This is a genomic window from Microcoleus sp. S36a_B3, assembly GCF_036700745.1.
In the GTDB taxonomy this organism is placed as follows: domain Bacteria; phylum Cyanobacteriota; class Cyanobacteriia; order Cyanobacteriales; family Microcoleaceae; genus Microcoleus.
Genome location: NZ_JAUBPN010000027.1, coordinates 1 through 57,671, shown reverse-complemented (window position 1 = coordinate 57,671; position 57,671 = coordinate 1). Strand labels below are relative to the sequence as shown.

General features: G+C 45.7%; 41 protein-coding genes and 1 pseudogene (1 of these 42 running past the window's edge). 21 read left to right on the top strand and 21 right to left on the bottom strand.

Annotated features, from left to right (window positions below; translation table 11 throughout):
* Both QUA01_RS22585 and QUA01_RS22580 read right to left on the bottom strand, forming a co-directional pair.
* Nucleotides 1-2,429, bottom strand: partial view of a response regulator gene (locus tag QUA01_RS22585; protein WP_333092721.1) — the 5' portion only. It extends 985 nt beyond the left edge of the window; the window shows 2,429 of its 3,414 coding nt (coding positions 1-2,429); the start codon lies at nt 2,427-2,429; its stop codon lies beyond the left edge, outside the window.
* 119 nt (nt 2,430-2,548) lie between these two features.
* On the bottom strand, nt 2,549-2,977 hold the full coding sequence (locus QUA01_RS22580; RefSeq protein ID WP_194008343.1) for a response regulator: 429 nt from the start codon (nt 2,975-2,977) through the stop codon (nt 2,549-2,551).
* 536 nt (nt 2,978-3,513) lie between these two features.
* Between QUA01_RS22580 and purC the strand changes: the two genes are divergently transcribed.
* The 10 genes from purC (at nt 3,514) to QUA01_RS22530 (ending at nt 14,460) form a co-directional block, all read left to right on the top strand.
* The gene (purC, locus tag QUA01_RS22575; protein ID WP_333092722.1) at nt 3,514-4,242 is read left to right on the top strand and encodes a phosphoribosylaminoimidazolesuccinocarboxamide synthase; all 729 of its coding nucleotides are present in this window, start codon (nt 3,514-3,516) and stop codon (nt 4,240-4,242) included.
* A gap of 482 nt (nt 4,243-4,724) precedes the next feature.
* A complete protein-coding gene (locus QUA01_RS22570) occupies nt 4,725-7,160 on the top strand; it encodes a BamA/TamA family outer membrane protein (RefSeq protein WP_333092723.1) in 2,436 nt (811 codons plus the stop codon).
* Between the two features lie 169 nt (nt 7,161-7,329).
* Nucleotides 7,330-8,187, top strand: coding sequence for a UDP-3-O-acyl-N-acetylglucosamine deacetylase (lpxC, locus tag QUA01_RS22565; protein ID WP_333092725.1), 858 nt, complete (start codon nt 7,330-7,332; stop codon nt 8,185-8,187).
* Between the two features lie 319 nt (nt 8,188-8,506).
* Nucleotides 8,507-9,028, top strand: a complete 522-nt coding sequence (gene fabZ, locus QUA01_RS22560; RefSeq protein WP_333092726.1) for a 3-hydroxyacyl-ACP dehydratase FabZ — start codon at nt 8,507-8,509, stop codon at nt 9,026-9,028.
* 230 nt (nt 9,029-9,258) lie between these two features.
* On the top strand, nt 9,259-10,053 hold the full coding sequence (lpxA, locus tag QUA01_RS22555; RefSeq protein WP_194069583.1) for an acyl-ACP--UDP-N-acetylglucosamine O-acyltransferase: 795 nt from the start codon (nt 9,259-9,261) through the stop codon (nt 10,051-10,053).
* A gap of 41 nt (nt 10,054-10,094) precedes the next feature.
* A complete protein-coding gene (locus QUA01_RS22550) occupies nt 10,095-10,697 on the top strand; it encodes a Uma2 family endonuclease (RefSeq protein WP_333092728.1) in 603 nt (200 codons plus the stop codon).
* A gap of 21 nt (nt 10,698-10,718) precedes the next feature.
* Nucleotides 10,719-11,891, top strand: a complete 1,173-nt coding sequence (lpxB, locus tag QUA01_RS22545) for a lipid-A-disaccharide synthase (protein ID WP_333092729.1) — start codon at nt 10,719-10,721, stop codon at nt 11,889-11,891.
* Between the two features lie 23 nt (nt 11,892-11,914).
* Entirely contained in the window at nt 11,915-13,183 is a 1,269-nt protein-coding gene (locus tag QUA01_RS22540) for a DNA cytosine methyltransferase (RefSeq protein ID WP_194069588.1), read from the top strand.
* 327 nt (nt 13,184-13,510) lie between these two features.
* Complete coding sequence (locus QUA01_RS22535; RefSeq protein ID WP_194008353.1) at nt 13,511-13,855, top strand: BON domain-containing protein; 345 nt, start codon at nt 13,511-13,513, stop codon at nt 13,853-13,855.
* Between the two features lie 236 nt (nt 13,856-14,091).
* Nucleotides 14,092-14,460, top strand: a complete 369-nt coding sequence (locus QUA01_RS22530; RefSeq protein ID WP_194069590.1) for a DUF4278 domain-containing protein — start codon at nt 14,092-14,094, stop codon at nt 14,458-14,460.
* Between the two features lie 382 nt (nt 14,461-14,842).
* Here QUA01_RS22530 and QUA01_RS22525 read toward each other — a convergent pair whose 3' ends face one another.
* The 3 genes from QUA01_RS22525 to QUA01_RS22515 all read right to left on the bottom strand — a co-directional run bounded on the left by QUA01_RS22525 (nt 14,843) and on the right by QUA01_RS22515 (nt 20,598).
* A complete protein-coding gene (locus QUA01_RS22525; protein ID WP_333092730.1) occupies nt 14,843-16,024 on the bottom strand; it encodes an RtcB family protein in 1,182 nt (393 codons plus the stop codon).
* Nucleotides 16,025-16,250: 226 nt separating this feature from the next.
* Nucleotides 16,251-19,463, bottom strand: coding sequence for an efflux RND transporter permease subunit (locus tag QUA01_RS22520; protein ID WP_333092731.1), 3,213 nt, complete (start codon nt 19,461-19,463; stop codon nt 16,251-16,253).
* A gap of 532 nt (nt 19,464-19,995) precedes the next feature.
* Entirely contained in the window at nt 19,996-20,598 is a 603-nt protein-coding gene (locus QUA01_RS22515; RefSeq protein WP_333092732.1) for a thioredoxin family protein, read from the bottom strand.
* 172 nt (nt 20,599-20,770) lie between these two features.
* Here QUA01_RS22515 and QUA01_RS22510 point away from each other — a divergent pair, with 172 nt between their 5' ends.
* Complete coding sequence (locus QUA01_RS22510; RefSeq protein ID WP_193976335.1) at nt 20,771-21,175, top strand: NIL domain-containing protein; 405 nt, start codon at nt 20,771-20,773, stop codon at nt 21,173-21,175.
* Nucleotides 21,176-21,362: 187 nt separating this feature from the next.
* The gene (locus QUA01_RS22505) at nt 21,363-21,806 is read left to right on the top strand and encodes a hypothetical protein (protein WP_194069602.1); all 444 of its coding nucleotides are present in this window, start codon (nt 21,363-21,365) and stop codon (nt 21,804-21,806) included.
* An 848-nt stretch (nt 21,807-22,654) separates the two neighbouring features.
* On the opposite strand, the gene QUA01_RS22500 is transcribed toward QUA01_RS22505, so the two are convergent.
* From QUA01_RS22500 to QUA01_RS22485, 4 genes are all read right to left on the bottom strand, one after another.
* Nucleotides 22,655-23,206 (bottom strand): shikimate kinase, encoded by a 552-nt coding sequence (locus tag QUA01_RS22500; protein ID WP_333092733.1) that lies wholly within the window; start codon nt 23,204-23,206, stop codon nt 22,655-22,657.
* A 27-nt stretch (nt 23,207-23,233) separates the two neighbouring features.
* Nucleotides 23,234-24,106, bottom strand: coding sequence for a LapA family protein (locus QUA01_RS22495; protein ID WP_333092734.1), 873 nt, complete (start codon nt 24,104-24,106; stop codon nt 23,234-23,236).
* A gap of 256 nt (nt 24,107-24,362) precedes the next feature.
* Entirely contained in the window at nt 24,363-24,989 is a 627-nt protein-coding gene (locus QUA01_RS22490; protein ID WP_194008362.1) for a flavin prenyltransferase UbiX, read from the bottom strand.
* Nucleotides 24,990-25,260: 271 nt separating this feature from the next.
* Nucleotides 25,261-27,642, bottom strand: coding sequence for a ribonuclease R family protein (locus QUA01_RS22485; protein WP_333092749.1), 2,382 nt, complete (start codon nt 27,640-27,642; stop codon nt 25,261-25,263).
* Nucleotides 27,643-27,830: 188 nt separating this feature from the next.
* Between QUA01_RS22485 and QUA01_RS22480 the strand changes: the two genes are divergently transcribed.
* Nucleotides 27,831-27,956, top strand: coding sequence for a hypothetical protein (locus tag QUA01_RS22480; RefSeq protein WP_255515911.1), 126 nt, complete (start codon nt 27,831-27,833; stop codon nt 27,954-27,956).
* A 550-nt stretch (nt 27,957-28,506) separates the two neighbouring features.
* Complete coding sequence (locus QUA01_RS22475) at nt 28,507-29,478, top strand: hypothetical protein (protein ID WP_333092735.1); 972 nt, start codon at nt 28,507-28,509, stop codon at nt 29,476-29,478.
* Here QUA01_RS22475 and QUA01_RS22470 read toward each other — a convergent pair.
* The 7 genes from QUA01_RS22470 to QUA01_RS22440 form a co-directional block, all read right to left on the bottom strand.
* Nucleotides 29,475-30,767 carry a hypothetical protein gene (locus QUA01_RS22470; protein ID WP_333092736.1) on the bottom strand — a complete coding sequence of 431 codons (1,293 nt, stop codon included), beginning with the start codon at nt 30,765-30,767 and terminating at the stop codon, nt 29,475-29,477. The two genes, QUA01_RS22475 and QUA01_RS22470, sit on opposite strands and share 4 nt — an antisense overlap.
* Before the next feature lie 16 nt (nt 30,768-30,783).
* Complete coding sequence (locus tag QUA01_RS22465; protein ID WP_333092737.1) at nt 30,784-30,993, bottom strand: hypothetical protein; 210 nt, start codon at nt 30,991-30,993, stop codon at nt 30,784-30,786.
* 442 nt (nt 30,994-31,435) lie between these two features.
* The gene (gene clpP, locus QUA01_RS22460) at nt 31,436-32,044 is read right to left on the bottom strand and encodes an ATP-dependent Clp endopeptidase proteolytic subunit ClpP (protein ID WP_193976162.1); all 609 of its coding nucleotides are present in this window, start codon (nt 32,042-32,044) and stop codon (nt 31,436-31,438) included.
* Nucleotides 32,045-32,290: 246 nt separating this feature from the next.
* Nucleotides 32,291-33,301: a hypothetical protein gene (locus QUA01_RS22455; RefSeq protein ID WP_333092738.1), complete on the bottom strand. Its 1,011-nt coding sequence runs from the start codon at nt 33,299-33,301 to the stop codon at nt 32,291-32,293.
* Nucleotides 33,302-33,443: 142 nt separating this feature from the next.
* The gene (locus QUA01_RS22450; RefSeq protein WP_333092739.1) at nt 33,444-34,577 is read right to left on the bottom strand and encodes an acyltransferase family protein; all 1,134 of its coding nucleotides are present in this window, start codon (nt 34,575-34,577) and stop codon (nt 33,444-33,446) included.
* Between the two features lie 134 nt (nt 34,578-34,711).
* Complete coding sequence (locus QUA01_RS22445) at nt 34,712-36,124, bottom strand: adenylate/guanylate cyclase domain-containing protein (RefSeq protein WP_333092740.1); 1,413 nt, start codon at nt 36,122-36,124, stop codon at nt 34,712-34,714.
* Nucleotides 36,125-36,171: 47 nt separating this feature from the next.
* Nucleotides 36,172-41,685 (bottom strand): trifunctional serine/threonine-protein kinase/ATP-binding protein/sensor histidine kinase, encoded by a 5,514-nt coding sequence (locus QUA01_RS22440; RefSeq protein WP_333133227.1) that lies wholly within the window; start codon nt 41,683-41,685, stop codon nt 36,172-36,174.
* Between the two features lie 730 nt (nt 41,686-42,415).
* On the opposite strand from QUA01_RS22440, the gene QUA01_RS22435 reads away from it, so the two are divergent.
* Nucleotides 42,416-43,297 carry a Cof-type HAD-IIB family hydrolase gene (locus tag QUA01_RS22435; RefSeq protein ID WP_333092742.1) on the top strand — a complete coding sequence of 294 codons (882 nt, stop codon included), beginning with the start codon at nt 42,416-42,418 and terminating at the stop codon, nt 43,295-43,297.
* A 426-nt stretch (nt 43,298-43,723) separates the two neighbouring features.
* Here QUA01_RS22435 and QUA01_RS22430 read toward each other — a convergent pair whose 3' ends face one another.
* The 4 genes from QUA01_RS22430 to QUA01_RS22415 all read right to left on the bottom strand — a co-directional run bounded on the left by QUA01_RS22430 (nt 43,724) and on the right by QUA01_RS22415 (nt 52,620).
* Nucleotides 43,724-44,614, bottom strand: coding sequence for an alpha/beta fold hydrolase (locus tag QUA01_RS22430; protein WP_333092743.1), 891 nt, complete (start codon nt 44,612-44,614; stop codon nt 43,724-43,726).
* Between the two features lie 160 nt (nt 44,615-44,774).
* Nucleotides 44,775-46,802: an adenylate/guanylate cyclase domain-containing protein gene (locus QUA01_RS22425; RefSeq protein ID WP_333092744.1), complete on the bottom strand. Its 2,028-nt coding sequence runs from the start codon at nt 46,800-46,802 to the stop codon at nt 44,775-44,777.
* The gene (locus tag QUA01_RS22420) at nt 46,768-51,477 is read right to left on the bottom strand and encodes a PAS domain S-box protein (protein ID WP_333092745.1); all 4,710 of its coding nucleotides are present in this window, start codon (nt 51,475-51,477) and stop codon (nt 46,768-46,770) included. Before QUA01_RS22420 ends, QUA01_RS22425 begins: the two co-directional genes overlap by 35 nt.
* 609 nt (nt 51,478-52,086) lie before the next feature.
* Nucleotides 52,087-52,620 carry a hypothetical protein gene (locus QUA01_RS22415; RefSeq protein WP_194008380.1) on the bottom strand — a complete coding sequence of 178 codons (534 nt, stop codon included), beginning with the start codon at nt 52,618-52,620 and terminating at the stop codon, nt 52,087-52,089.
* A gap of 142 nt (nt 52,621-52,762) precedes the next feature.
* On the opposite strand from QUA01_RS22415, the gene QUA01_RS22410 reads away from it, so the two are divergent.
* The 4 genes from QUA01_RS22410 to QUA01_RS22395 all read left to right on the top strand — a co-directional run bounded on the left by QUA01_RS22410 (nt 52,763) and on the right by QUA01_RS22395 (nt 56,517).
* Nucleotides 52,763-53,680 carry a histone deacetylase family protein gene (locus tag QUA01_RS22410; RefSeq protein ID WP_333092746.1) on the top strand — a complete coding sequence of 306 codons (918 nt, stop codon included), beginning with the start codon at nt 52,763-52,765 and terminating at the stop codon, nt 53,678-53,680.
* Between the two features lie 142 nt (nt 53,681-53,822).
* The gene (locus QUA01_RS22405) at nt 53,823-54,833 is read left to right on the top strand and encodes a glycosyltransferase family 2 protein (RefSeq protein ID WP_194070380.1); all 1,011 of its coding nucleotides are present in this window, start codon (nt 53,823-53,825) and stop codon (nt 54,831-54,833) included.
* A gap of 191 nt (nt 54,834-55,024) precedes the next feature.
* The gene (locus QUA01_RS22400) at nt 55,025-55,606 is read left to right on the top strand and encodes a serine O-acetyltransferase (RefSeq protein ID WP_194070379.1); all 582 of its coding nucleotides are present in this window, start codon (nt 55,025-55,027) and stop codon (nt 55,604-55,606) included.
* A 404-nt stretch (nt 55,607-56,010) separates the two neighbouring features.
* Nucleotides 56,011-56,517 (top strand): serine O-acetyltransferase, encoded by a 507-nt coding sequence (locus QUA01_RS22395; protein ID WP_333092747.1) that lies wholly within the window; start codon nt 56,011-56,013, stop codon nt 56,515-56,517.
* A 136-nt stretch (nt 56,518-56,653) separates the two neighbouring features.
* Here the strand turns inward: QUA01_RS22395 and QUA01_RS22390 are convergent, their stop codons facing one another.
* The gene (locus tag QUA01_RS22390) at nt 56,654-56,947 is read right to left on the bottom strand and encodes a glycosyltransferase family 4 protein (RefSeq protein ID WP_333092748.1); all 294 of its coding nucleotides are present in this window, start codon (nt 56,945-56,947) and stop codon (nt 56,654-56,656) included.
* Between the two features lie 365 nt (nt 56,948-57,312).
* Here QUA01_RS22390 and QUA01_RS27515 point away from each other — a divergent pair, with 365 nt between their 5' ends.
* Nucleotides 57,313-57,459: an IS1/IS1595 family N-terminal zinc-binding domain-containing protein gene (locus QUA01_RS27515; protein WP_442921611.1), complete on the top strand. Its 147-nt coding sequence runs from the start codon at nt 57,313-57,315 to the stop codon at nt 57,457-57,459.
* Nucleotides 57,440-57,671: pseudogene (locus QUA01_RS22385) on the top strand (IS1 family transposase); the annotation flags it as partial. The gene QUA01_RS27515 and the pseudogene QUA01_RS22385, both read left to right, overlap by 20 nt.

Below are 57,671 nucleotides of genomic sequence, written 5' to 3'. Positions count from 1 at the left end.
ACGGGGGCCAGCAAAGCCTCAAGCAAGCGGGAAGGCCGCACCGGCTCGATCAAATAGCCGCTAAAACCCACACTGCAAAGGGCTTCCGCTTTCGCCTGTTCCCGCAAAGCAGTCATGGCGATTAACGAGTCAACTGTTGAGAGCGATCGCACTTTCAAACCAAATTCCTCCGCATCCAAATCCGGCATTTGCAAATCCACAAGCACCGCATCGCAGCATTTTTCCCCTTCCCCCGAATCCTCAGAAATCCCGCCCCGAGAATTTTGCAACCAAGTCAAAGCATCAGCAGCAGTTTCTGCTTCATCGCAGCGAGCACCCCAACTTTGAGCGAGCGATCGTACCGCCGCCCTCCTCAAAGCGCTTCCAGATACTACTAACAGCTTCTTACCTGCTAGTTCGGGCGATTGAGGCTGAACTTGCAACTGTTTTTCCAAAGGTACAGCAAACCAAAAAGTCGAACCGCTATCTAGCAAACTGCGAACTCCAATGTCGCCTTCCATCATATCCACTAACTGCTTGCAAATCGCCAAACCCAAACCCGTACCGCCGTAAGGTCTAGTAGGAGAATCGTCTACCTGAGAAAAAGATTGGAACAGCTTTGTCTGCCCTTCCGGCGAAATTCCAATCCCAGTATCCCGGACTGAAAATAGCAATTTAATATCTTCTTTGCCCTCTACCAGTTGCTTGCTCCGCTTGACAGTAACGTGAATAAAAACTTGACCGCGATCGGTAAATTTTATGGCATTTACAGTCAAATTTATCAAAATTTGCTTCAGCCTGCCCGAGTCGCCCACCAACTTTTTCGGCACCGAACTATCAACTAAAATATTTAATTCAATATCTTTTTCATCTGCCAAAGGCGCTACCATTTCTATCACAGATTCAATGCAGCTATCTAAATCAAAATCAGCTTTTTCCAGCCGCATTTCTCCAGCTTCAATCTTAGAAAAATCTAGGATGTCATTAATCACGCTCAGCAAATGTTCAGCACTGCGGTAAATAGTCTGAGCGCACTCGCGCGGTTTCGGTTCCAGAGGAGCCAGCAACAGCAATTGAGCCATCCCCAAAACCCCATTCATCGGAGTGCGAATTTCGTGACTCATGTTCGCCAAAAATTGCGATTTCACCCGGCTTGCTTCTAGGGCAGTTTCCCGCGCTTCCACCAATTCATTAATCTTGTCCGCTACCATCACCATTCCCCCCACTCTGCCGTCGGGATTGTACCAAGGATGAGCAGCCCAGCGCAAATACAAAACAGAGCCGTCTGCTCGTTCCCAAGCATCTTCGCTGAAAGAAACTATCTCGCCTTTGAGCACTTCTTCATACATTACTTTCCAGCGATTTGGCGTATCTGGAAACACTTCGTAATGACTGAGATTAGTCAGAGACTGCCACTCCAAATTAAATTGAGTCAGCCATTTGTGAGAGTTAACTAAATAGCGCATTTGAGTATCGAACATCGCCATTGCTACCGGCACGCAAGCAATAATTTGTTTCAATTGCTGCATTTCTATTTCTAGAGCATCTTCGGCTTGTTTGCGCTCGGTAATGTCGCTAATTATGCCGGCCATCCGCAGTGCTTTTCCTTGCGCATTCCGCTGAGCTTTTCCCTGAGAAGTGCAGTAGCGGTAAGCACCGGATGAATGCAGCAGTCGGAATTCTACATTGTAGTCAATTCCTTGTTCTAAGTGATCCCCGATCGCCCGAATGATGCCGTCCTTGTCCTCTGGATGCAGGCGGCTGTATAGAGCATCCATCGTGCTGCCAAATTGATAGCGCGACAACCCGATCATTCCCAAAAGGCGATCGTTCCAATAAACATCATTTTTACTTAAATCCCAATCCCAAATTCCGTCATTTACCCCCTCTACAACTAACCTGTAGCGTTCCTCACTTTCCTTAAGTTTTTGACTCGTCAGAAGCGCCTTATATTCGGCGCGGTAAACGCGAAGTGCATTAAACAAACTGCGCGACAAACTATCTGGAGACATCTTGCCTTTAACGATATAATCAGAAGCTCCAGCCTTCATCAATTCCACTGCAATTTGTTCATCGCCTTGACCTGTGAGGACAATTAAGGGGATTTTGATCCCAGCTTCTCGTATATCTTTCACTAAACTAAGTCCGTCTCCGTCCGGTAAGCCGTAGTCTAGGAATACACAGTCAAAGTCGCACTCAAATATTTGATTTAATAGCAGCGAGTTGTCTGTCTCCTCAACGTTCCTTAAATGTGAGGATTGATTTTGTGTGGAGAGTTGATCGGCCGCTGTGCTAGAATTTTTCCTGATCGAGAGTGTGGCGAGGGCCTCGGCACAATCTTCTGCTTCAGTAACTTCTGCCCAAACCCCAGCAGACTTTAGCGAACGTTTGACCCTCATCCGATCGACTTCATCGTCATCAACTATCAGAATTTTAATAAGCTTGTCCATAACAAGAGAATTAGAGATTAATCAGAAAAAGCTGTGGCATACAAAGACTAATAGAATAAATGCACCGCTAAAAAATCAGAAAAGCCACTTTGAAACTTTTTTGTTAAATTTTCCATAATCTAGGGAATTTCGCTCAGCATCCAGTATCTGTTGAGGGTTCCCATAACTTCTACAAAATTAGAAAAAGTGACTGGTTTAAGAATATAGCCAGCTACATTCAAATTATAAGCTTCTACTTTATCTCTATCTTCATTAGAAGTTGTGAGGACGATCACTGGAATCGATCTCAGATTTTGATCTTGCCGCAATTCTCGTAAAAACTCAATGCCGTTCATTCTCGGCATATTCAAGTCCAGCAAAACCAACCTGCGCGTTTGAGGCATTACAGGTTCTATTTTTTCTTCTTGGCGTAATATAGCCAGAGCTTCTAGTCCGTTGGCAGCCATGTATAGCGGATTGACGATGTTATTTTTTTTGAACGCTCGCTGGACGTTCATCACATCTACTTCGTCATCTTCTACCAAAAGGATATGAATTTTTTTTTCCATAAATCAGTCTTTTTATAGATATGTTTTAACGACTCTTGAGCGTTGGGAGTTTCCGTCGATTTTTGGATTGAAGATTTACCGGAAAAAATGGGTTTAAAGCCTCCCCGTTGTATGGTGCAAGGAAACATTAATTTCCCTCGCTGACAATTTCCTGGCGCGCGCAATACCAATTTCATTAAGTAGCGTTACATCTCACCCCCCCCAAGGCATCGGGGGGCTAGGACTTCATCTATATAGCACATCTTTAAAAAAATGGTAGAAGTCCGAAGTAACTGTTAACTGTTTGCTGTCAACCTTGAATGCTGGCAACTGTTGAACCGTTTTTGGGTTCGGGCGCGGGGGATAGCGAACAAAGCCGGTCTAATCTCTATTTTGCGTTGTCAAGAATCATTTATGGCTAGACCGATCGCAGTATCTATCCACAGAGGTACTCGCCTGTGAGGGGCGGGGGCGGGGCTGCCGAGAGCCAAACACTCGCCAATAATGCGCGATCGAGCTACTGTAAAATCTACAACTCATCTACATTATGAATCGCCATGTCAGCCGGACGCAAACTCTACGAAGGCAAAGCCAAAATCCTCTACTCCACCGAAGAGGGCGAAATTTTGCTGACCCACTTCAAAGACGACGCTACAGCCTTTAACGCCCAGAAACGCGGCAGCATTGTGGGGAAAGGCGAAATCAACTGCGCCGTATCCGCCCACCTGTTTCGGATGCTAGAAGCCAAAGGCATACGCACCCACTTCATAGACACGCCAGCGCCCAACCAAATGCGAGTCTGCCGCGTCCGCATCTTGCCCTTAGAAGTTGTAGTCAGAAACATTGCTGCCGGTAGTCTGTGCAAACAAACCGGAATTGCGATGGGTACAATTGTCAATCCGGCGCTGGTGGAATTTTATTACAAAAACGATGATTTGGGAGACCCCCTGCTGACCCAGGGCAGACTGCAGTTAATGCAGCTAGCCACCCCGGAACAAGTAGAACAACTAGAAATCGCCGCCCGCGAAATTAACGAAATACTCAAAGAATTTTTCACCCAGTGCGGCATCACGCTGGTAGACTTCAAACTAGAATTCGGCATCGACCAACATCAAAACCTGATTCTCGCCGACGAAATCAGTCCCGACACCTGCCGCCTGTGGGACAACGCAGAAACTGACCCCGACGCGCGCGTTATGGACAAAGACAGATTCCGCCGTGACTTGGGATCGGTAGAAACCGCTTACCAGCAAGTTCTCCAGCGGGTTCTAGCTCAGAAAGTTTAGAGCACTTAACAATGCGCTACAATTGCACAGTTTGTCGCCGTTGTGCTTTTGATGAATGTCAGCGGGATCGTCTCAGTTTTGATCTTGTATTAGTGCTGTCCCCGCTTGCTGTATATATAAGCAAGCAGACAAAAGCGGGGACAGCACTGTTACAACAGGTTTTTACTCTCATTGAGATGTTCCCGATGTAATTAGTCATTGACCCATGATTAATGACTAATGACCAATGACCAATGACTAATGATATCAAGTCCGATCGATTACCATCACAAAAACGGTTCGCGCGTGCGGAATGCGAGTCTGCGACAAAGCAAGCGTATGCCAGGACGCACGCGCGAACCCTACTGATTGCGGTTAATCTACCAGACATGATATGACCAATGACCAATAACCAATAACTAATGACTAATGACCAATGACCAATGACTAATGACTAATGACTAATATCGTGTGTGTGTGATTGCCCAAAAGAGTGAACAAAAATGCGCTTATCTGCTGTATTGGTGGCAGTTCTTACTGTCTCAGCAACATTCGGATTATCAAATTCGGCAAGCGGTCAAACATCCTACTCTGAATCAGCAGAGGGGACTGTGGCGGCCGTTCCTCCGGTTGGGTCGATCGAATTACCCGATCGCCCGGTTCCAGAATTAACCCAAAATCCTTCTCAAAACCCTAAAAAAGCAGCTAAAAGCAGCTTGGCCGAAGACCTCAAAATAGTGGCGGCCCCTGCCAGAGGAGAAGACGACCGCGACCCACCAAACCGAGTCACAGACTCGCCATCCCCGGTTTCGCCCCAGCTTCAACTCAAACCCGAGCTAGCATCCAACCCATCGCCCGCCCCTAGCAGTCAAAACGCGCTGCAAGAGGCACAACCAGACAGCCAACTCCTCCCTTCGGAAGTGGCAGTAACGCCCGCCTGGGTCGCAGTAGAGCCTCGGAAACAGGAGGGAGCGGGGACGATCGCCCAAAACCTACAAGTTTCTCCCAGAGCGACTTCGGACGCATCCGGGGCGATCGGTCAAAACGCCCAAATTCCCAGACCGGCCCCCACCAGACCGCCGGCAAACACAGTTCCCACATTGCCCCCTGGCCCGGCAGAATCGCAGCCCAGACCAACCCCAGCACCCGCCGAAGCGGCCGAACCGCAAGTGCTAGTTGCCGAAGTTACCGTCACCGGGGCAACGGGAGACCTAGAAACCGAGATTTACCGAGTCATCAGCACTCAACCGGGACGCACCACCAACCGCAGCCAACTGCAACAAGACATCAACGCCATTTTTGCCACGGGCTTTTTCAGAAACGTGCGGGCAGTACCGGAAGACACCCCGTTAGGCGTGCGAGTGACTTTTATCGTGCAGCCCAATCCAGTGCTGCAGAAAGTGACAATCACCGGCCAGCAAGTGCTGCCCCAAACCGTAGTTGACGAAAGCTTCGGCGATCAGTACGGCAAAATTCTCAACCTCCGCCGCTTTGAGGAGGGAGTCAAAAAAATTAATGCGTGGTATCAAGACAACGGCTATGTTTTAGGCCAAATCACAGATGCCCCGCAAGTAGCAGACGACGGCACAGTCACCTTGCAAGTGGCAGAAGGCCAGATCGAATCCGTTGATGTCCGTTTCCTGAACAAGGAAGGAGAACCAACCGATCCCACCGGTCAGCCGATTCGAGGCAACACCAAGCGTTTTGTCGTCACCCGCGAAGTAGAACTCAAGCCCGGAGATATCTTTAACCGCACCAAGGCGGAAAGGGATTTGAGGCGGGTGTTTGGTTTGGGGATTTTTGAAGACGTGCGGCTTGCTTTGGAACCGGGCACGACTGACCCCCGCAAGGCCAGAGTAATTGTCAACGTCATTGAGAAAAATACTGGTTCTCTGGCGGCGGGTGCGGGTTTGAGTTCCGCTACGGGTTTGTTCGGTACGGTGAGTTACCAGCAGCAAAATGTGTTCGGTAGGAACCAGAAATTGGGGGCTGAAGTACAAATTGGAGAACGGCAAACGCTGTTTGACCTGAGTTTTACCGATCCTTGGATTGCGGGCGATCCTTACCGGACTTCTTATACGATTAATGCTTTTAGAAGACGATCGATCAGCGTGATTTTTGACGGCGGCGAACGGGAAGTCAGATTGCCCAACAACGATCGACCCCGCATCGTCCGCACCGGTGCCGGCATCAATTTCACCCGTCCCCTGTCGCGCAATCCTTTTGTCGATTCTGAGTGGATTGCTTCACTCGGCTTGCAGTATCAGCGAGTCTCAATTACCGATCGCAAAGGCAGGCGCGAATCCGATGACGAACTCGGCAACCAGCTAAGTTTTAGCAATTCCGGCACCGACGACTTGACAACAATCCAAGCAGGTGCTGTGCGCGATCGGCGCAACGACCCCCTCCGCCCCACTAGCGGTTCCCTGCTCAGGTTTGGGATGGAACAATCCATTCCTGTAGGTTCCGGCAGCATCCTGTTCAACCGCCTGCGGGCCAGCTACAACTTTTACATACCAGTCAAGTACACCAACTTTACCCCCGGCCCTCAAACCCTGGCATTTAGTTTTAAAGGTGGCACCGTATTCGGAGATTTGCCTCCCTACGAAGCTTTTGCCTTGGGCGGTGCGAACTCGGTGCGCGGATACGACGAAGGCGAAGTAGGAGCTGGCCGCAGTTTCCTAGAAGCCAGCGTTGAGTACCGTTTCCCGATTATTTCGTTTATCGGCGGAGCGCTATTTTTGGATGCTGGCACCGATTTGGGCACGGGCAAAGATGTCCCCGGCGACCCGGCCGGTGTCCGGGGAAAGCCCGGTAGCGGTTACGGTTACGGGATCGGCGTGCGGATTCAATCTCCGTTAGGGCCGATCCGGATCGATTACGGTATCAACGACAGTGGCGGCAATCAAATTCACTTTGGGATTGGTGAGCGGTTCTAAGTTGGCAGTTGACTGTTGGCAGTTGACAGTGGTCAGTTGTTATTAGTTACGAGTAATAAGTAATAAGTAATTGGTAATGGGTGATTGGTAATTACTAATTCTTCCCCTCTTCCCTCTTCCTTCTTCCCTCTTCCCTCTTCCCTCTTCCCTCTTCCCTCTTCCTTCTTTCATGACTCAAAGTACCTTAAAATCTGAATTTGAACTGTCAGGAATTGGTTTGCACAGCGGCGCAGAAACTCGCGTCCGAGTTTTGCCTGCTGCGGTTGGAGAAGGTCGCTATTTTGTCAGAATTGACTTGTCGGGCGATCGCAGAATTCCTGCAACAATTGAGGCGGTTTGTCAGACTGCACTTTCTACTGAACTGGCAAATGCTGCGGGCGATCGAATTCGCACTGTAGAGCATTTATTAGGCGCTTTGGCGGGGATGGGAGCCGATAATGCTCGAATTGAGGTTGATGGCCCGGAACTGCCTCTGCTGGACGGTTCTGCTGAGGTTTGGGTAGAGGCGATCGCCCGTACCGGCTTGGTGCCTCAAGAATGCCAAGAAGACCCCACTGCATCATTCGCCCTCGCCGAGCCGATTTGGGTTCGTCACGGGGATGCTTTTGTGGCAGCTTTACCGTCGGCCCAAACTCGGTTTAGCTACGGAATTGATTTTGAGGAAGAGGCGATCGGCAATCAATGGTACAGTTGGTCGCCAGAAGCAGAAAGTTTTGCGACGGCGATCGCCCCAGCCCGTACTTTTGGACTTGCTCGCCAAGTTGACCAATTGCGACAAGCAGGTTTAATCAAAGGTGGTACCCTAGATAACGCCCTCGTTTGCGATCGATCCGGCTGGCTCAACCCGCCCTTGAGATTTGCCAACGAACCGGTGCGCCATAAAATCTTAGACTTAGTAGGCGACCTCAGTCTGCTGGGAACTTGGCCAAAAGCTCACTACTTGGCTTACAAAGCCAGTCACAACCTGCACGTCCAACTTGCTCAAACGCTGAAATCTCAAACTTTGGCGGTGCTAGAGACAAGTTAGAAAAGGTTCGAGCATTCGTCACCGTTACAATTCACAAACCAAGGTGCGAACCCTTGCGTTTATCTAGCAACTGCCAAGGCAGTTAGGACATTCTTAATTGCTGAATTCATTGCAGTGAATTGCTTCTCTGGCGACATAACTAAATCCTTCCATCTTCCATCTTCCATCTTCCTGATGACGTTGGACGGAAAGCTCGGAGACGACAGCACTAATGACTGATGACTAATGACTGATGACTACTGACTAATGACTACTGACTACTGACTACTGACTTCTTCCTTCTTCCTTCTTCCATACCACACTCACAAGTCTTCAAGTAATGTCCACGCTCACTGAAGTTAACACCCTCAACACTGCTAATTCTGAATCCGTTCCAGCCGAAAACGGTGAAGATTCTCCAGCGGTTAAATCTACTTTTACTCTGGAAGAAATTCAGAAAATATTGCCTCACCGCTATCCCCTGGCGCTGGTAGACAAGATTCTCGATTATGTGCCGGGATCGCGGGCTGTAGGAATTAAAAATGTCACTTTCAACGAACCGCATTTTCAAGGGCACTTTCCCGGAAGGCCGGTTATGCCTGGAGTCTTAATCGTTGAAGCGATGGCTCAAGTTGGCGGTATTGTTCTGGCTCAGTTACCCGACATCGAACAAGGATTGTGGATGTTTACTGGGATTGATAAGGTCAAATTCCGGCGTCAGGTTGTACCGAGCGATCAGTTGCTGATGACTGTAGAATTGCTGTGGGTAAAACGCCGCCGCTTCGCAAAAATTCAAGCTCTAGCTGAAGTGGACGGACAAAAAGTTTGTGAAGGAGAATTGATGTTTTCGATGGTAGATTAAATTTGGGAATTGGGAATGGGGAATTGGGAATTGGGAATTGGCCAAACAGGGCATTGGGAATTGGGAATTGGCCAAACAGGGCATTGGTAATGACTAATCAGTAGCTAATAACAGCCAACAGCCAACAGCCAACAGCCAACAGCCAACAGACAACAGCCAACAGCCAAGAGTCAACAGACAACAGTCAACAGACAACGGACAACAGACAACGGACAACTAACAACTGAAAAATGCTTACTTTGATTCACCCAACTGCTGTGATTCATCCCCGCGCCGAACTGCACCCGACTGTAGAAGTGGGCGCTTATGCTGTAATTGGGGAAAGAGTGAAAATCGGGCCAGAGACTAAGATTGGCGCTCATGCAATTATCGATGGGTTAACAGAAATAGGTGCTAACAATCAAATTTTCCCCGGTGCGGCGATTGGCCTGGAACCTCAAGATTTGAAATATGAAGGTTCGCTGACTAGGGTAACAATTGGCGACAGCAATGTGATTCGGGAATACGTGACAATCAACCGCGCTACAGGAGCGGGAGAAAGCACCACAATTGGCGATCGTAATTTGTTGATGGCTTACGTTCATGTCGGTCACAATTGCGAACTCGGAGACCAGGTAATTATCGCCAATGCCGTAGCCTTGGCCGGACACGTCAAAATCGAGTCTCAAGCCAGACTGAGCGGGGTTTTGGGCGTTCACCAGTTTGTCCGCATCGGCCGCTTGTCGATGGTGGGCGGCTTGAGCAGGATCGATCGAGATGTACCTCCTTATATGCTAGTCGAGGGAAATCCTTCGAGAGTGCGAGCAATCAACAAAATAGGCCTCGAACGCGCCGGTTTAACCCCCGAAGATTTGCTAGTTTTGAAGAAAACTTTTCGGATTTTATACCATTCTGGCTACACCCTAAATCAAGCTTTGGAACAGTTGGATTTGTTGCCAGAAAATCCCCACTTGCAACACCTGCGGAGATTTGTGCAGCAGTCTGTCAGCAAAGGGCGGCGCGGTTTGATTCCTGGTAAAAAGTGAATGGGCTAGAATAAATCTATCCACAGAGCAATGCTGGCCCTATGAATGTATATACTTCAGTCAAATCTACATTTCTTGAAACAGAACAAGATGGCTGCATCAGGTTATCAGATGTTAGCTGGGAGCAATTTGAAGCGATCGAATCAGCCTTTAAAGATATCGGCGGTGTAAAATTTTTCTATCTCGATCGCATCCTGCAACTTATGACTGTCTCCCCGGAACACGAAATCATCAAAAAAACGCTCTGTATGCTGCTAGAAGCATACATGAGAGCAAGCGGGATTCGATTTTACGGCAAGGGCGGGCCGACTCTGGGTAACAGAGAGTTGGGAGGTAGAAAAGAGCCGGATGATTCCTATGATATAGGTGCTCCAAAAACAGTCCCAGATATTGCTATTGAAGTGGTAATTACCAGCGGCGGAATAGATACTTTAGAATTTTACAAACGATTGGGAGTTCGGGAAGTTTGGTTTTGGCAAAACAACCAGTTATCTCTCTACTGCTTGAGAGGTGAAAATTACGAGCAAATTACCCGCAGTACATTTCTGCCAGACCTCGATTTAGAATTACTCCTGCGCTGTGCTAATATGCCAGATCAATATGATGCTGTGACTGAGTTGTTACAACAAATTTCACCCGTTTAAAATCAGAATTTAATTGAAAATATGAAAATTTTTATCAGCACTGGTGAGGTTTCTGGCGATTTGCAAGGAGCTTTGTTAGTTGCTGCCTTAAAACGTCATGCTGTCGCCGCTGGTTTGGATATAGAAATAACAGCTTTGGGTGGGGGACGCATGGCGGAAGCTGGGGCTACTATTTTAGGCGATACTGTCAGTATTGGTTCTATGGGTCTTATAGAATCTGTGCCGTATATTTGGCCGACAATCCAAGTTCAGCAAAAAGCTAAACAATATCTAAAAAAATTTCCCCCGGATGTGGTTGTATTGATTGATTATTTGACTCCAAATCTCGGTATTGGTAGCTATATTCGCCGCTGTTTGCCAAATTTGCCCGTGGTTTGGTATATCGCACCTCAAGAATGGGTTTGGTCGATTTCTCCTCGCAATACAAATCTGATTGTCAGTATTGCCGATCGCATTTTGGCAATTTTCCCCGAGGAAGCTAGTTATTATCGGGAAAAAGGAGCCGAAGTGAGTTGGGTAGGTCATCCTTTAGTGGATAGAATGCAATCTGCGCCCTGCCGGGAAGTTGCCCGCAAAATGTTGGGAATTGCGCCGGAACAGGTGTCAGTGGCTCTAATTCCGGCTTCTAGACAGCAAGAACTAAAGTACCTGATGCCGGTTATATTTGAGGCTGCTCAAATTATTCAAGCCCAATTTCCCGAGGTTCATTTTTGGATTCCGCTTGCTAACCCAGCTTTCGGCAGTAAAATAGCAGAGGCGATCGAGAATTACGGTTTGCGGGCTACTTTGTTGGAAAATCAAACTCTGGAACTTTTGGCTGCTGCCGATATGGCTATTACTAAATCTGGTACTGTTAATTTGGAGCTGGCTTTGCTCGATGTTCCGCAAGTTGTCGTCTACCGCGTCAGTCGGATTACGGCTATGATTGCTCGCCACGTACTGAAATTTTCGATTCCTTTTATGTCTCCGCCGAATTTGGTGGAAATGAAGCCGATCGTCCCGGAGTTGCTGCAAGACGATGCTACTGTGGAAAATATTGTCAAACACGCACTGGAATTGCTGCAAAATGCCGATCGACGCCAGCAAATGAAAGCGGGCTATCGCCAAATGCGAGAAAGTCTCGGAGATTTGGGGGTTTGCGATCGCGCGGCTGCCGAAATCGTCAACAATGTTAAATTAAATACAGCAAATTAAAGCAATTTTATAATTGAAATGTTATGTCAAGCAATCGGAAAAAGCGACCGATCGCTGTTGATTTATTTGCAGGCGCGGGCGGCATGACTCTCGGCTTTGAACAAGCAGGTTTTGATGTACTTGCTTCCGTTGAAATTGACCCAATTCACTGCGCTACACACGAGTTTAATTTCCCGATGTGTTCTATTTTGTGCAAAGATGTCGCACAGCTAACAGGAGCGGAAATTAGGAACAAATCTGCGATCGGCAGGCGGGAGATAGACGTAGTAATCAGCGGTTCGCCCTGCCAAGGATTCTCGCTGATGGGAAAGCGCGATGTGGATGACCCACGAAATTCTCTGATTTTTCACTTTCTACGCTTAGTTTTGGAATTGAAACCCAAGTTTTTTGTCATGGAAAATGTGCCGGGAATTGTGGCCGGCAAACACAAGGAACTTTTGAATCTTTTAATTAGCTCTTTTGGGGAATCGGGATATCAAGTAGAAGAAAATTATCAAGTTCTGAATGCCGCTCACTACGGAGTGCCGCAAGCTCGCAAACGATTGTTTTTGATTGGGTGCAAAAAAGACTTTGAGCTGCCAAAATATCCTCAGCCAACGACTATGCTACCGAAAAAGAAACTTCCTAAACGCTATAAAAAAATTAATTTACCTGCTGTTCCGACTGTTTGGGATGCGATTGGAGATTTGCCGGAAGTGGAAAAGTACAGCGAGTTGCTGCACCGAGATTGGGTAGTAGCAGAGTACGGAAATTGCAGCAGCGATTACGCGAGTTTTTTGCGCGGATTCGATGATTTTGAAAATGATTATGGTTACGATCGCCAGTACGATCGACAAATCCTCTCTTCGAGTCGGCGCACAAAACATTCTCTCGAATGTATGGAAAGATTTGCAGCCTCCGCCTACGGCGAAAAAGAGCCGATCAGCCGCTTTTACAAGCTGCACCCCGACGGAGTTTGCAACACTCTCAGGGCTGGAACCGACAGGGAGAGGGGCGCTTATACTTCGCCAAGGCCGATTCACCCGATCGTCCCTCGGTGCATTACAGTCAGAGAAGCTGCGCGGCTGCATTCCTATCCTGACTGGTTTAGATTTCACGTCACCAAATGGCACGGTTTCCGCCAAGTCGGAAATTCTGTACCGCCGCTATTAGCGAAAGCTGTAGCTGCACAGATTATTGGCGCTTTGGGTGTGAAAGCAATTAAGCCTAGTGTCAAGTTTTTAGTTGGAAATGATTCCTTGCTTAAACTAAATTGGTTGGAAGCGGAACAATATTATATATCGAGTTTGTAGCGAGGACGAACAGCCTTGGCCCCGAACAATAGGATCTCAAGTTCGGCTAAATATAGCAATCCTCGCATCAGTTGTGTGATTTTTGTAGGGACAATCCCCCCGTGAAGAGCTGCGATCCGTGGGGCTAGGCACTCTTAGCACTACCCCTACATATTTTACGAACCATTTGAGCCAGGGCTATCAAAACCCGGATCTTCGAGCACTTACCAGATTTTGAAAGTCTGCCGGGAAAAATTTTTGATAAATTTCGCTGAGTTTTGCAACAATTACGAGTCTTTGGCAATTCTAGAGCTATCTTTGTAAAAAGTGTATTTTCAGGAGACTACTATGGGTTGGTTTAAAAGACTGTTCGGACTCGAAAAGCCTGCACCCCAGGCTGAACCGATGGCACAAGTAGTACAGCAAGCAGCCCAATCGCAATCCATCGCCCCTGCTAAAGTCGGCCCAGACGGAAATTTTGACGAAAGTGGCTTAGCGAAGCGGGTAGCTTTGGCTTTTGACGGCGATTCAGAAGTTGCTGATATCGAGACGGTGTGGGTTGCTCAGCTCAGCAGCACGGTTGTTCTCAAAGGTCAAGTTCCCAGTCAGGAAATTCTCGACAAGTTAGTGGCGATCGCCTCTGCTGAAGAGGGCGCGACAGCAGTCCAAACGGATCAAGTGACAGTCGGGTAGTTCTTTGGAACCGCAGCAGTTTTGCTCTTGATGTCCGTCGAAGGACTCAAAAGCTCAATTAAACCCGCTGTTGCGGGTTTTTTCCTGCTCTTTGGGTTTCACAATATTAATTTATGTAAATTAACGCATTTTTCTTAAAGAACCGTATAATTGAATACAGAAAGTAAAAACTTTTTACTACAAAAATCACACCAGACCTGACTGCTCTTTTTATCTGAATATAAGGATCGAAAAATATGCAACTCACTTATCGCGGCGCAAACTACGAATACGACATTCCCACAGTCGATATGATTGAAGGCCAAGCCGCAGGCAAATATAGGGGTCAAGACTGGAACTATCGGTATCCCAGACACATTCCCGTCCCCCAAAAATACGGGGGCGCAAACTCTAACACAAAGCAAGAGGTTCAAGCCCTGCGGGATGTCGCAGCAGCTAGCGCCATAGCGGCGGTTCAATCTTCCCCAACAGTTGCGGAAGTGGCGCAAGTCCAGCGGAGGCATATTTGCAGTATTCTCGATCGCAGACAGCAAGTGGCCAAAGCCAAAGGCGATGAAAGATTGATGCGCTTGCTAGAAATTGAGTGGAAGCAAATGGCTTGTTAGCAAATAGCCTCACAAAACAAAGCATTTGTCAACAGGAGGAAATCGAAAGCGATTTGATTTCCCCCATCTTCCCATACAGAACTTTTCACCTAAGTCAAGTACAAATAATATCGTTTCCGGTTGCATCGGAATAATACAATCGAGTCAACAGTCAACAGTCAGTAGGGGCGGTGGATGGTGCGTGCGGGCCCTCTTAACAGTCAACAGTTATAGCCTTTCAAGCGAAAGATGAGATACTATCCGGGATAGGGCATAGGGCATAGGGCATAGGGCATAGGGCATACCTCACTTTTGTGAGAACCGCTATAACAGTCAACAGTTAACAGTCAACACTCAACAATCACCTGACGGCACAACCGGAATTGATATAAACCAATTTCTGTCAGCCCTTAACGCAAACCACTTGCTTGAGAGTTGCCACAACCTCCACCAAATCCGACTGCTGACTCATCACTTCCTCAATGGACTTATAAGCCCCCGGAATTTCATCTAAAAATTGCTCATCTTTGCGACACTCAACCCCATCAGTCTGCCGCACAAAATCATCAAGAGTAAATACATTTTTCGCCTTAGTGCGAGACATCAACCGCCCAGCGCCATGACTGCAACTGCAGTAACTTTCAACATTTCCCTTCCCTTTAACAATAAAAGACTTCGCCCCCATCGAACCCGGAATAATCCCGTAATCCTCAACATCCGCCCGCACAGCACCCTTGCGAGTAACATACACATCTTCGCCAAAATGCACCTCTTTTTCCGCATAATTGTGGTGGCAATTCACCTCTAATAACGGCTTAACAGATTTGCCGCCCGCCGCGTACTTTTCCACAATTCGCTTAAACCGATTCATCATCACATCGCGATTAAAACGAGCATAATCTTGCGCCCACTGCAAATCGTGCCAGTAAGCGGCAAACTCCGGCGTACCTGTTACAAAATAAGCCAAATCTTTGTCAGCCAGATTAATTTCTGCCAGTTTAGCTAAATCTTTCGCCGTCTCGATATGCTGCTGTGCGAGCAAATTCCCAATGCCGCGAGAACCAGAGTGCAGCATCAGCCAAACAAAGTTTTCCGTATCAACGCAAACCTCAATAAAATGATTGCCGCCGCCCAGGGAACCCAATTGTTTTAAGGCTTTATTATCTTGGTGCTGCACGCCTTGATGAAGTTCCTTGAAATCGCTCCATTTTTGCCAGTTGGTGACAGATTTTTCGACTTCTTTGTTTTCAGCAAATCCGACGGGAATTGCTGCTTCGATATCGAGGCGAATTTGTTTGAGTTTGCCTTCTAATTTGTTGGCGGTGAAAGGCATTTTTACGGCAATTATCCCGCAGCCAATATCAACGCCCACAGCCGCCGGAATAATCGCTTCTTTTGTGGCAATTACGGAACCGACTAAAGCACCTTTTCCTAAATGTACGTCGGGCATCAGTGCGACGTGTTTGAATACAAAGGGCAAAGATGCGACATTGGCGGCCATCTTGGTTTCTTTTTCGCCCAAGGCGTGATTTGCCCAAGATAATACTGGTTTTGGGGTTGATATTTCTAATTTTTCGTAGGGCATTTTGGTTGAGGTTTCTTTTGCCAGTTATTGCATACTACGTATGGTACTACAAAAGATCTATGATGTCAAACGTACTAATTCTCGTAGGGTGTGTCAGTCGGGATTTTTTGGGGGAGTCAAAGAATATTGACCGATACTAAATCCGGGTTTGAGACTCCCTTTATTTTTTAGTCGGCGCAGGCCGACATCGTTTGACAAGACGCGGTTTCAACCGCCGGATCATCTTTTACAAATTCGCATTCTTTCTTGCCGCCTTCTGCACAGGAATAGCAACCGCCTGCGGTTTCTTCTTCCCTGCAAACATCCCGAAGAAATCGTGCAGCAAAATGTAAAAACACGGAATAATAAACAGCGTCAGCAGCGTTGCTAGCGACAAACCGGAAAACACCACAACCCCCAAAGGTTGCAAAAACTCCGAACCTTCTCCAATTCCCAAAGCTAGGGGAAACAAACCCAAAACTGTGGTGATAGTTGTCATCAAAATCGGACGCAAACGTTGAGGTGCTGCCCTGAGAATTGCCGTGGCGCGATCGACCTTTTCGTCTTCGAGAATTTGGTTCGCCAATTCCACCATAATAATCGCATTATTTACCACAATTCCCACCAGCAAAATCGCCCCCAAAATCACCGTCGCGCCGATCGCAGTTTTAGTCACATACAGCCCCAAAATCCCCCCAGCCAAAGCCAGCGGCACCGTCAACATAATCACCAGCGGATCGACAAGCGAATTGTACTGCACTGCCATCACCACAAATACCAAAAACGCCGCCAACCCACCCAAAATCTTCAGCGAAGTTTGCAATTCCCGGTTAGTTTCCGCCGCCGAACTCGGAATCACCCGCACTCCCGGTGGCAATTTGATGTCCGCCACAACAGCATTGACTTGTTTTAAAGCATCCCCCAAACTTGCGCCCTTGTTAAGATTCCCCGCAATCAAGAAAACTTGGCGCTGGTTGAGTCTTTGAATTTCTCCCGGTGCTTTTCCCACCTCAATACTCGCCACGTCGCCCAAGCGAATGCGAGCGTTATTCCTCGCAGTTAAAGGGATAAACTTGAGTTCAGAAATTGACTGGATAGAATTGCGATCGAACTGTACCCGCACATCAACCAAACGGTTTCCCCGCTGCAACTGCGTGGGAATAGCACCTTGAATTGCTGTCTGAATAGTTTCTCCAATTTGCCTCGCATTCAACCCGTAGATTTCCGCTTGTTCCCAATTGGGGCGAATCTGCACTTCCGGTTGCGGCGGATCGGTATCAGGGCGAAAGCTAGCTAACTTTACCTTCTCTTCCAAAGTTTCCAAAATGTCGCGGCCAGCTTCCAGCAATACCTGCTCATTTTCGCCCTGAAGCAGAACATCAACCTCCGCACCCCGCACGGGAGAATTAGTCAAAACCAAGCCCCGCACATTTTCAGGAATCAATCGCAACCGAGTTTTTTTAGGAACCTTAACTTTCTTCAATTCTTGATTAACTCTTTCCACAAAAGCTAAGGTATTGCTGCCCGATTTTAGTGTAATATTGCTGCCACCGCGCAGCAAATTCTCGCTCGTATTAGTGCCGAACAACAGCCCGCCCACCGTAGTCAAAGTGTATTCAGTTTCCGGCTGACTGAGCATAATTTTATCAACTTCCGCCATCACTCTTTGATTAGTTTCCAAATTAGTACCTGCGGGAAACAAAGCAAATAACCTCGCTTGACCGGTACTAATTTGAGGTAAGATTTCCTGGGGAATTTGACCGGCCATCTGCCAACTACCGCCGCCTAATATAAAGATCGCCAGTACAACGACAATTAACCGCCACCGCACTATTCCCGATAAAAATTTCCCGTAACCGGCGGTAGCATTGGTAAAAGATCGGTTGAACGCTTGCAGCAGCCAAAAGTTGCTCAAACCGCTGGATACCGGCAAGGCTAGCAGTCGAGAAGCCATCATCGGTACAACAGTCAATCCGACAATCAAAGACGCGGCGACGGAAAAAGTGATAGTGAGAATTAGCTCGTTAAACAGCAGGGAAACTAACCCACCGATTAACAAAAATGGTAGTACCGCAACTAAGTTAGTAATAGTGGAGGCAAATAAAGCTGATTCTAATTCTTGGCTGCTATTTTCTGCTTGCTGGATCAACTGTTTTTTAGTCGATCGCTGGTTTTTATGATTGCTGGTTCCTTCGACAATATTTTCCAACATCACGATCGAGTTATCGACCACAATTCCCACACCGAGCGCCAAACCTCCTAAACTAAAGATATTCAGAGACAGGTGAAAAAGCCCCATCAGGATAATCGCCATTAAAGTTGCGAGGGGAATTGCCAAGACAATAATAAAAGTCTGGCGCAGGGAAGCGAGGAACAACAAAACTGATGCGCCAGCTAAAGCAGCCCCAGTCAAACCTGAAAATATGACGTTGCTGATAGAATCTCGGATGAATTTAGACTCATCTGAAGTAGTGATGATTGTCGTACTTTCGGTGATTAATCCTGATTCTTTTAATTCTGCGAGTTTCTTTTTGACACCATCTACAACTGTAATCGTGTTTGCGTCCGGCTGTTTTTGAATGCTGATTTTGACGGCGGATTTTTGATTGAGAAATACTTTAACTCGTTCTTCTTCTGTCCCGTCAATTACTTTGGCAAAATCTCGCAAAAAGACTCGTTTGGGCGGAGTGGAACCAGATATTTGAAAGGAAATTTCTTGGATTTCTTTTGCACTCCGAAATCGTCCGACAGTACGGGTTAAAGGTTCCGCCGATTCTTGTCGCAGCCGCCCGCCGGAAGTATCGAGATTGCGGGCTTCGAGGGCGTTTAAAACATCGGAAATACTAACGCCTAAAGATTGCAAGCGATTTAAATCAATATTTACTTGAATTTCTTCTTGTACGCCGCCGGCAACGTCAACTGATGCTACTCCGGGAATTACGTTTAATTCTCGGGATAATTCTTCGTCGGCAAATACGCGCAAATCAACTCCTTGCAGGGAGTTGGAAGTGAGGGCAAATTCGTAAACAGGCTGCTGGGAAGGGTCAGCTTTGAACAGCCGGGGGGCTTCCACATTGTCGGGAAGTTGGTTGCGGATGCGGTTGACGGCGGCGGTGGCATCGTTGAGGGCTTGGTCAATGTTGCCCCCAGGCTTGAAGAATAAATCGACGCTGACTTGTCCTTCGCGGGTGCGAGAAAATATTTGGATGACTCCTTCGGTGGCGGAAAGTCCTTGTTCGAGGGGGCGGGTAACTTCGTCAACTGCGACTTCTGGGGAGATTCCGGGGGCGTCTAGGCGCACGCCGATGCGGGGATAGGTGATGGAGGGTAGCAAGTCAACTGGCAGTTGGGTGATGTAGAAAATACCTACGATTATAATTGCCAGCGTCAGCATGAGGGTGCCGATGTGGCGGCGGATTGAGAGGCTGCTGATGCTGAATCCGGGTTTATCGGCGCTCATTTGATTTTAGGTTTTAGATTTGAATTTACTGCGTCATATCAATTCCGGTTGCACCGTCAGGTGACGGTTGACGGTTGACTGTTGACGGTTGACTGTTGATGGTTGACTGTTGACTCGATTTTATTATTATTCCGATGCAACCGGAAACGATATCAGTCAGTCTGCGAAGGAATGAGTCGGGGGGATTGCAATCAAATTATTTGTATCAAGCTTTATTTTTGATCGGGAACTATCGAGTATTTAGACTTGGCATTTTGCCATTATAATAAATCTTAATAAATTTTCAATAAAAATTTTTAAATATTTCTTGAGAGGTAGTCGATCGCCCGCAATCAAGATTTGCTAAAGTTGCGATCGACTGACAACTGACAACTGATATCATGTCCTGTCAATTGACCGTTATACCTCGGTAGGGGCGGGTTTTTGAGATTGTCAGTTTTTGGCAAATATTGTTGGTGAACCCGCCCCTACCAGATTAGGGGTAATCGACCGTACAGCATATGACAACTGTCAACTGTCAACTGACTACTGACTACTGCACTTGACTGCCATGAACGCGGGGGTCTGAGCTACTTGTTTTCACAGGCCCTGTGGGGGGAGTAAAATCAGAAACTTGACCTGATGCTTGAGCGTGAGGCAGGGGTTTTCCGGCAATCAAAGCTTCTAAATTAGCTTCCATAATACTGCGCGGCATTTCGCCGATCGTTTCAGCAACTCTGCTGCCTTTATCGTTCAAATAGACAAAGTGCGGTATGCCGTCTACTCGATATTTGGTGATTTCTGGTAGCCATTTAGTGTTGTCTACATTCAGCATGACAAAATTCATCGGTTCGGCATATTTGTCTTTGATTGTGCTCAAATCGCTTGCCATTGCCTGACAGCTACCGCACCAATCAGCATAAAATTCCATGAATGTTGGCTTGCCGTTTGTTAAGGCTGTTTCCAGCGGTACGGATGTTTTTGCCATTTCGGTGAGACTACTTGATGGCGCTTGAGTTCGCAATCCCAACAATACAGATACTGACAGGGCGATCGCTGCTAACACTATCAATAAGTTTCTGACGCGCGCGGCGGTGGTCATGTCAGAATTTTTTGGTTCGTTGGCAGCAGTTGAGTTTGGAGAATTGAGATTCATAAAATAAAGGGCGATGTTATTTTTATGTTTTTTTAATAACCGCTTCAGATTTTACCACATTTTGAGATTCTCTGCTAAAATTGAGATAAAATTTGCCTGATACCAATAATTAAATTACGTGCGATCAAACATAATATAAGAAAGATTGTGTTTGTAGATTACCGAGGTAAAAGTGAAAAAACGGGTAACGCTGACGTTTCCCCAACGATCGATCCAAATGCCTGTCACCTACCGACTGGCAAAGGATTTTAATGTTGCAGCCAACATTATCCGCGCTCAGGTGGCTCCGAATCAAGTGGGCAAACTGGTGCTAGAGTTATCAGGGGACATCGACCAACTAGAAGCGGCGATCGACTGGATGCGATCGCAAAATATCGGAGTTTCCCTCGCCAGCAGGGAAATCCTTATAGATGAAGATATCTGCGTTCACTGTGGCCTGTGCACCGGGGTATGCCCCACGCAAGCCTTGACCCTAGACCCAGAAAGCTTTAAACTAACCTTTGCTCGATCGCGCTGTATTGTTTGCGAGCAGTGCATCCCTACTTGTCCGGTGCAAGCTATTTCTACTAACCTCTAGGCCGACGGCGAACTTCTCGGTGCAAGTCGATGGCAGAATTGAAGAATAAGAGATTTTCTTGCAGCTTGCGATATGGAAACTGGAACTTTAGTCTAAAATTTGGGAATCGACCGTTAGTCCTGTCGGGGAGTTCCGTTTTTGGGCGGGGTCATCTTTTTTGCATGGTTTCCCTAATCTTTTCATCAACATGAAAAAAAACTATTCGCTTTCCCTAACCTTACTTTTTGTTACCTATTTCATTTTTGGCTGGAAATTATCTGAGTTTGATGTTCCCCCGCACCTAACTTGGTTTTTCGCCGTAGCCGCTGTTTTAGTGTTAGCTATAGCTTTGTCGTTCCCGCTCAAGAGAATAAAAAAAAATATTATGCGGTGGATTTCGAGTGATGCCGGAGCTTTTATTTCGATTATTGTAGGAGCTCTTTTGGCAGTTATAGTTTTTACTTGGATGCACCTTTTTGTAACTGGTTTAGTCTTAACTTCAGCCGGAGCTTTGGCAAGATTAGATATTCAATTATTTGGCCACCACAGATGGCGGACTTTTGTGATATTAACTGCTGTTTCTATGAGTGGTTTGGGGTTGGGCGGGGGAATAGAATTTTTGGCAAAAACAGGCCAGCTCGTATTACCTTAATGGGGAAGGGAAAATTCACCCAACCAAATTCTACAATTGGCAGCGGATATTTAGTCGAAAAATATGCGATCGCCCTGGAAGAAATATAGCTCTGGTTTTTTCAAAACCTTACCTCTGACCGATCGCCCCATCGGCGCAATTATAGCAGTTTTCCATCTTCGCGATGTTGTGTCCGGTCGCTTCGTAGTGCCGCGGAATGCGAGTCCGCACGCGCGATCCGTTTTTGTTACGATCGTAGCTCGCCCTAGGATATCACCTACAGATTCTCTATGACCGATTTTTGCTCAATAAAAAAGCAGCTTTCGGGAGCTGCTCGTCAGAATGCATGAGGTATTATTTTTAGAATAGGACAAGTTGAAGTCGATCGATATCGGGTTACATTTTTTGATACGGGAGAATTGTTGAGTGAATGGACGATCGTGAAATCGTCACATAGGAGGATAGCATTGATGCTAAATTTTCCGATAATCAGGTTAGCGTTTAACTGTCCTTGCGCCCTACAGCCCTTCAGCGGTGGGGCCATTTTATTTTTTGGCACAACTCACACCATTTTCGCATTCAAGATTGATAATGTGTGATGATAATATAAAACTTAAGCCCCACATCCGCTCAAATCCGCTTCATATCAATTCCGGTTGCACTCATACATGATGTTAACTGTTAACTGTTAACTGTTAACTGTCAACAGTCAACAGTGAATTTACTATTCCGATGAAGAGAGGATTTGATATCATTCCCAAACATTCTGCGGTTAAACGGACACAATCAGACAAAACTCAGTATTTTTACGGTATTCAAAAGTCCTCAGAAACCTGATTGTTTTCCCATAAACCAGGTTTCTGAATGTATCAATTGATATCGGGTTTCGTTTCGGGTTTGATAATTTTTTTGATTTCCTCGATCGCGCGACGGGCCACTTCTTCAGGCTTTTCGCCTCCACTGGTGGAAACTCGGACATCTGCTCCAGCGTAGAAACGCTCTCGTTCGTTTAAAATGTTTTGCAGCTTAGATTTGAGATCGCCCTCCCGCAGTAGGGGGCGAGTGATGTCCGATCGCAGTCGATCGCACAATCTATCTACAGGTATATCCAGCCACACCACTATACCGTAGTGCAAATGACCCCAATTTGTCGGTCGCGTCACAATGCCGCCGCCCGTAGCCACGATAGAATTTTTATAAGCAGACAATTCGGCGAGCACCTTAGCTTCTAATTCCCGAAAAGCCTCTTCCCCTTCGCGATCGAAAATCTCAGCAATTGACTGATTCGCAACTCGAACAATGAGATCATCAGTATCAAAAAAACGGTATTTTAATTCCCTTGCTAAAATCCGCCCCACCGTCGTTTTTCCCGAACCCATCATCCCGACGAGATAGACATTAACTCCCCTCAACAAATCCACCGCCAAATCCTCCCTATTTTTATTTGACTATTTTTTCAAATTAATCGGCCCGCCGCTGGGTGGCGAGTCCTCATCAAATACATCATCCTCATCCAATCCCCAATCCTCCTCTGATTCTGCACTAGGATTTTGAGGTAATTTCGCGTCACCCGATTGAAGTATGGTGTCTTGCGGTGGAACCACCACCCGATACTCCGCATCGTAGATAGACTCAGTTTTCCCCACCCCAGATTGATTCGGATCTCGATAGCCGTAAGAGTATACCGACCCAGCCCAAGACTTGCTTTTCGGTTCCTGTTTCGTTTCGTAATCCCTCGGATTTGCCCCTGCAACGTCATTTACCTGCGGTCGATCGGCAAAATCGCGATCGTCCCCCCAATCATCATCGCTGCCGTCAGAGGCGGATTTTGAGCCATCAGAAGCCCAATCATCCTCATCGTCTGCGGCTCGATCGATTCCGAGTCGATCGTCATCCTTCCCAGGCGGAGGGTTGGGAATTTCTTGCTGAAAAGTCCGGGCGCTGTAACCCGCCGGTGTCCCGTACTGAGTTTGATAGGAAGTTTGGCTATTTTCCGTATCAAAATCCGGGTCAATCTCCTGTTTTCTGGGAGGGGGAGGCGCAGCGTAAGCTGTTCTCCTGTCTGCTGAGACAGCATCACGGCTGGGAATGTCGCGGCCGGTGCGGTTTTCCCTTTGAGATAGGTAATTGGAAAAAGCCAGCATACCAGAAACAAATAAAGACGTGACAGCACCCGCCGCCATGCCGAGCAAAATCCAGATAGATAAGGGCAATGCGGGCGATCGAATTCCCAGAAATACCAGCGATAAAACTGGCTCCACATTTTGCAAGGCAAAAATAGTTAGCCCTACGACAATTACTAGCAATAATATAGGACGCATATCAATAATATGGGAATGGGGAATGGGGAATTGGGGAATTGGGAATTGGGAATTGGGAATTGGGGAATTGGGAATTGGGAATTGGGAATTGGGAATTGGGAATTGAGAATTGGCAAAAATAACTAACAACTTTTGACTGTTGGATGTTGACTAACGACTAACAATTAACAACTAACTGTTGACTGTTGGCTAACAACTAACAACTCACAACTAACAACTGCCAACTAACAACTGACTACTGACTACTGACTACTGACTACTGACTCCCTTCTTCTTCCTTCCAGCGTTTGAGAGGAACGCAATCAATTCCTAACTGGTCTAAAGCGCGAGCCACTACAAAGTCTACCAAATCTTCAATAGTTTGAGGATTGTGATACCAAGCGGGAATCGCTGGCACAATTCTAGCCCCTGCTTCGGCTAAGGTAGTCAAATTTCGCAGGTGAATCAAGCTAAAAGGAGTTTCTCTAGGTACAAGTACCAATTTTCTCCCTTCCTTAAGCTGAACGTCGGCCGCTCTTTCGAGTAAATCCGAGCTCAATCCGGCCGCTAACTTGCCTAGTGTACTCATGCTACAGGGAATAATCATCATTCCTTGGGTGCGAAAGGAGCCGCTAGCAATATTAGCACCAACATCTTGCCACGGATGGCAGCGAAGTTTGCCAGAATTGGGGACTCCTGCTTTTTCCCGCCAGAATTCTTCTTGAAGTGTCGGTTCTGCGGGCATTCGGATGTTCTGTTCGCTTTGCCAAACCATGTAGGTAGATTTTGATGCTACCAGTTCCACGGCGCGATCGGCTTCCAAGAGATATTTTAATGTTCGCACCGCGTAAATTAGTCCCGATGCTCCGGTAACTCCTACAATTAGCGGGTAGTTATTTGTCATTATTTTTAAGGCATAAGTTTGAGGGCAGAAGCAAGCAGGAATAGAGAAGAAGTTTGTAGGGACACGGCAATGCCGTGTCCTGATTCGTAGTGAATTGACCGGACTTTAGAGACTTGGGGAAAAAAGAATAAGAAAGTCAGAAGTAATTGGCAAAAAAGAAATTAGAAAATCATCAGTAATTACTTTTTTATTATGACTAGCAAAAAAGTAATTTTCTTACCTTCTTCCTTCTTCCTTCTTCCTTCTTCCTTCTTCCTTCTTCCTTCTTCTTCTATTCCTCATCATCAAAAGCTTGACTACCGCCGCCAACAGCAACTAAATCAATTTGCTGGCGGTAGTAGTCAACGCTTTTGACTTGAACTTCTACCCGATCGCCCAAACGGTATTGATTGCGGTTTTTGCGACCAACTAGAGTTTGCTGGCGCGATCGATATTCATACCAATCATCCTTCAGCGAAGAAACGTGCACCAATCCTTCCACTCGCAACAGTTCGCTCTCCGGCGGCCGCACCTCAATTTCCACAAAGAAACCGTAAGACTGCACCCCTGTAATCAAACCCTGGAAAGTTTGACCGGTGCGCTCTTTCATCAATCCGGTTTTCTTCAACCCCTGCAAATCGCTTTCGGCATCTTCGGCAACCCTTTCGCGTTCCGTCAGATGTACCACCGCCGCTGCAAACTCTGTCTCAAATTCGTGGTGCAAATCTGGGGGGAGAACGTTCCAAGTAATTTGACCGTGACAGGAGGAATGGTGCAGGTTGACTTTTTCCTTAGCGCGAGTTGTGCGGCTGCTGCGGCCTTGCTCGAACACCGCTTGCAACACCCGCAGCACCAGCAAATCGGCGTAGCGGGAAAGCGGGGAAGTACAGCGCGTGTAACCGTCTTGCAGCGCTAAACCGAAGTGCGGCTTGGGAGTTGTGCTGTAAACAGCCGGCTTCATGGTGTCTTCCAGCAGGTAGGTAAGAACTCTTTCGGACTTGAGGTCGGCAAATTGCTGGGTAAATCGCTGGAAGTCCAAGGGCAGAACTTCTTCTTCGTTTTCGAGATACAGTTCGCCTCCGAGGTTGTTGGAGAGTTTGATGAACTCTTGAATGTCCGCAGGGTCTGGCATCGGCTGGACGCGATAGATTGCTGGGACTCCCAAGGCTTGCAGGTGGGTGGCGACAGCTTGGTTGGCGAGTACGACCAATTCGGAGACTGCCGACTGGGCGGGGGTAGCCGTTGTAAAAGCTCCTAATTCGCCTTCGTCGTCGAAGTGAGAGTTAGCATCCGGCAAATTTAGTTCAAAAGCTCCCCGCTGGAGTCTCGTCTGTCTGACAGCCTGTGAAGCAGCCCTGATTTGATCTAGGAAAGGACGGAGGGCGGAGGATAAAGGGTTATCTTCGGCATCGGAGTCTGGTTCGATAATTGCTTGAGCTTGTTCGTAGCTGAGCTGGTAGTCAATGTGAATGACGCTGGTTTGAATTTCGTATTCTGTCAGTTCTCCCGATTCGTCTAGGGTCAGCAGTATGCTGAAGGCCAGCCGTTCGGTGTCTGGTTGCAGCGAGCAGCGATCGTTGAGGATTTGTGGCTGTACGGGGATGATTTTTTCTCCGAGATGGGCGCTGGTGCCTCGTTTGCGGGCTTCGCGGTCTAGGGGGGTTTCTGGCTGCACGTACTCGGCTGCGTCGGCGATGTGGATTGCTACTTGCCAGCCGCCGGACTTGAGGGTTTCGATCGACAGTGCGCGTTCGATTGGCGGATCGCACAAAAATGAGGTCGGGTCGAATTCGTTTTCGAGCTCGTTTTCGGCTGTTCCCTCGGAGAAATTTTCCTGTGGAACTTGAGGGGCTTCGTTTTGGGTGCTGGTTTCTCCTTCTTCGTTTTTGCTAAAGGTGACTGTCAGGCTGTTCCGCAAATCTAACCGTTTTTTGATGTCGGTTTTTTTGAGTTTGCTGGGCAAGTTTTCGGCTGCTTTGATGACGGCGGCGGGGAAGGAGCGCGGCAAGTCGTGTTTGCAGCATACGATGTCGAGGTCGTCTGCGGCTTCGGCATCGGAACCGAGTACCTGTACTACTTTGCCGACTGGCCGATGGGTGCCGAGGGGGTAGCGTTTGACTTCGACGTGTACTAAATGGTCGATCGCTTCTTGGAGGTTTGTGCCGTTGGCGAGCAAGTCTAGTTCAAACAACAGGCGATCGTCCAGGGGAATTGCTCTGTAGCTGACGCGGCCGGTGGGGGTGGCGGTTTGCTTGACTCGCGCCAGTACCGAGGGGTTGGCGCGTTCGAGGATCAGCATGACTTCGCCTTCGGGCGATCGGCGGCGGCTGCCTTCTTTGATGATTTTGACTAATACTCGATCGCCATTCCAAGCTGTCGAGAGGTGACTTTCTCGCACGTAAACGTCTTCTGAGCCTTCGGCATCTTGAATTGCAAAACAAAATCCTTTGCTCGAACAGCGGAGTTTTGCTTCTACTACGTCGTCTTCAGCTACTCGGCGGTAGCGGCCTTTGTCTTTGACTAATATGCCAATTTTCTCTAGAGCTTCTAATGCGATTTGAAGTTTGAGTTGACTGGTGGCGTCGTTGCAATCGAGTTTTTTCTCTAATGCTTTGGGAGCCACTAATTTGTCTTCTGTAAAATTTGCCAGCAGTGCAGCGATAGAAAATTCCATGTAGCGATCGATCCTCTTGTTTCCAGCAATTAGTCTAATTTTGGCGAAATCAGCCGCACCCTTTCTTACCCTCGCTGTGCCTGCTTCCCAACAAATGCGCGGGTTAGTAGGTGGAGATGCCAGCACAGTCGGTGCTACCTGCAGCCAGGGATTTTTTCAGATTTTTTCCCGACACCGGCAGTCGCTAATTGTCTGCTGTTTGTCTGCAACTGACCGATGGCGGTGCAGACAAAGGCCCCGCACCCTATTCCCCAATACAAGTTTTTAGCGTTGGTTCCTTGGCTTTTGGCTGGCAGCGCCGAGTTCTTCGCTAATAAGTAGAAAGCCCCTGTCGGTTCTTAAAAGATGACTCGATGCTGAAAGCGACGGGTTGAGTCGGGGATGGGGAGATGGATTTGGAGAGGAGAAAATTTGCATTTGGGCCTCCTGCATTTTTCCGTCTGCCTTGTTCCTGCTTTCTGCTTGCTTTTGAAGTGCCTTTTGCCTTTTGCTAAAGCCAAAGATTTTACTGGCGATCGGGCAAAATTGCTAGTTGCTTACCGCAAGAAATGCCCTGTTTTTTGCAAGCGCTCTGTCCTTGCGGACAGATGTCCAACCAGCGGGTCTGGAGCAATCTGTGCTGTAGAAAGTGCAAGGTACACAAAACCGGAGACTTTACTACTTTTGCTTAGTTGCTGTTTCATACCCGCTGCTTGCTAGCTTAAACGGCAGGATGTGGGATAGGGTTTAGTCGGGTGAAAGGTTGCGCTGATGATTCACCTTTTATTTATTGTATGTTGAATAGGTGCTTTCAGAAAATTGTTTTCTGTGGGTTGTACTAAACTGAAGTCATCAGCCCCCTTCTGGTTTCGGGGTCAAAAAATTATGTTTGCTCAATTTCGCGCCCTTTATCCCACTGGACAGTTAATCTGTGAGTTGCTGACTATTCATCACGGTAAGTTTGTGGTTCGCTGTCTGGTTCAGGTTGACGGTAAAACTCTCGCTACGGGTATGTCGGCTGCTGAGTCTGTTGAGGGTGCTGAAGACCGCGCCCGATCGCGGGCGATCGCCGTCCTCGGATTTTCCGAACCCGCTGCTGCTGTTGTTGCCGTTTCGCCTGCGCCCGTGCCACCTCCGCCGACTGTTGCTGCGGAGGCTGCGCTGCCAGTGCCACCTCCGCCGACTGTTGCTGCTGCGCCTGGGCCGGCCCTTGCTCCTCTTCCTGTTTTAGAAATGCCTGTTGCCGAAAAAGTTGATGCACCACATCAAAGCAATTTTGTCAATACTGAATCTAAATTAAATGAAGAGCCGATCGCACCTGTAGCAGAACCGGAACCGCCTGCGGTCGATCGAGTTCCGGCTGGATTTGTACCGAAGCAAATAGACTCGGATGCTTGGCTTTCTTCCAGCTACGGGGAACCAATGGAGGAACTGTCGGTAGCCCCCGCCCAAATCAGCGAACTGTCGCAGGGTGCTGCTGAAATTAGGGAATTGCAACCGATCGCAGTGGGAACTCCCAGTGATGCGATCGAGGACGATTCTGATACGATCGCCAACATAGACGGCATCCTCAAACGCCAGGGATGGAATAAAAAAACGGAAATGGACTGTCTCCAACAACTTTATGACAAGTCGTCGCAGAGAGAGCTTTCTAGCGAACAGTTGGCAGATTTCCTAGAATATCTGGAAATTTACAGCAGAACCACTGAGGAAATCAAGCGGTTAAGCTGGACTGCCAGCCAAGGAAAAGATTATCTCAAACAAGCTTATGACAAAGCAGCGCGGCATTTATTAAACCCAGAACAACTGCTCGATTTCTTGCAATATCTCGAATCTTTACCGCTTATAAAAACCTAGGTAAACCTGGGTAAGCTCTGCGGTATAAGCTTTAAACGTTCTTTCTTAGCGCTTACGCTTCCTCTCTGGTCGAGGTTGACCAAGAAACTCCAGTTAGAAACGCTATAATAATCACAGCGACGTGATATTGTAGCGGAACGTTTGATCTTTTTATTTAGTTGGTTACACTCGCGACCTACGTGCTTTTCCGAGTTCACCTCAGAATAGGCGGTTAAGGAGCGAGGTATTTTTTCACCTAATTTCATAGCCCTACGAGCAATTACCAGTGCGGCCGATTCGTCACTGGCTAAGCCATACATTCTTAAATATTTTACCAATCCCATAATACTTGAATAAGCCGGGTTAACTGTAATCAACTCAATTCCACGATTCGACAAAATCGAACTGAGTTGCTTGTAGAACTCACTATATGCCCAGCCCGATAACATCCGCGTATACTTTCTACCTTTTTCCCCTAGAGATTGCTTTTTTGTTGAGAAATCAAGTTCTTCGCAAACTACGGGACATTCAAATTCCGTGGCTCTTACTGCTAGTTGCAGGCAAGCATAAACAATCTGAGCTTGTTGCTTGCCGTTAGGTAAGCCCATCTGCAATGGAATCTGCCCTTTGGCTTTGAGATTTCCTTCAGTATCGACATACACCCACCCAATAGAACCAGGATTCATATCGATACCGATGTAACCGGACATCCTCTCTCTAGAAACTTGATTCACGGGATTTGGGGTAAACTGCACGGCAATAACCCACTTTCCGCTCTTGCGGTAGAAATGCCAGGTATACGCCCCGCATTCTGGTAGCCTATTTATGTTGCGCTCGAAATCACCAACCTCAGAAGACACAGTTTTTCCGAATCGTGATTCTAAGTATTTTGGGACTCTAAAAGTTATTTTTTTTCCATTCCACTGGGAGACTTGATTGCCGAAAGACTCGTCTTTAGAGCCGACCACAAAAATATCCCCGTTAGGGATGAAAACCTTGATTGGCTTGACTCTTAAGTGTTTAATTCTGTTAGTCAACAGAGTCATTTTGCGCTTTTTATTGTGTATTTGAAAGCGTAAGTTCTGCCAATTTGTAGACTTATACTGGAGCGAGCAGGCTAGGGGAAAATTGCAGCCTGCCTTTGAGTTTTGCCATTTATTCTTGGCATAAAATTTACGAGCTAATACCAGTTTTCGTTCGGCTTTTTTGAGCCACGCACTAATAGATTTAACCTTCCCCTCAAGAGTTTTTATATGTAGAATTCTGTGTTCTTTAGCGCCGTCTACACGACCTTTGGTGGAGCTAATCACGCCATTTGCGTGGCGCTTATTGATACCGTAAGTTTGTTGTAAGTGTGTGTTCCAGTCGGACTTCTTGAATCCTGATATTTAAAAGTAAGTGGTTGACTGTTTCAATACTTGCAGCCCTAAAAATTGGGGCGTAAGCTTCTAAGAACATCTCGAAATCTGTAAATCCTAGTTCGTTGAGTTCATCTGCTGGTGTGGGCAAGCCTTTGCAATAAGTTAGGGTAGCCATTGATTCGACCTCTCAATGCGGTTGTATCTTTGTATATTAATCGCTTCGCGCAGAATTCGCAAGATTTTGAATGAGTTATTTATTTCCGAAACGTTGCTGGCGAGGTCTTCTTCAAAGGTTGCGTCTTTTTTCCCTCAAAATCACCAACGCTAATTAGTCTGTGGATTAATTTACCGAGAATTTAGTAATTAAATTCTAGGTAAATCTAGATAAACTGTCAACTGCCGTTAACCCTAGGAATTCGGAAACTAAACAAGGCGCTGGAGGCTATTAGATTAAAGAAACCGGGTTTTTTACAGATATTAAGGTTGAGAACCAAATATTTGGGTAAAAAACCCGGTTTCGACGCACCCGTTTATCCATTAAAGAGGTACTTTTGAACGTTAAAAATTAAAAATCAAAAATGCAGAATATTTCCCATTTTTAATTTTTAATTTTTAATTTACGCCACAGCGGCGATCGGGCGACTGGCCGAAGGACGGCGATCGATCACTTGATCCACCAAACCGTAGTCCTTAGCTTCATCGGCGGACATGAAGAAATCCCGTTCGGTATCTTCTTCAATGCGCGAAAGCGGCTGACCGGTATGATCTGCCAAAAATTGATTCAGGCGCTGTTTGTGGTACAAAATCTCTTTTGCCTGAATTTCAATATCCGTTGCTTGTCCTTGAGCTCCACCGAGAGGTTGGTGGATCATGATCCGGGAGTGAGGCAAACTCATCCGCTTGCCTTTAGCGCCGGCACTCAACAGAAAAGCCCCCATGCTGGCTGCCAAACCGAGACAAATGGTGCAAATGTCGGGGCGGATGTGGTTCATTGTGTCAAAAATGCCCATACCTGCTGATACCGAACCCCCTGGGGAGTTGATATAGAGGTAAATGTCTTTCTCTGGATCTTCTGCGTCTAAAAATAGCAATTGGGCAACGATCAAGTTGGCTAAGTCGGAGTCAACCTGTTGGCCCAAGAAGATGATGCGATCGCGCAGGAGTCGCGAGTAAATGTCAAAGGCGCGTTCGCCGCGACCGGATTGTTCTATAACTGTTGGGATCATTGACGCCAGCCTGCCTATTACGTATCTTTTTTTTATTTTAGCGATTTGGGTTCATTTATAGCGAGCGGTTGAGAGGGGGGCGATCTAGAAATCGGCCAAATCCTTGAGCTGGGAGGGTTTGAGGCCAGATCTAGTCCCTAGTCGAAACTTGAACGGGTGGGATTTCCTCACTCTCAGGAAAAAGTGTAGCTGCGTATTGCAAAGAAAAGGTTGTTACTGCAGGTATAACTTGGCTCGAATATCCTCTTAGTTTCCATCGCTAAATCCCCACTGGAATTCCATCGCATGAATCTTTTCTACCAAATCTGAAACTTTCACCGGTGAATCATCAGGTACTAAATCGCGATCGAGTATTTGTTGAGCAGTTGCCAAATCCTGACTTCCCGTAGCATCGCTGGTATGAAAGACTAGACAATTCACTTGACTGAGACGAGCCGACAACAGTTGCAAAAGAGCCATCAAGACACGATTACCACCGTAAGCTCCGCATCCCCAGAAGCCTGTATGAATAATCAAAGTTGGTGTTTGAGCCGACTCTAACTGTGACTCAATTCGTGCTGCAAAAAATCCAGTGAATGCTGTTTTAAGAATGTATTCAATTTGTGCAATGCTATAAGAACCCTCGCCATAGGAAGGAGCTTCTATCGCAATGATGTTTGTAATTGTAGGCGGGTTTAGAGGTTTTGTCGCTTGTGCGATCGCATCTGATGTCGCTCGTCCAAAGTTATTGCCGTAAAGACCAAAAGGTCGCCCCTGTCCTGAATTGCGATCGGTAGCGATCGCACACCTCCGTTCCACCCCACGAATCAGGATCGGGGTGGGTTGTTGACTCTCCACTGTTAATGGCTTAATGTTGGAATCTAGTAAAGCTTCTCGCAGTGAACTGAGTGCTGGATGTTCAGCTACCTGCATTTCGTCTTGGGCAAATAGCGAACCACCATAAGCACAAAAAAGATCGTAATGAGCGAAATTGAGATACCACTCCATCTCAGTGCTATCTTGGGATGGCTCGTACCCAAAGTATGCCTTTCGCTCAGAAATATCTGTCTGATGTTCCAGAGGAGAAAGATATTCTGGAAAAGGCATTGCGTACCATCGGGAAAATGCTAATTTACCCCGATGAGTGCATCCAGGCGGACAACAAATGTCATAAACTATTTGCTTGTTAGGGTCGTAAAATTTTGGTGGGTGAGAATTCATCAAAGCCTGCGTATCAAATGTCTGCCGACATATCAAGCTATCTAAGAAGTCGTTCATTGCTCTCTCCATTCCGTGATTAAAACACTTTTTTAATTAATAAATACGTTAACTGCAAAATGCTGTGGATGTCAAGCCCTACTAGCTCTTAGAACCTTGACTTCTTAAAGAAGTAGGGGTTTTAGGTATTCTGTTTTTTTACTCAAATTTTGATCGCCCAACCTCGGCGGTACATTCCATACAAAATCAACCACCAAAATAATACCGCAGTCACGGCAAATGCTAGAGAACCGTTCAGCAGCCCCGCCCACGGCACAAACCAGTTTTCGTAAATCCAAGTGTAAGTTGTCGGAGGATTTTCGCCGCTACCGATATGAGTTTTTAATAGAAGTCTGGCGACAATCCCGGAAGCAACAAACACGAAAATAGCATTCACTCCCATGATTTCAAACGGTCGCCCCCATTTCCAATTCCGCACTTCTATTGTTTCGTAGCAAGCTGCTAGCAATAGCAACGCCCAACCTGCGGTAAAAACCACATAGGAGCTCGTCCACAGTTGTTTGTTGATCGGAAATAAAAATCCCCACAAATGGCCGATTACTAGACAACTTAGGCCGCATATTGCTAAGTTTACACTGGTGCGGGTTTCGATCGGCTGCACGCGCAACCATTCCCCTGTAAAATAGCCGATCAGGACGGTTACAACTGCGGGTAAGGTACTCAACAATCCTTCAGGATCGAAGGGGCCGCCTTTGTACAGGTGTTGGCTGCCGAGAATTAGCCGATCGACATATCCTCCTAAATTTCCTTCTGGCGTGAGTTCGCCGGCAGTGTACCCCCCTACAGCGCCTGCGGTTAATGCAGCCCAATAGCCCAAAAGCACCGCAACAGCGAGCAGTTTTTGATGGCGGGGGGAAAGGTTAAGAATCGCGATCGCACTGATGAAATATGCTAAGCCGATGCGCTGCAATACTCCCATGATGCGGATTTTACCGAAGTTTTCCGCTGGGGCGCTGTTGAGAAGTACGTCAAGGGCGATCGAAGATGTATTTAGCAGCAATCCTAATATAAATAAAATCGTGGCGCGGCGCGCAATTCGCCAATAGATATTTGTTTCTATTTTTGTAGTAGTTTCAGTATATTTTGACAGCGAGAAAGACATCGCGCAGCCCACAATGAACAAGAAAAACGGAAATACTAAGTCTGTCGGGGTGCAGCCGTGCCATTCTGCGTGATCTAGCGGTGGATACACCTGTTCCCAACTACCGGGGTTGTTGACTAGAATCATCGAGGCGATCGCAATTCCGCGAAAAACATCAAGGGATTTTAAGCGCATAAATTAAGTTATTTGTTCACCGTTCACTGTTCACCGTTCACCGTTCACTGTTGACTGTTGACTGTTGACTCTTCACAATCTTAGCTGATGCCCAATGCCCAATGCCCCATGCCTCATACCCCATGCCCCATGCCCTAAATTTCAATTCCTTCCAAAGTCATAATGACAGCATTCTTCATCAACATATCGCAGCGATCGGCATAAAAAGCTGCTGCCTTATCATACTTGTTGACTTGCAACACGCGCAAAAACATTTGCCTTGCTTGCGCGAATTGTTGCTGGTAGTGAAAAAAAATTCCCTGTTCAAAATAAGTTTGAGTTTGTGCTTTTAGTTCGATCATTGTAGCGGAGTCGCCATCATAAATTTCAAATACAGCCACAGGTGTTTGTTTTCCTTTGACTTGAACGCGATCGAGAAACCGACACTTATAATTTTGTGGATCGTCTATTCGACAAAGAGTCTGGACGCTAGCGACAATACCGACTCCGTAAAGCTTTGTCAATCCTTCCACACGCGCGGCTAAATTCACAGCATCAGAAATTACCGTACTTTCCATCCGTTCCGCTTCGCCAATAGTACCCAACATTAAAGTTCCCGTATGCAAACCAATCCCTATCGAAATAGGTTGATATCCGCTATTTTGCCTGTGTCTGTTATAAATTTTAACTTGCTGCTGCATCTCAATTGCCGCTTGAACCGCATCTTCAGGACGGTTAGGAAACAAAGCCATAATTCCGTCACCAATGTATTTATCTATAAAGCCGTTATACTGGCGGATAACTGGGCCAACTCGGCTTAAGTAAGAGTTGAGAAATTCAAAATTTTCTCTAGGAGACATACTTTCTGACAGACTTGTAAATGAGCGAATATCGGCAAACATAATCGTCATTTCCGCCTGTACAGAGTCTCCCAATCTGGCATCAACAATGCTTTCAATTTTGAGAAACTTTAAAAATTCGCGGGGAACAAAGCGGGCCGAAGCTATTGCAATCTTTTCAAGTTCGCTTTTGCTGGCTTCGATTTGAGTCAGGGCGCGAAATGCTCTCAGCGTTGTCACTAATGTGGTAAATAACTTTTTGTTTGTGAGTTCTGTTTTAGTTTTGTAATCGTTAATATCGTAGCTGACAATTACAACATCTTCCGGCACTTGTCCCGGCTGTCCGGTTCGCAAAATAATTCGCACTATTTTATTGTCTAAAATATCGCGGATGTATTTTACAACTTCCAAGCCTGCCTCTTCTGTTTCCATCACTACATCCAGTAAAATCAATGCTACATCTGGGTGGGCTTGGATCATTTCTTTGGCTTCTTTACCAGAAAAAGCGCTGATAAATGTGAGGGATTTGTTTTCAAATGTAAATTCATTTAAAGCTAGCTTTGTAATATTATGAATTTCTATTTCATCGTCTACAATTAAGATTTTCCAACTGTCTGGAATCGGTTGTTCTTGAACCTCGTCTTCTTCCGCAAATATTAATTCATCGTCGCCCAACGCTATTAATTCGTCATCGTTCGCAGCGAATAGTTTTTTACTAGCTTCTGACATTAATCCCTCTCCTAAATAAAATTCTATTAAAACTCGTGTTATAATAACTAATTACTAATTTTAGCTGGAAACTCCATCATAAATCTTGTACCTTTGTTCAATTGACTTTCGCAGGTAATTGTACCTTTGAGTTTTTGCGTAACGAGGTTATAAATAATGTGCAGTCCCAATCCTGTGCCGCCCTTACCTCTTTTGGTGGTAAAAAATGGTTCAAAGATTTTACTGAGATTTTCTGGGGAAACTCCTTTGCCGTTATCTGCATATTCAAATATTAGCCGATCGCCCTCTAGCTTAAAATCAAAAGCCAGAATCCCTTCGTCTTCTCCATCGTAAGCGTGAACCAGGGAATTAAACACCAGATTTGTCACAATTTGACACAACACACCAGGATAACTGTCCAGTACAATATTTTCATCGCCTTTAATCTCTATTTTGTGTTTAGTTCTTCTTAGTTTGGCGGTTAAAGATGTCAAAATCTCCTCAAGATAATTTTTTAGGTTAAACGTGCGTTGTAATTCGCTCGACTGATCTACAGCCACTTCTTTAAAACTGTGAATCAAGTCAGCCGCCCGCGTCAAATTTGATAAGATCATATTACTGCTTTGCAGGGCCGTATCCAGGAATTTTTCTAACTCAGAGCGTTTAATTTGACCCTTGCTGTAAAGCTCAAAAAACTTTGTAACTTTTTCCGCCAGCAGCGAAGCGGCGGTGATACCGATGCCGATGGGAGTGTTGATTTCGTGAGCAACACCTGCAACCAAACCACCAAGGGCGGCCATTTTTTCCGATTCTACCAGTTTCTTTTGGGCCGATCTTAAATCTTCTAAAGTTTGAGAAAGCTCGGAAGTACGCTGCTGTACTAATTTTTCGAGATTCTGATTGAATTGCTGCAAGTTTGTGTAAAGTTGGGCGTTTTCTATCGAGATAGAAATTTGAGAAGACAGCAGTTGTAATATTTCTAACCTTTCTGGCGTAAAAGCGCCTGTAGTCAGATTGTTTTCTAAATATAGAATGCCGCTTAGTTTACCTTGGTGGATTAACGGAGTACAAAGAATTGATTTAGGTTGAAAAGCAATTATATAAGGTGCGTGAGTAAATTGTCCTTCGCGGCTGGCATCATTTAAAACTATACTTTCCTGGGTGCGGGCGACGTAGTTGACAACTGCAACTGACAGCAAAGTTTCTTCTCGCTCTTCATCTACAAAATTTATAGGAATTGATTGCATGACAGCAACGCGATCGGCATCCACAGAACCCGATGCTTCAATAACCAATTTACCATCTTTTTCTAGTATTAAAAATCCTGTTTCTCCTCCGGCATTTTCAATCACAATTTTCATCATCTTTGCCAGTAGTTTATCGAGAACTATTTCGCTGGCTAATGTTTGTGAAGCTTTGACTGCGGTTGTCAAATCTAGCACCCCTGCACTGTCGCTCGTAGTGCAAGCGCTGCTGGTAGATTTGCGAGTTTCGATATTAGTTGAAATTGAGGCTAAAGTTAGCCACTGCGGGTATTTTGATTCCAAATGTCTTACTTTGGCTTGTGCACCCCAGCGCTGATAGCAATAACGCGCTTCTATCAAGTAAGTCTTAGCAATTCTTTCTCGTCCTATGGATAAATAAAATGCTCCCGCTAATTCTGCTGCGAGTGCTTGTATTTGTATGTATTCGTTTTCTTGAGCTCCGGCAATTGCACGGTCGTAATATTCCATTGCTCTGACAATATTACCTAGAGTTTGCGCTATTTCTGCTTCGATCAAGTCGCATTTGTGCTGGAGGTTCATCGGCGCAGAAAGTGATTTTATTTGGAGTTTTCTGAGGTTGCTGCTGGCGTAAAAAAGATGCTCTTCTTGTTCCTCATTTGTTGCTCGTGGATATGCTGCAAGTCTTGCGAGAGAATCGTAAAAATGGTATTCAGGAACATTAATAAAGCCCGCAACTCCATCTAAATAAAGCTCGGCCTGTGCTGCATTGTCTAGGGCTAGCTCAATATCTCCAAATAAATATGCTAGTATTAACTTTTGCAAATAAAAGTGCTGTAAACCGACGCGATCGTTAGCTTTCAATAGCAGTCGTAACAACTTTTCTTCGCTATAAGTTTCACATAACAAAAGATTGGAAGTGTCCGCATTGTCCATCAATTGCCAAACTGTTTTCTGATATATTTGATTCCAAGTCAATACCGTTTCTTGCTTGAGTTGAAATAATAAATGGTTATAATTAGCCATTTTTTGTTCTAGTGGCATCAATTCTTGACCGATGAAATAGAAAGACTGACAAATATTTACCGCCGCATATCCTATGGATTCTAAATCACCATTTTCAAGGGCGCTTTGATAGGCTTCTTCTAACAGTGGCAAAGTGTCCTTAACATGATGGTTGCCGTGCATCAAAACGAATGCGACTAAATTAAGAACCTTACTTTTAAATTCTAAAGCATTTAGTCGATCGATCAAATTTAAAGCTAATTGACCAAAGCGATCGCCTGATTCAACATCTCTAATTATTCCTTTTAAAATTACTCCGTAATTAGCATAACCCAAAGTTGAAAAAACCGAATTTCCATAGTTAATGGATAAATTAACTTGCTGGCATACAATCAACGGTAACAGCAATGGTTCAACTATAAACGTAGCCGAAAACATACTGGAAAGCACGCGCATAGTTGCTAAGTTGCGCGGATTTGTCATCACAGGTAAGTTCATTAAATCTTCTATTTTTTTGCCTGTTAAATAAGCTGAAGTTTGGGCCATTGCTTGCTGAATGTGGAGGGGAACTGGCGACTCTGGCAAGTTTATTCCTAACATTTTTAGTGCTTCTCTACCAATTTGTACAGCTTCCTGCAGTTTTGTTTGCATCGTACAAGCTGTGATTCTGATTTCAAATATTTTGATTTTGTCTAGTTCATTTTTTGCGTGTTTTAGGACAATTTCTGCCCATTTTTCCATTTGTTCAAACTCGGTATTGAGGTAAGTGGCTTCTGCGGCTGACTCGTAGAGTGCCAGAGTCAAATCGTAATCGGTTTCCCAACTTTGCTGCAGAAGCAATTCAATACCTGCGGTTAAATATTTGACGGCGAGTTCGTAAGCTGCACTGGCTTTTGCTTTACGACCTGCAATTAAATTTAATTGGCATAATTGAAATTTTTCTAATTCACTGCTGATGATTTGTCGGGCTGCATTGAGTTGGTTGACTATATCAAAAACATAGTTTTCTAATTGCTCTGGAGGTGCGTTTTGTAGCAAAAATCTGCCTATTTTGAGATGATTTTCTTGTTTTTGGGGTTCGGATATTAAAGCATAAGCTGCTTGTTGAACTCGTTCGTGCAAAAATTTATAAGTTGCGTTAGCAGAATCAGCGATTGGTAGGGACAATTCATCGGTAAAATCTCTAGATATTTGGTCGGTTACTTCTGTAGTTGCTGCTAGTGCGAGCGGAATTTTGTAGGCGTTATTCACGGGCACAATCAGACCTGACTGAAGAGCTTCCCAGAGGTCTGCTGCTGCGGAAACTAGAGATTTTCTACAGATTTTTGAGATAATTCCTAAATCAAATTTGTTGCCAACACAAGCAGCTAATTTTAGTAGTTCCTGGGTGGTTTCTGAAAGTTTCTGAATGTGATCGATCATTAATTCTACAACATTGTCAGTTATTCCTATTTCTTGTATTTGCTCGATATCCCACTGCCACTCACCTGCAATTTCGCATTTTCTCAAAGCTGGATATGCTTTTTGAGGATTCGACTCATAAATGTTAGGTTCGACTATATCGACAGAAGTATCGGAAGGTGTAAATTTGTATTGCAGCAATTTTTTTGAGTAAATATACTTTAAAAGTTGAGTTAGAAAAAAGGGATTGCCTCCTGTTTTTTGGAAAAGCAATTCTGCTAAATCTAGTGATTTTTCTGGCGAGCAGCTCAGACTATCTGCAAGAAATTGATTGACGCTGGTAATATCTAAATGCGAAAGGGATATTTCGCTGAAATTTCCCCCTGCTTTTTTAATTGCTTCGACGGTCAGCATTACAGGATGGTTTGCGTTAAGTTCTTGTTTTTTGTAGGCTCCAATGATTAATAAATATTGATTTTCTAGGTTTGTTGCTAGCAGTTGGATCAACTTAAGGGATGCTGAATCTACCCACTGCAAATCGTCGAGAAAAATTACTAAGGGGTGTGCTTTTTGAGCAAAGACTCGAATGAATTTTTGAAATACCAAATTAAAGCGATTTTGAGATTCATGTAATCCTAAGTCTGGCACTGGGGGCTGCGGCCCGACAATCATTTGTACTTCGGGAAGAACTTCAATAATTACTTGGCAGTTTCCGCCGAGGGCATTTAATATTTTTTGTCTCCAAACTTGAAGTTTGGCAGATGTTTCTGTGAGAATTTGGCGCAATAAGTCTTGAAAAGCTTGGATCAAAAAAGCGTAGGGAATATCGCGCTTAAATTTTTCAAATTTGCTATCTATAAAATACCCGTTTTCCCGCAGGATAGGCTTGTGAATTTCATAGACCAAGCAAGATTTTCCCATACCTGCAGAACCGGAAATTAATACTATTTCTGTATTTCCCTGTCTCATCCTATCGAAGGTATCGAGAAGCAGATTAACTTCGGCTTCTCGCCCGTAAAGTTTTTGGGAAATTTGCAGGTTACTTGACCTATCGTGTTCGCCGAGGGTGATGTGAGAAATTTCGCCGGTGGTTTCCAGTTGAAAGAGACATTTTTCTAGGTCGCACCCAAGTCCGAAAGCACTTTGATATCTGTCTTCGGCGGTTTTTGCTAATAGTTTCATGACGATATCGGAAACGACTTGAGGAATTTCGTCGGTTTGTGATTGATTGATTATGCCTTGGATTTTTTGTTTTTGATTCTCACAAGGAGCAAGTGGTTTTTTGGCAATATGGCAATGTACTAATTCCATCGGATCGATCGCACTAAAAGGCACTTCACCGCAGAGCATTTCATAAAAAGTGATGCCGAGAGAATAAAAATCGGTGCGGTAGTCGATCGCCCGATTCATGCGGCCAGTTTGTTCTGGCGACATATAGGCGAGGGTGCCTTCGAGTAAATTGGGATGGTGGAGGGCGGGGTTTTCGCCCGGTAGCAGGGAGGCGATCGCAAAATCAGCAAGTTTGACATCCCCTGTCTCGATATTGACAATAATATTGCTCGGTTTAAGATCTTTGTGGATGATGTGGTGTTCGTGGAGTTGGCTGAGAGTTTCTGCTAGTTTGATACCGATTTGCAGAAATTGTTGTAACTCTAGCTGGTTGTTGGTGAGAAAATTTTTGAGAGAAATGCCGCCAAAATCTTCTAAAATTAAAACAGGAACGTGATTGTATTTTTCGAGTTGGTAAAGCTTAACTGTTCCGGGCAAATTCAAATTTTTGAGGATTTCTGCTTCGTGCAGGAGTTGGGCTATTTGTGCTGGCGTTGGGTAGGGCTGCGCGAGAGTTTTGAGGATAACTGGTTTTTGTTGTTCAAGCTGTATCCCTCGATAAATAACTGTGCGATCGTTTGTATAAATTTCTCCGTCTATGCGATATCCCGGAATAGTAATCATGCTGCGAATGCGGTAGTTTTTAAGTACAGTTGGGGATTGAATATTTGAGATCAAAAGATGGGAATAATCTCGCGTTCGGTCGATTAAACATAATAAAATTGGTTTGATTGCGGACGGTTGTCTGCACTACAAACCTTTTTTGTTACGGCAATCGATAGGACATAATATAAATGATAATCTTAGCAACAAATATTTAATGATTGAAACACTTATTATAGTCCTTATTTTCTGACGATTGGCGAAGTAAAAGGAGGCATAAACTCCGGCTTCTGCGTTACCAGACAGAGCATGGTAACGAGAAAGCATGGTAACAAGAAATGATGATTTTAGATTGTCAATTGTCAATTGAATAAGTGGGTATGAATGATGAGATAATGGTTGAGATATTGCCGGGGGCACTGTGAAGTAATTGTAAATCAAGATCGCATTAAGAGGGCTGGTGAGTGCATAAGTAAACAAGCTGCGATCGGGACTGAGGCAAAAAGTGGTTTGAGGCGCTATTGAGACAGTTTTCGGTGCTGGCGGCACGCTCTACAGGCATTTAAATTGTATATTTCAATGACCTATTCCCGTTGGCAGTCAAATCCTGTCCACCCTTTCCTGTTCTCTATTCGGGCTCTCTCTCCATATTCTTCTCAAAGATAACAGACAATTTAGATGCAAACAAAACTTATGTGCCAGTGCCAAAATAAATTGGTGGGTGCAAATCAACAGCTAAAATTTCAAAATCATGCAGAATATAATTGCCTCAAATCCAGCGAATGCTACCGATCGCGCTTTTGGTACCGCAGAGATTAAACTACTGGTACTAGATATCGACGGCACGATCGCAGGTTTGTCAAATGACATCCGACAACCCGTCAAGCAGGCAGTTTTGGCTGCCGAGTCGCGGGGAGTGAAAGTGGCCATCGCTACGGGCAGGATGTACAAATCGGCTTTGCGTTTTCACTCAGAAATTGGCTCAACTTTGCCGCTGATTTGCTACCAGGGCGCGTGGATTCAAGATCCAGCTACTCAAAAGCGACTGCGACACTTGCCGCTGTCGAAACAAACTGCTCTGCAACTATTAGAGCATTTTGAAGCACTGGATTACCGATCGCTCCTTTCGATCCATTTCTATATTGACGACAAACTTTACGTACCGGAAATTACAGCAGCTACCCGCATTTATGCCGAACGATCGGGCATTGAACCAATTGTAATTCAAGATTTGCGGCGAGATCTGCCGGGGGAACCGACGAAGGTTTTGGCTTTGTGCGAGAATCCAGAGGTACTCCACGGCTTGCTCAGCAGTATGCGGAAACGCTACACGCCTGCGGAGCTTTATTTGACTCAATCGGTGGCTACTTTTTTTGAAGCTACGCATCCTTTGGCGAGTAAGGGAGATGGGGTGCAGTATTTAGCCGAAAAAGTTTTGGGTTTGCAGTCGGCTCAGGTGATGGCGATCGGCGACAATTTTAACGATCTGGAAATGATTTCCTACGCGGGTGTGGGCGTGGCGATGGGGAATGCTCCTGATGGTGTGAAGGCTATTGCTGATTGGGTTGCGCCGGATGTGGAGGAAGATGGGGTGGTGGCTGCGATCGAACAATTTGTTTTGGGCGCGAGCTGATATTGTTTGTGGAACCAGCCGGAAAGCCTGTGATCTATGGTTCGTAGTGGGGACTGAAGTCTTCACTACGAACCTAAGAGTGTTTATTTAAGGAAAGCAAGAAGACGCTAAGAGTGCGAAGGAAGAGTTGAAGGGGCCCGTTTGCAGATATTCTGGATGCGAATTGTAGATAGTTGAAAATTCTTAAAAGTGGCTTTCCACAGAAAAAGCACCGACGACTGGCCGTGTTTCGTCTCGGTGCTTTCTCTGGTTCGCTCCTCACACGTCCATCAATATAGCCGACTCGCCCGAATGTGTCAAGACTTTTTAGCAAAGTTTTTTTTGAGTCTTTCCAATCCGGGCGGCGGGTGCGGTGGAGTGAGGCAGAACCTTGGCTGTGCAAGGGTTTTGCTCGATCGCCTTTTTCTGGCATTCCCCCGAAAAATTTTAGTTCAATTCCTGCAGCCAGTCCAAAATCAGAGCGTTGACTTCACTGGGCCGCTCGTCGTGGGGACAGTGGCCGGTGTTGGGAATTGAAACAAATTTCACTGGTCGATCGTTGGCCGCTAATTCTTGGTAAATTTTGCTGCCGGCGATCGGCGTCCAGGGGTCGTCTGCACCCCAAAGTACCAGTAACGGACGATCGACCTTTGGCAGCAATTCTGACGGTTGAGGGCCTGCTGGGGCTGTGAGAATGGAAGCGAAAACTTGTTGAGCTCCGGGCTCGCAGGAGGGCGCGTGCAGGAGTTCTACAAGTTCGTCGGTGATGGCTTCGCGGTTCCCGTAGACTTGACGCAGGGTGTTGCGGATGCGGTGTTTTTGGCGGATGTTGTTGAAGACAAACGGGCCGATGACGGGCGATCGAACTAATTTAGTAAAAGTCCCCATCACTACTCGCAGCGGGAAATTCAGTTCCTCCGGCCGGTGGTTGAGCCCGCCGGCACAGTTAATTAACACACCGCCGGCTGATATTTCTGGATGGTTGGCGACTACCATCAAACTCAGCAAAGCGCCGATCGAATTTCCGACAAATACCGCCGGTTCCTGTACCAATTCTGTCCAGAAATCTGTCAGCAATTCTTCCCACAATTCCAGCGTATAATCAAGCGCCGGTTTGCCAGAAGCCCCGAATCCCAGCAAGTCCAGCGCAAATACCCGGTAGCCCTCCGCCGCGAGTGCGGGGATATTTTGCCGCCAATGTCCGATCGAAGCCCCAAACCCGTGAATCAAGATCAGAGGGCGGCCGGTTCCTTGGACGGTATATTGAATTTTGTGACCTTTCCAAGTCCAAATCAGCTTCTCAAAACTCGTTGCAGATACTAGCTGTTGTGCTGTCACGACTCTAAATGTAAATTTTCGTTAACTTCTTCGATCGTAGCAGCACAATCCCGATCCGGGGCTGGCTTTGAGCAACGTCTCACAAAAACATTATTCCCAATTCCTCATTGCCCCATTCCCCATTCCCAAGGAAAACGGTCAACTGTCAACTGCCAACTGACTACCTTTTTTCTAGCAACCAATAAGTCCTCATGTCCCCCTTACCTTTCACCGGAATTACGCCTCGCATCTCCAACAAATACTTATCTTTTAAAAGCTCGTAAGTAACATCAGTAACTTGAATTCTGCCTGCAAAACCCGTAGCCTCCATCCTCGCCGCCACATTCACCGTATCTCCCCACAAATCATAAGTAAACTTGCTAACACCAATCACTCCCGCCACCACCGGCCCGGAATTGATGCCGATGCGAATTGCCAGTTTTTCTCCTGTCTCGGCCGACAACTTGGCTATTTTTTCCTGCATTCCCAAGGCCATGTGGGCGATCGCCCCCGCGTGGTCATGTCTCGGCGTAGGCAATCCCCCGACTACCATGTAAGCATCACCAATAGTCTTGATTTTCTCCACACCGTACATTTCAGCTAACTGGTCGAAGTGAGAAAAAATCACATTCAATCGCTTTACCAACTCCGTCGGAGACATTCTCACCGACAGTTCAGTAAAGCCAACAATATCAGCAAATAAAACACTTACATCGGCAAAACTGTCGGCGATCGTGCTTTGCTGGGCTTTCAAACGTTCTGCTATTGGTTTGGGCAGAATATTTAACAACAATTTCTCGCTTTGTTCCTGTTGAATTTTGAGTTCTTCTTGCGCTAATTTCCGCTCTGTAATGTCAGAAACAGTACCCTCATAGTACATTATAATTCCTTGTGAATCCCGAACAGCACGGACATTTTCTGATACCCAAATCCGGCTACCGTCCTTGCGACATACGATAGATTCAAACCCCGAAACGGCATTTTCTGCATCCATAGCAGTCACGAATTCCAGGCGGCGTTCCGGGTTAAGGTATAGTTGTTCGGCAATATTTTCAATACTAGACATCAGTTCTGCTGGCGAATCGTAACCGTACAATTTTGCCAAAGCTGGATTAGCGCTGAGATAGCCTCCAGAAGGAGTGCTTTGAAAAATACCTTCCATCGCATTTTCTACAATACTGTGATATCTTTCTTCAGCAATTCGCAGCAATTCTTCGGCTTGTTTGCGCTGAATTAAACCACCTAATTGAGTGCCAACCGCATTGAAAATGTCTATAAAGCGCGCGTTTTTCGGAGAAGGCAAAATTTGAAAAAAAACTAGCACCGCTAATACTTCATCGCCTACCAAAATCGGCACGCCAAAACCTGCTTTAAATCCGAGTTCTTGTGCTACTTCACTTCGGAGAAAATCCGGGTAGCCCTGGGAAATATCTTCTACCCATTCTGGTTCCTTGGATGCCCAAACTCGTCCCGGCAGCCCGATATTCATGGCAAATGTCAGTTGTTCGCTTTGGGTGCGGAAGGGTTCCATGCTGGCGTTACTCGCATACCAGCCCCTGGCAGATTGCAGCAGAGTTCCTTCTGCATTGGGAATCCAAGCTTCTCCTACATCCCATCCGATTGTTTCGCCAAGTTGGTGCAGGATTGCTTCTAAAGCTGAGTGAAAGTCTGCAGCTTCGCCGATCGCCCGCGTCGTTTCCAGCAAAAACCGGATTGATTCTTCCGCCCGCTGCCTTTCCACGATTTCTTCCTGCAATCTGGAATTGCGATCGTGCAATTCCCTAGCTTGCTGTTGCAGTTGCGATTGCAACAAACGCAAAGACAGTTGGCTTTCCACGCGGGCGAAGACTTCTTCTACTTGAAACGGCTTAGTAATATAATCTACTCCTCCTACTTGAAAAGCCTTAACTTTTTCCATCACGTCATCTAGCGCACTAATAAAAATTACTGGAATATCTTTAGTATTTTCAAATTTTTTCAAATTTTTACAAACTTCATAGCCGCTCATTTTGGGCATATTAATATCTAATAAAATCAAATCTGGAGGAGAGATTTGTGCTGCTTGCAGAGCCATTTTGCCGTTAATCGCCTTCCTAACTTGATACCCGTAGGATTCTAGCATAGTTGATAAAAGTCGTAAGTTGTCCGGCATATCGTCAACGATCAGAATGTCTCTAAGAGTCGCTGCTAGTAATGGCTCGTTCATCATAATATAATTGAGTTAAATCGATAATGATATCTATCCGAAAATTATCGACTAAATCTGTTAAAGCATTAGCGAGATTTGCCTCAGTTTCGGGAATTTGAGCGATCAGTCCGAGGATGCGATTGTCGTCAACGCAAAGTGCTGCTCGGTATAAATCGACCACCCAGTCTGCGGGCATTACACTCAAATCCTCGGTGGTCAAACTTTGAACCTGTCGGGGTGCTGAATCAGAAATAGATGAGTTTTCTTCCTCATAAATATAACGCAGATTCAGGTGATGCGCTATCTTTTCAAATAGTACCTCTTCCCGAAACGGTTTACAGATCAAATCGTCACAACCAGCAGACAAAATCATTTGTCGCTGCTCGTCAAAAGCACTAGCAGTCAGGGCAATAATTATTATTTCTCTACCTTCTGGAGTTTGCTTGATCTGTTTTGTAGCTTCGTAGCCGTCCATAACTGGCATCAGCATATCCATCAAAATCAGGTGCGGCTTCCAAGTAGACTGCAAAGCAACTCCTTCTTTACCATTAATTGCTTCGCGGACTTCAAATCCGAGCGGTACGAGGAGCTGAAACAGCAGTTGGCGATTTTCCGTTACATCTTCAACTATTAATATCCTATAGGTTTGCTGTCCGGCTTCTAAAGCAATAACTGGTTTAACGGCAGGTTTTTCTTGTTCGTCACTTTCTGTTACGACGTTAACGCGGATATTAAAAGTAAAAATTGTGCCTCGATCCAGTTGACTTTCAACAGCAATGTTACCTCCCATAATCTTGACGAACTGTTGGCTGATTGGCAATCCTAGCCCGGTTCCCTGCATAGACTTGCGACCTGTTTCTGTTTGTACGAATGGCTGAAATAATGTAATAACTTCAGACGGAGAAATGCCAGGTCCCGTGTCGGCAATTTCAAAATGCAATTGGGCTTCTTCTTGTCCGGCGGCGTTATTTTCTACTTGGCTGCTAACGCACAAAGTAACGGTTCCATGTTGAGTAAATTTAATGGCATTGCCGATCAGGTTAATTAAAACTTGTCGCAATTTCGATTCGTCTGTTTCAATGTACTGTGGCAAATCGCCGATATTTTCAAAGATGAGGCGCAACCCTTTTGAGTTAGCTTTTAGTTGCAGCATTTCTCTGAGACTACTGAGAAGATTGTAGAGGTTGAAGCGGCTTTGATTGATAGTAATTTGACCTGCTTCTATTTTGGACATTGACAAAACATCATTGATCAGTTCCAGTAAATGTTCGCCGCTGCGGTTGATAATTTCTATGTATTCTTTTTGTTCTTGCGTGATGGAACTGTTGCGGGCCATGACTTGCGAAAAACCGAGAATGGCGTTGAGAGGCGTGCGGAGTTCGTGGCTCATGGAAGCGAGAAATTGGCTTTTGGCGCGGTTGGCAACTTCGGCGTTTTCTTTGGATTTAAGTAGTTCCATTGACTGTCTTTGAGTGCGGGCGAGCAATTCTGCTTGCTGCAATGCTACTCCTAGCTGAGTGCCCACATGAACTGCAACGTTGATTTCAGATTCGCTCCACTGGCGGGGAGCTGAATTTTGATAGGATGCTAGCAGTCCCCAGAGTTTTTCGCCGCAGAAAATTGGCACAGTAATGTAGGATTTTGCTTGAAATCTTTCTAATAGTTGGATGTAGCAATTATTGAATCCTTGCTTGTAAATATCGGGGACGCAAAGGTAAGTTTTACTTCGGCTGTAGGCTCCGCCAGCAGTTTCTTGCAAATAAGTATCGCATACTTTTTGGGAGGCAATCTCGAATTTTTTAACGAGGCATTGTTCGTTTTTTAAAGCACTTTCAGTAAATTTAGAATCTACATGCTGTACTTGCATGAAAGAAGTCCACTTACTATCAACTGATTCTGCTACAAATTCGCCGCTCCAGTCAGGATTGAAACGGTAAAGGGCGACTCGATCGCACTTCATGGTTTGGCGCAATTCTCTGGTCGTAGTTTGAAAAATTTCTCGGAGATCTAATGTCTGGCGCATTCTTTCAATGATTCGCGCGATCGCTCTTTGTCGCAAAGCACTTTCTTGCAGTTCAGTTTGTGCTTGCTGGCGTTCCGTAATATCTACAGCCATTAAAGCGATGCCGATCGCTGTACCGTTATCGTCAATTAGCGGAGTATTATACCATTCGCAAACGATACTTCTACCATCTTTTGTAAGAGTTTTGTGGGTAGTGCAACTGGCACAAGACTCCGCATTAATTTTGTTGCTTAAAATTTGAAATATTTGGTGGTAATAGTTGTTTGGAACGATGAAATCTGGGACATTTTTGCCGATAACTTCTTCTGTGCTGTAGCCAAAAAGTTTTTCGGTAGCCGGATTCCAAGTGATAATTTCTAAATTCAGGTTTAATTCAATAATTGCGATCGGCGTTTGCTGCAATAAAAATGAGATTCTTTGCTGCGATGCTAGCAGTTTTTCGGCCGCTAATTTGCGGTCTGTGATGTCATTAGCGGTACCGAGAATTTGTTTGGGTTTACCGTCATTTGTTCTGAGAAATACTGTATCCCAACTGTGCATCCACCGCCATTCGCCGTTTTTGTGTTTCATGCGGTATTGACATTCAATGACATCGCCGTCTTTGGCTTGCTGCACTTTTTGGACGCTTTCACAAAAAGCTGGCAAATCCTCGGGGTTGAGCAGATTTGACATCATTTCTGTACCCATATCTTGGATTTCTAGGGCGGAGTAACCGAGCATCACCGCAATTTGACGGTTGCAGTAAACATTCCGCTGTTCTACTAAATCGTAAACGTACAATAGGTTGGGATTGGAATCGGCGATCGCCTGAATGAAGTGCTGGCTTTCTCGGAGTGCAGATTCTGCTTGTTTGCGATCGCTAATATCTCGCGCTACCACAATCACTGATTCAGCAGAAAGCACAGAAATTTTAGCGTCGAGCCAAACTTCACGCTCTCCGACTGTATAGCTATATTCAATATTGATGCTTTGCTTCGTCTTGAGAACTTGTTTGACGGTATTTAATACCAAATCTGCTGCAGGTTCCGGTAAGATTTCGTGGGCGGTTCTGCCAATCATTTCGGTGGGAGATTTCACCAAATTTACCGCTGCTGTCGGGGCGATTTTGATGCAGCGCCCTTCTGCATTTCTCACTAAAACTATGTCAGTCATGGCGGTAAAAATCGCCCGCAATTCTGCTTCGGATTCTTGCAGAGCTTGTTCGGCGCGGACGCGGGTGCGAATTTCTGCTTGCAACTGTTTATTTTGCCGATCGAGCTGCGCGAGTCGTTTTTTTTCTCGCTCGATCAGTTTAGCTTGAGCGATCGCAATCCCTACTTGACCCGCCACAGCTTCTAACAAGTCAATTTCATCTTTTGTCCATTCGCGTTGGCGATCGCACTGGTGCAAACCAATAGCGCCGTTTGCCATCCCTTGGTAGGAAGTGCGAATTGCCAGCATCGATTTCAACCCAACCACGCGGCAAATCGATTCAGCAGCTTGCAAAAAAGGATCTGAGTAAACGTCGTTGGAGGCGATCGCCCGGTCTTGGATCATCATTTGTACGACGTGAGGATTGCCCCAAATTGGAACGATGACGTTCCGCATTGATTCCCACTCAGGTTGGAGATACTCAGCCGCCAGAGGAAGATCGACTTGGGGGCTAGTAACGTAAGTATGAATCAAACAGCGATTGACGCGGAATGCCTGACCGATTTGAGTTGCAGCCGTTTGAAAGATTTTTTCCGGCTGCAAGCTCGATCGAATTTCTTGAGTGATTTTTGCAATCAGCAACTCTCGCTGAACTTGCCGTTCTAAAGCAGATTTAGTTGAAGCCGATTCTATTTCTGCTTGCTTGCGATCGCTGATATCAAAAAATACCCCATACCAAACAATATCGCCATTGTCACGCATTTCTGGTCGAGAATTCGATTGCAGCCATTTGAGTTTGCCCGATGGCGTAACAATCCGCCATTCACAAGCAAAGGGTTCTAAAGTTCGAGCGCTCTCGCAAATTTTTTGCTCCAGATATTTTAGGTCATCAGGATGATTTTGATTGCAGCATAAATTATAATCTTTTAATATTTCTTTGGCCTCCAATTCGTAAATATCCCGACAAGCGTAACTGATATATTCAAATTGGAAACTTCCATCCGATTTTCGCATAAATTGATAAATAACTCCCGGTATATTCACCGCCAATTTCTGCAACCTTTCTTGGCTTTCCCGGAGTGCTGCTTCTGTTTGATTGCGAAATTTTACCTCTCGTTGCAGTTCGGCATTCTGCTGTTTTAATTGTTTCGATAGCTGTTGTATAGTCAGTTGACTTTCAATCCGCACCAAAAATTCTTCTACTTGAAAAGGTTTAGAAATGTAGTCAACACCGCCCACTTCAAAAGCCTTGACTTTCTGACAAGTTTCATTAAAAACGCTCAGAAAAATCACCGGTATTTCGCGAGTATTTTCGTTAGCTTTCAGTCTTTCGCATACTTCGTAGCCGTTCATTGTTGGCATAGAAATATCTAGCAAAATCAAGTCTGGAAGAACGGCAAATTTAGCATTTACCACCATTTCCCCCGAAATTGCCCGCTGAACTTTATACCCTTCTTTCGTCAATATATTTGAGAGAAACCGGAGGTTATTGGGTCGATCGTCTACAATTAAAATATGAATTGTTTTTTTGTCGAGCGCCATATTATGTCTTGCCATTGGAAATTTTAGCGTGTTGACCGGAGAGAGATTATTTAATCAATCAAGTATTTTTGTGAAATAAAAATTATCATATTAATTTTTATTCCGCTCAGCAAATAGAGTGTTTTTTTGAGAAGTTGGTTCCTCAAATAACGCACTTTGTCTACGAGCAATCTTTGGGGAGCTAAGCTTAAATTTGCAACTCAAATCAACCGCATTTTGATTGTATTTTAGTGCCACAATAAATCTAAGTTTTCTTGGAACAATTAAATTGCCTAAAAAAATCATGAATTAGCCACGACCGGCCCAAGAAACTGGGTACGAGAACCCAAGCTTCTAAACATTCAGCTACCACCTTCAAAAGGTTTGAGCAGAGATACACACCTAGACGCACCCTGATGCGAAACAACCCGGTTTTTTACTTTTGCTCCGGGCTGCAATGTGTGTATTGCTGTGAAAAAAACGCGGTTTCGAGACACCCGTGCCTAAGTCTTAAGATAGTTGGCAACTAAGAGTATAGCGGTTCTCAAGCGTGGTGAGGTACGCCCATAGCCCTATGCCCATAGTCCTAGGCCCTATCCCGGATAGTACCTCCTATGATAGCTCGAAAGGCTATATCAACTCTTTTCTCAGTCTTTTCTCTGCCAACAATTCCTTAAGTTTAGCAAGATTTTCATTGCTGAGGGATATTTTAATTTCAAGTTCTTGCTCAGCCTCCCACAGCAGCAATATATTATCTTCCCCCAGCGCAAACTCTGGATTGTTTAATTCAAGTGTTTGATATTTCACTTCGGGAAATCCTATGCGAATTACCACTTCTGATTCCAACTGAGGATAGAGATACAATTGCTGTTGCAGGTTGTCTAGTTCTAGTTTCTGAACTGTGGTGTTGCGTTTGACAGGAGAATCGGGTTTGTACCAATAGAGAGTATCTTCGCGAATTTCAGGATTGACTATCACAAATGTTACGTCAAAACGCTGGGCTTGCCAGTGAATTTCGCTCATACCGCCAATTTGCGGAATCAGCCGCTCAACCCAGCTAATTTTTTTGCCGTTGAGGTTTTTCCACCACTGAGCGATACGATCGAAGTTCTCAGCATTTTCGGGGTTGTTGCTGCCGGACTCCCAGACTGTTTCTAGTTGCATATACAGGTTCTCCAGCGAATTTAAATTTGAGGTTGCAGGCTTTCAATTGGACTTCTCCTCCAAAAGCCTGTAAGCGAACGGGCTCGAATAGGGCGATCAACAAGAATTATTCGATTCGTCTATTCGTTCTACAATCATCGTCATGGACCTACCAATTATCTACCACGAAGATTATGTTGCGCCACTGCCGCCCGGTCACCGCTTCCCGATGGCAAAGTTCGGGCTGCTTTACGAAATGCTGCGGTTGGATGGGGTAGCAGAGCGATCGCAATTTCACGCTCCGGAACTTTTAGAGTCAGAATGGATTCAGCTAGTCCACGATCGCGATTACATTCAAGCTTACTGCAACGGAACGCTGGATGACAAAGCTCAACGCCGAATTGGTCTGCCTTGGAGTCCGGCCCTGGTCAACCGCACTTGTATCGCCTCCTCCGGGACTGTGCTAACTGCTAAGCTTGCTTTAGAATGCGGTTTGGCTTGCAATACTGCGGGCGGAACTCATCACGCATTCCCCAATTACGGCTCTGGTTTTTGTATTTTTAATGATTTGGCGATCGCCTCTAGAGTCTTGCAAAAAATAGGTTTAGTTCGCCAAGTTTTAATTGTCGATTTAGACGTGCACCAAGGAGACGGAACCGCTGTAATTTTCCAAAATGACAGCAGTGTTTTTACATTCTCAATGCACTGCGAGGTCAATTTTCCTGGCACCAAACAAAAGAGCGATTTAGATGTAGCTTTGCCTGTCGGTATGGAGGACGACGAATACTTACAAACTTTGGCTAAATACTTACCAGATTTACTCTCCGATGTCAAGCCAGATTTAGTCTTGTACGATGCCGGAGCTGACACTCATCAGGCCGACAAACTGGGAAAATTAGCTTTAACTGATACCGGGTTATTTCGCCGGGAAATGCAAGTTTTATCTACTTGTTTAGCTGGCGGTTATCCCGTTGCCTGCGTCATTGGCGGTGGCTATTCCGATGACGTGAAGGGGTTAGTTTACCGACATTCGCTGCTGCACCGAGCGGCAAGTCAGGTTTACAGGCAATATCGACTGTGATGCAGAGCGGCGGGACTTCGGAAATATGGCACAAAAAACAGTCTTTCTCACCAAAACCAATAAAAATACTATTAGTCATCGCTCCAGCTTGCCAGAGCGGTACAACTTGAGCTAAAAAGTTGTTAAACCCACAAATGCACCTATGTCCAATGCCAGCGAGCCCAATCAACCCTATCCACTGCTGGTTGTCATTGTTAACTACCGAACCTCTAGTTTGACAATAGACTGCTTGCGCTCTCTAGTTACCGAAGTGCGATCGCTCCCCGGTACGCGGGTTGTAGTTGGCGACAATGCTTCAGGCGACAATTCTACCGAAGAAATACCAGCCGCTATAGCCACATTCGGCTGGAGCGAATGGGCTTCCTTCGTTCCCCTAGAGCGCAACGGCGGATTTGCCTACGGGAACAACGCCCTGATCCGTCCCGCCCTTGAATCCACCAATCCCCCCCCTTACATCCTGCTGCTCAACCCAGACACCGTAGTTCGCCCAGGAGCTCTGAAAGCACTGGTTGACTTCATGGACTCCAACCCCGAAGCCGGCATCGCCGGCAGCCGCTTGGAAGACCCCGACGGTACTCCCCAGCAGTCAGCTTTTCGGTTTCACAATCTATTGACCGAACTAGATTTTGGTTGGCGGACGGGCTTGCTGTCCAAGTTATTGGCAAACTGGGCCGTAGCGCCTCCTATTTCCCAAGAAATCTGTCAAACAGATTGGGTGGCTGGAGCTAGCATGATCGTCCGTCGCGAAGTATTTGAAAAGATTGGCTTGATGGATGAAGCTTATTTCATGTACTGCGAAGAAATGGACTTTTGTCTGCAAGCTAACAAAGCTGGCTGGAGTTGCTGGTACGTACCTGAAAGTCGCGTGGTTCACCTAGTAGGTCAAAGCTCAGGTGTCACTGACACCAAAAAGCCCCCTAAGCGACTGCCACAGTATTGGTTTGATTCCCGGCGCAGATACTTTCTCAAAAACTACGGCTTGGTTTACACAGCGTTAACAGATGTATCCTGGGCTTCGGGCTTTGGAGTCTGGAGGCTGCGCCGCGTACTTCAAGGTAAGCCAGATGGCGATCCACCAAAATTACTGACGGATTTTGTCACGAATAGTGTATTTTTTAAAGGAGGTAAGATTGAAGATTCAAAAAACTTTTAAATGGTATTTGTAAATAAATCAAAGCAAAAAAGCCAGGTCGCTCCTGGTCAGTCAAAGATTGCTTGATTCACCCAGCATTCATATTTGAAATAGAAGAATCCTGGTTGAACATCCTGAAAAAAAAGAGCAATATCTGACGATAGACGGCATCTATTGATAACTTAAATTAGACAGAATCTTGAGTACAGCTTATGGTAACGGAATCAAATTTAATCGCAAGTGAAACTCCAGTACAAAACTCGGAACAGGGATTGTGGCAGCAGATTAAAGAAGACTGGATTGCTCACGGTCGCGATTGGACAAAACCGGGATTTCGTGCCGTAGCAGTTCAAAGATTCGGTGTCTGGAGGATGCAGCTAGAACCAAAACTGCTGCGAGCTCCCTTGAGCATTTTGTATCGATCGCTCTACCGAAAAGTCCGGAATACTTACGGGATAGACTTGCCCTACACAGTCAAGCTCGGTCGTCGCGTGGTGATTGAACATCAAGGTGCTATTATCATTCACGGATACTGTACTATCGGTGACGACTGCATCATCCGCCAAGGCGTTACCCTGGGGAATCGCTACTTGGAAAAACCGCTCGAATCGCCTCAATTGGGCGATCGGGTGAACGTCGGCGCCGGTGCAAAAATTCTCGGCAAGGTCAACCTGGGAGACGACGTAAATATCGGTGCAAATGCTGTCGTTTTATCAGATGTTCCTGCTGGTCAAACTGCCGTTGGCATCCCTGCTAAAATTCTCAAATCCCGCCCTGTCGAAAACAATCCTTAAATTAGTGCCAGAAAAAGTGACCTTTCTCTTCTGTTACTTAAATAAACTAGAGATCTACCGCCTCTATAGCGATAGATGCTTTTACGCAATTGTGGAGTTCTTTGGCAATTGTGATTGTTGCACAAAGAGTGCGATCGCCACTGCTTGTTTGTAGACATCAACTCGTCAACTAAATAATTATAAGTTGACCGTCTAGCAATCTTGTGTGAATTGTGAATTTGTAGGGTTATTGCCTCGCCGTGCCTACCCGAAAAACCTGGGAAGCTACAAAAACAACATTACAACTCAAATAGGATTGCTAGAGAATTGAAAAAAATATTGTTAATCACCAACCAGACAAGATATAATGACAATTATGTAATCTTAATTGTCATTCATATCTTATCTGTTCTTTTGCACAAATAATGGTTCAATCAATAACTACACCTGTCGTTTCTGCCACCGAGCCAGATTGGAGCCGCGAAAAACTTCGCCAGTGGTGGGATCCTAGTCGCCAACTTCTAAAATCTATCCGCAATTATCAAAAATGGCAGCATCAAGGTGGAATTTTAGGGTATTTTTTCTCCCGGTTAAACGTAATCGAACATCAATTTTGGAGCATTGTAGCTGGAACTGACATCCCTTTGAACTGCAAAATAGGAGGGGGACTCGTTATGGTTCATCCTAATGGCATAGTCATTCATCCAGATGCATCTATTGGCCCGAACTGTCTAATTTTTCAACAGGTCACAATTGTTTCTAATGTCAAAATTGGCGGTCACGTCGATATCGGTGCAGGAGCAAAAATTATTCACTCCATAACGATCGGCGACCACGCTTTGATAGGTGCTAATGCTGTAGTTCTTTGCGACGTACCACCGGGCGCAACCGCAGTCGGAATACCCGCAAAAATTATCCCCAAAAAACCCTAAGCCTGAAAATGCACTCCTAGAAATATTCGCAGGAAAAAGGAAGTTGCAGAGCAAGGATTCTTTCAGATGATTGTCCTATTTCCTAAAACTTCAATTTCTCCTGCACCAAATTTTTCCGCCGGCACGCTACTTTTTATCAGGTAAATTTCTCGGCTTGCTGGCGAACACTATCACCCATCTGCGATCTCAACTCCGGCGAAAAAGCAAGCTTTCGCAAGCTTTCCACAAGAGCATCAGAGTCGTAGGGTGCTGCGACTAGCCCATCTGTGCCGTCCCGGACAATTGCGCCCGCTCCCATAGGTGAAGTGAGCACTGACAACCTGTGAGCCATAGCTTCATAGGTAACCACCCCACTACCTTCTTCAAGACTCGGAAAGGCAAAAATGTCAGCTTCGTCATAGACCGCGCCAACATTGGTGGTGTAATCCATATGAATTACATCAGAGCGTCCTAAACATCACACATTCCTGATGGTAATCACTGCATCCATCAGCTCGAATGTTGCACAGGAGTGCCAGCACCAATAAATCCTATGCTGCTTGACGAAAGTCTTTTAAGTAGTCGTGCAAAATTAATTACATAATATTTCGCCTGAAAGCCTGACCTAGCAAGAAGTTTTTATGTAATTAATTTTGTGTAGTTACTTAATCGTTCACTGTTCCTTAACAATACTTCGGACAGTTTTTTAACGGCCGTGTAAGCCTTACAGCCCACATTCCGCACCCCCAAGGGGCAGCGGTAGTGCTAAATATGTAATGATAGAGGAGTAGAATGTAGTGCTGATGCTTTCCTATCATGCCAGCCAGCCCCATTTGTGCGTCTTCTCAAAAAGTCAAAAATGGTCGTATCCATAACGGTAAACAACGGTTCAAATGCCATAACTGCCGACGACAGTTTGTAGAACAACCGACTAAAAAAGTAATTGCTCAAGCTTGCGCGTGAACTGATTGATAGATTGCTGCTAGAACGCATTTCCCTGGCTGGAATTGCCAGTGCAGCGCAGGTTTCTGAACAATGGCTCCAAACCTACGTCAACCAGAAATATGCCATGATGCCTCGAAGTGTGCAGGTGACGCAAAAAAAAAAGGGGAGGCTAACGATTCAATGCGATGAGTTGTGGTCATTTGTCGCTGACAAACGCCACAAGCAATGGG

Bases quoted from the DNA above. Each gene is read 5' to 3' on its own strand.
- QUA01_RS22515 (WP_333092732.1), bottom strand. From the start codon at position 20,598: ATGAATCTCAATTCTCCAAACTCAACTGCTGCCAACGAACCAAAAAAT.
- lpxB (WP_333092729.1), top strand. From the start codon at position 10,719: ATGAAAATTTTTATCAGCACTGGTGAGGTTTCTGGCGATTTGCAAGGA.
- QUA01_RS22535 (WP_194008353.1), top strand. From the start codon at position 13,511: ATGGGTTGGTTTAAAAGACTGTTCGGACTCGAAAAGCCTGCACCCCAG.
- QUA01_RS22570 (WP_333092723.1), top strand. From the start codon at position 4,725: ATGCGCTTATCTGCTGTATTGGTGGCAGTTCTTACTGTCTCAGCAACA.
- QUA01_RS22455 (WP_333092738.1), bottom strand. From the start codon at position 33,301: ATGAACGACTTCTTAGATAGCTTGATATGTCGGCAGACATTTGATACG.
- QUA01_RS22520 (WP_333092731.1), bottom strand. From the start codon at position 19,463: ATGAGCGCCGATAAACCCGGATTCAGCATCAGCAGCCTCTCAATCCGC.
- QUA01_RS22465 (WP_333092737.1), bottom strand. From the start codon at position 30,993: ATGGCTACCCTAACTTATTGCAAAGGCTTGCCCACACCAGCAGATGAA.
- QUA01_RS22425 (WP_333092744.1), bottom strand. From the start codon at position 46,802: ATGATGAACGAGCCATTACTAGCAGCGACTCTTAGAGACATTCTGATC.
- QUA01_RS22440 (WP_333133227.1), bottom strand. From the start codon at position 41,685: ATGATTACTATTCCGGGATATCGCATAGACGGAGAAATTTATACAAAC.
- QUA01_RS22420 (WP_333092745.1), bottom strand. From the start codon at position 51,477: ATGGCGCTCGACAAAAAAACAATTCATATTTTAATTGTAGACGATCGA.
- QUA01_RS22530 (WP_194069590.1), top strand. From the start codon at position 14,092: ATGCAACTCACTTATCGCGGCGCAAACTACGAATACGACATTCCCACA.
- QUA01_RS22540 (WP_194069588.1), top strand. From the start codon at position 11,915: ATGTCAAGCAATCGGAAAAAGCGACCGATCGCTGTTGATTTATTTGCA.
- QUA01_RS22450 (WP_333092739.1), bottom strand. From the start codon at position 34,577: ATGCGCTTAAAATCCCTTGATGTTTTTCGCGGAATTGCGATCGCCTCG.
- clpP (WP_193976162.1), bottom strand. From the start codon at position 32,044: ATGATCCCAACAGTTATAGAACAATCCGGTCGCGGCGAACGCGCCTTT.
- QUA01_RS27515 (WP_442921611.1), top strand. From the start codon at position 57,313: ATGCCAGCCAGCCCCATTTGTGCGTCTTCTCAAAAAGTCAAAAATGGT.
- QUA01_RS22415 (WP_194008380.1), bottom strand. From the start codon at position 52,620: ATGCAACTAGAAACAGTCTGGGAGTCCGGCAGCAACAACCCCGAAAAT.
- QUA01_RS22390 (WP_333092748.1), bottom strand. From the start codon at position 56,947: ATGGATTACACCACCAATGTTGGCGCGGTCTATGACGAAGCTGACATT.
- QUA01_RS22485 (WP_333092749.1), bottom strand. From the start codon at position 27,642: ATGGAATTTTCTATCGCTGCACTGCTGGCAAATTTTACAGAAGACAAA.
- QUA01_RS22410 (WP_333092746.1), top strand. From the start codon at position 52,763: ATGGACCTACCAATTATCTACCACGAAGATTATGTTGCGCCACTGCCG.
- QUA01_RS22435 (WP_333092742.1), top strand. From the start codon at position 42,416: ATGCAGAATATAATTGCCTCAAATCCAGCGAATGCTACCGATCGCGCT.
- QUA01_RS22495 (WP_333092734.1), bottom strand. From the start codon at position 24,106: ATGCGTCCTATATTATTGCTAGTAATTGTCGTAGGGCTAACTATTTTT.
- fabZ (WP_333092726.1), top strand. From the start codon at position 8,507: ATGTCCACGCTCACTGAAGTTAACACCCTCAACACTGCTAATTCTGAA.
- purC (WP_333092722.1), top strand. From the start codon at position 3,514: ATGTCAGCCGGACGCAAACTCTACGAAGGCAAAGCCAAAATCCTCTAC.
- lpxC (WP_333092725.1), top strand. From the start codon at position 7,330: ATGACTCAAAGTACCTTAAAATCTGAATTTGAACTGTCAGGAATTGGT.
- QUA01_RS22445 (WP_333092740.1), bottom strand. From the start codon at position 36,124: ATGTCAGAAGCTAGTAAAAAACTATTCGCTGCGAACGATGACGAATTA.
- lpxA (WP_194069583.1), top strand. From the start codon at position 9,259: ATGCTTACTTTGATTCACCCAACTGCTGTGATTCATCCCCGCGCCGAA.
- QUA01_RS22525 (WP_333092730.1), bottom strand. From the start codon at position 16,024: ATGCCCTACGAAAAATTAGAAATATCAACCCCAAAACCAGTATTATCT.
- QUA01_RS22505 (WP_194069602.1), top strand. From the start codon at position 21,363: ATGAAAAAAAACTATTCGCTTTCCCTAACCTTACTTTTTGTTACCTAT.
- QUA01_RS22405 (WP_194070380.1), top strand. From the start codon at position 53,823: ATGTCCAATGCCAGCGAGCCCAATCAACCCTATCCACTGCTGGTTGTC.
- QUA01_RS22475 (WP_333092735.1), top strand. From the start codon at position 28,507: ATGTTTGCTCAATTTCGCGCCCTTTATCCCACTGGACAGTTAATCTGT.
- QUA01_RS22400 (WP_194070379.1), top strand. From the start codon at position 55,025: ATGGTAACGGAATCAAATTTAATCGCAAGTGAAACTCCAGTACAAAAC.
- QUA01_RS22580 (WP_194008343.1), bottom strand. From the start codon at position 2,977: ATGGAAAAAAAAATTCATATCCTTTTGGTAGAAGATGACGAAGTAGAT.
- QUA01_RS22550 (WP_333092728.1), top strand. From the start codon at position 10,095: ATGAATGTATATACTTCAGTCAAATCTACATTTCTTGAAACAGAACAA.
- QUA01_RS22395 (WP_333092747.1), top strand. From the start codon at position 56,011: ATGGTTCAATCAATAACTACACCTGTCGTTTCTGCCACCGAGCCAGAT.
- QUA01_RS22490 (WP_194008362.1), bottom strand. From the start codon at position 24,989: ATGACAAATAACTACCCGCTAATTGTAGGAGTTACCGGAGCATCGGGA.